General features: G+C 46.6%; 53 protein-coding genes and 4 pseudogenes (1 of these 57 only partly in view). 18 read left to right on the forward strand and 39 right to left on the reverse strand.

Going from position 1 to position 57,205, the window contains the following annotated elements; all coding sequences use genetic code 11:
* On the reverse strand, positions 1–948 hold the 5' portion of the coding sequence (gene citZ / locus JO375_RS20155) for a citrate synthase (RefSeq protein ID WP_229526141.1). 165 nt of this gene lie to the left of the window's left edge; 948 of the gene's 1,113 nt are visible here — the first part of the coding sequence; it begins with the start codon at positions 946–948; the stop codon falls past the left edge of the window.
* Positions 949–1,292: 344 nt separating this feature from the next.
* Here citZ and ytvI point away from each other — a divergent pair, with 344 nt between their 5' ends.
* Positions 1,293–2,411, forward strand: a complete 1,119-nt coding sequence (gene ytvI, locus JO375_RS20160; protein ID WP_229526142.1) for a sporulation integral membrane protein YtvI — start codon at positions 1,293–1,295, stop codon at positions 2,409–2,411.
* A gap of 26 nt (positions 2,412–2,437) precedes the next feature.
* Here the strand turns inward: ytvI and JO375_RS20165 are convergent, their stop codons facing one another.
* The 6 genes from JO375_RS20165 to JO375_RS20190 all read right to left on the reverse strand — a co-directional run bounded on the left by JO375_RS20165 (position 2,438) and on the right by JO375_RS20190 (position 7,171).
* Complete coding sequence (locus tag JO375_RS20165; RefSeq protein ID WP_229526143.1) at positions 2,438–2,833, reverse strand: FxsA family protein; 396 nt, start codon at positions 2,831–2,833, stop codon at positions 2,438–2,440.
* On the reverse strand, positions 2,830–3,348 hold the full coding sequence (locus JO375_RS20170) for an acyl-CoA thioesterase (RefSeq protein ID WP_229526144.1): 519 nt from the start codon (positions 3,346–3,348) through the stop codon (positions 2,830–2,832). The genes JO375_RS20165 and JO375_RS20170 overlap by 4 nt, the downstream gene beginning before the upstream one ends.
* 105 nt (positions 3,349–3,453) lie before the next feature.
* Complete coding sequence (pstB, locus tag JO375_RS20175) at positions 3,454–4,296, reverse strand: phosphate ABC transporter ATP-binding protein PstB (protein ID WP_229526145.1); 843 nt, start codon at positions 4,294–4,296, stop codon at positions 3,454–3,456.
* 16 nt (positions 4,297–4,312) lie between these two features.
* On the reverse strand, positions 4,313–5,209 hold the full coding sequence (pstA, locus tag JO375_RS20180) for a phosphate ABC transporter permease PstA (protein ID WP_229526884.1): 897 nt from the start codon (positions 5,207–5,209) through the stop codon (positions 4,313–4,315).
* On the reverse strand, positions 5,209–6,141 hold the full coding sequence (gene pstC, locus JO375_RS20185; RefSeq protein ID WP_229526146.1) for a phosphate ABC transporter permease subunit PstC: 933 nt from the start codon (positions 6,139–6,141) through the stop codon (positions 5,209–5,211). The genes pstA and pstC overlap by 1 nt, the downstream gene beginning before the upstream one ends.
* Before the next feature lie 106 nt (positions 6,142–6,247).
* On the reverse strand, positions 6,248–7,171 hold the full coding sequence (locus JO375_RS20190; protein ID WP_229526147.1) for a phosphate ABC transporter substrate-binding protein: 924 nt from the start codon (positions 7,169–7,171) through the stop codon (positions 6,248–6,250).
* A gap of 197 nt (positions 7,172–7,368) precedes the next feature.
* On the opposite strand from JO375_RS20190, the gene JO375_RS20195 reads away from it, so the two are divergent.
* Positions 7,369–8,259 (forward strand): LysR family transcriptional regulator, encoded by an 891-nt coding sequence (locus JO375_RS20195; protein WP_229526148.1) that lies wholly within the window; start codon positions 7,369–7,371, stop codon positions 8,257–8,259.
* 101 nt (positions 8,260–8,360) lie between these two features.
* Here JO375_RS20195 and pyk read toward each other — a convergent pair whose 3' ends face one another.
* The 6 genes from pyk to JO375_RS20225 form a co-directional block, all read right to left on the reverse strand.
* Positions 8,361–9,791, reverse strand: coding sequence for a pyruvate kinase (gene pyk / locus JO375_RS20200; protein ID WP_229526149.1), 1,431 nt, complete (start codon positions 9,789–9,791; stop codon positions 8,361–8,363).
* 124 nt (positions 9,792–9,915) lie between these two features.
* Positions 9,916–10,899 (reverse strand): acetyl-CoA carboxylase carboxyltransferase subunit alpha, encoded by a 984-nt coding sequence (locus tag JO375_RS20205; protein WP_229526150.1) that lies wholly within the window; start codon positions 10,897–10,899, stop codon positions 9,916–9,918.
* Entirely contained in the window at positions 10,900–11,793 is an 894-nt protein-coding gene (accD, locus tag JO375_RS20210; RefSeq protein WP_229526151.1) for an acetyl-CoA carboxylase, carboxyltransferase subunit beta, read from the reverse strand.
* Between the two features lie 181 nt (positions 11,794–11,974).
* Entirely contained in the window at positions 11,975–12,163 is a 189-nt protein-coding gene (locus tag JO375_RS20215) for a glutamate decarboxylase (protein WP_229526152.1), read from the reverse strand.
* A 155-nt stretch (positions 12,164–12,318) separates the two neighbouring features.
* Positions 12,319–12,816 (reverse strand): phosphatidylglycerophosphatase A family protein, encoded by a 498-nt coding sequence (locus JO375_RS20220; RefSeq protein WP_229526153.1) that lies wholly within the window; start codon positions 12,814–12,816, stop codon positions 12,319–12,321.
* A gap of 143 nt (positions 12,817–12,959) precedes the next feature.
* Positions 12,960–16,616 carry a DNA polymerase III subunit alpha gene (locus tag JO375_RS20225; RefSeq protein WP_229526154.1) on the reverse strand — a complete coding sequence of 1,219 codons (3,657 nt, stop codon included), beginning with the start codon at positions 16,614–16,616 and terminating at the stop codon, positions 12,960–12,962.
* Between the two features lie 138 nt (positions 16,617–16,754).
* On the opposite strand from JO375_RS20225, the gene JO375_RS20230 reads away from it, so the two are divergent.
* Positions 16,755–17,084: a YtrH family sporulation protein gene (locus JO375_RS20230; RefSeq protein ID WP_229526155.1), complete on the forward strand. Its 330-nt coding sequence runs from the start codon at positions 16,755–16,757 to the stop codon at positions 17,082–17,084.
* 12 nt (positions 17,085–17,096) lie between these two features.
* Positions 17,097–17,594, forward strand: a complete 498-nt coding sequence (locus JO375_RS20235) for a hypothetical protein (protein ID WP_229526156.1) — start codon at positions 17,097–17,099, stop codon at positions 17,592–17,594.
* A 45-nt stretch (positions 17,595–17,639) separates the two neighbouring features.
* Here the strand turns inward: JO375_RS20235 and JO375_RS20240 are convergent, their stop codons facing one another.
* Complete coding sequence (locus JO375_RS20240; RefSeq protein ID WP_229526885.1) at positions 17,640–18,974, reverse strand: DRTGG domain-containing protein; 1,335 nt, start codon at positions 18,972–18,974, stop codon at positions 17,640–17,642.
* 189 nt (positions 18,975–19,163) lie between these two features.
* Between JO375_RS20240 and JO375_RS24640 the strand changes: the two genes are divergently transcribed.
* The 5 genes and pseudogenes from JO375_RS24640 to JO375_RS20260 all read left to right on the forward strand — a co-directional run bounded on the left by JO375_RS24640 (position 19,164) and on the right by JO375_RS20260 (position 22,671).
* Positions 19,164–19,289, forward strand: a complete 126-nt coding sequence (locus tag JO375_RS24640) for a hypothetical protein (RefSeq protein WP_267497782.1) — start codon at positions 19,164–19,166, stop codon at positions 19,287–19,289.
* 479 nt (positions 19,290–19,768) lie between these two features.
* Positions 19,769–20,086: an ATP-binding cassette domain-containing protein gene (locus JO375_RS20245; protein ID WP_229526157.1), complete on the forward strand. Its 318-nt coding sequence runs from the start codon at positions 19,769–19,771 to the stop codon at positions 20,084–20,086.
* A 72-nt stretch (positions 20,087–20,158) separates the two neighbouring features.
* Positions 20,159–21,031, forward strand: a pseudogene (locus JO375_RS20250) (ATP-binding cassette domain-containing protein).
* A 145-nt stretch (positions 21,032–21,176) separates the two neighbouring features.
* On the forward strand, positions 21,177–21,452 hold the full coding sequence (locus tag JO375_RS20255) for a hypothetical protein (RefSeq protein ID WP_229526158.1): 276 nt from the start codon (positions 21,177–21,179) through the stop codon (positions 21,450–21,452).
* Positions 21,453–21,555: 103 nt separating this feature from the next.
* A complete protein-coding gene (locus JO375_RS20260) occupies positions 21,556–22,671 on the forward strand; it encodes a hypothetical protein (protein WP_229526159.1) in 1,116 nt (371 codons plus the stop codon).
* Between the two features lie 195 nt (positions 22,672–22,866).
* Here JO375_RS20260 and JO375_RS20265 read toward each other — a convergent pair whose 3' ends face one another.
* Both JO375_RS20265 and JO375_RS20270 read right to left on the reverse strand, forming a co-directional pair.
* Complete coding sequence (locus JO375_RS20265; protein ID WP_229526160.1) at positions 22,867–23,151, reverse strand: hypothetical protein; 285 nt, start codon at positions 23,149–23,151, stop codon at positions 22,867–22,869.
* A 72-nt stretch (positions 23,152–23,223) separates the two neighbouring features.
* A complete protein-coding gene (locus JO375_RS20270) occupies positions 23,224–23,568 on the reverse strand; it encodes a YlbF family regulator (RefSeq protein ID WP_229526161.1) in 345 nt (114 codons plus the stop codon).
* Between the two features lie 160 nt (positions 23,569–23,728).
* Between JO375_RS20270 and JO375_RS20275 the strand changes: the two genes are divergently transcribed.
* From JO375_RS20275 to JO375_RS20300, 6 genes are read left to right on the forward strand one after another with little or no spacing between them, the layout of a single operon-like run.
* A complete protein-coding gene (locus JO375_RS20275; RefSeq protein WP_229526162.1) occupies positions 23,729–25,099 on the forward strand; it encodes a YheC/YheD family endospore coat-associated protein in 1,371 nt (456 codons plus the stop codon).
* Positions 25,100–25,142: 43 nt separating this feature from the next.
* Positions 25,143–26,297 (forward strand): YheC/YheD family endospore coat-associated protein, encoded by a 1,155-nt coding sequence (locus JO375_RS20280; protein ID WP_229526163.1) that lies wholly within the window; start codon positions 25,143–25,145, stop codon positions 26,295–26,297.
* 12 nt (positions 26,298–26,309) lie between these two features.
* Positions 26,310–27,680: a YheC/YheD family endospore coat-associated protein gene (locus JO375_RS20285; protein ID WP_229526164.1), complete on the forward strand. Its 1,371-nt coding sequence runs from the start codon at positions 26,310–26,312 to the stop codon at positions 27,678–27,680.
* The gene (locus tag JO375_RS20290) at positions 27,677–28,786 is read left to right on the forward strand and encodes a YheC/YheD family endospore coat-associated protein (RefSeq protein WP_229526165.1); all 1,110 of its coding nucleotides are present in this window, start codon (positions 27,677–27,679) and stop codon (positions 28,784–28,786) included. Before JO375_RS20285 ends, JO375_RS20290 begins: the two co-directional genes overlap by 4 nt.
* 16 nt (positions 28,787–28,802) lie before the next feature.
* Entirely contained in the window at positions 28,803–29,318 is a 516-nt protein-coding gene (locus JO375_RS20295) for a GNAT family N-acetyltransferase (protein ID WP_229526166.1), read from the forward strand.
* Positions 29,300–30,466 (forward strand): YheC/YheD family endospore coat-associated protein, encoded by a 1,167-nt coding sequence (locus tag JO375_RS20300; protein WP_229526167.1) that lies wholly within the window; start codon positions 29,300–29,302, stop codon positions 30,464–30,466. The genes JO375_RS20295 and JO375_RS20300 overlap by 19 nt, the downstream gene beginning before the upstream one ends.
* An 81-nt stretch (positions 30,467–30,547) precedes the next feature.
* On the opposite strand, the gene JO375_RS20305 is transcribed toward JO375_RS20300, so the two are convergent.
* The 9 genes from JO375_RS20305 to JO375_RS20345 all read right to left on the reverse strand — a co-directional run bounded on the left by JO375_RS20305 (position 30,548) and on the right by JO375_RS20345 (position 41,420).
* Positions 30,548–31,249, reverse strand: coding sequence for an HAD family hydrolase (locus JO375_RS20305; protein ID WP_229526168.1), 702 nt, complete (start codon positions 31,247–31,249; stop codon positions 30,548–30,550).
* A gap of 133 nt (positions 31,250–31,382) precedes the next feature.
* On the reverse strand, positions 31,383–34,220 hold the full coding sequence (locus tag JO375_RS20310; protein ID WP_229526169.1) for a methyltransferase domain-containing protein: 2,838 nt from the start codon (positions 34,218–34,220) through the stop codon (positions 31,383–31,385).
* A gap of 400 nt (positions 34,221–34,620) precedes the next feature.
* Positions 34,621–35,190 carry a manganese catalase family protein gene (locus JO375_RS20315; RefSeq protein ID WP_229526170.1) on the reverse strand — a complete coding sequence of 190 codons (570 nt, stop codon included), beginning with the start codon at positions 35,188–35,190 and terminating at the stop codon, positions 34,621–34,623.
* Between the two features lie 33 nt (positions 35,191–35,223).
* Entirely contained in the window at positions 35,224–35,715 is a 492-nt protein-coding gene (locus JO375_RS24850; RefSeq protein WP_322098762.1) for a spore coat protein CotJB, read from the reverse strand.
* A gap of 1 nt (position 35,716) precedes the next feature.
* Complete coding sequence (locus tag JO375_RS20325) at positions 35,717–35,941, reverse strand: spore coat associated protein CotJA (protein ID WP_229526171.1); 225 nt, start codon at positions 35,939–35,941, stop codon at positions 35,717–35,719.
* Between the two features lie 191 nt (positions 35,942–36,132).
* Positions 36,133–37,485 (reverse strand): hemolysin family protein, encoded by a 1,353-nt coding sequence (locus JO375_RS20330; protein ID WP_229526887.1) that lies wholly within the window; start codon positions 37,483–37,485, stop codon positions 36,133–36,135.
* 138 nt (positions 37,486–37,623) lie between these two features.
* On the reverse strand, positions 37,624–38,754 hold the full coding sequence (gene yfkAB / locus JO375_RS20335) for a radical SAM/CxCxxxxC motif protein YfkAB (protein WP_229526172.1): 1,131 nt from the start codon (positions 38,752–38,754) through the stop codon (positions 37,624–37,626).
* 97 nt (positions 38,755–38,851) lie between these two features.
* Complete coding sequence (locus JO375_RS20340; RefSeq protein WP_229526173.1) at positions 38,852–40,012, reverse strand: HD-GYP domain-containing protein; 1,161 nt, start codon at positions 40,010–40,012, stop codon at positions 38,852–38,854.
* A complete protein-coding gene (locus JO375_RS20345; RefSeq protein WP_229526174.1) occupies positions 39,981–41,420 on the reverse strand; it encodes a bifunctional metallophosphatase/5'-nucleotidase in 1,440 nt (479 codons plus the stop codon). The genes JO375_RS20340 and JO375_RS20345 overlap by 32 nt, the downstream gene beginning before the upstream one ends.
* A 312-nt stretch (positions 41,421–41,732) precedes the next feature.
* On the opposite strand from JO375_RS20345, the gene JO375_RS20350 reads away from it, so the two are divergent.
* Positions 41,733–42,797 carry an HD-GYP domain-containing protein gene (locus tag JO375_RS20350; RefSeq protein ID WP_229526175.1) on the forward strand — a complete coding sequence of 355 codons (1,065 nt, stop codon included), beginning with the start codon at positions 41,733–41,735 and terminating at the stop codon, positions 42,795–42,797.
* A 175-nt stretch (positions 42,798–42,972) separates the two neighbouring features.
* Here JO375_RS20350 and JO375_RS20355 read toward each other — a convergent pair whose 3' ends face one another.
* The 6 genes from JO375_RS20355 to sufC form a co-directional block, all read right to left on the reverse strand.
* Complete coding sequence (locus JO375_RS20355; protein ID WP_229526176.1) at positions 42,973–43,335, reverse strand: YmaF family protein; 363 nt, start codon at positions 43,333–43,335, stop codon at positions 42,973–42,975.
* A 754-nt stretch (positions 43,336–44,089) separates the two neighbouring features.
* Complete coding sequence (sufB, locus tag JO375_RS20360) at positions 44,090–45,487, reverse strand: Fe-S cluster assembly protein SufB (RefSeq protein WP_229526177.1); 1,398 nt, start codon at positions 45,485–45,487, stop codon at positions 44,090–44,092.
* A gap of 31 nt (positions 45,488–45,518) precedes the next feature.
* Positions 45,519–45,941, reverse strand: a complete 423-nt coding sequence (gene sufU, locus JO375_RS20365; RefSeq protein ID WP_229526178.1) for a Fe-S cluster assembly sulfur transfer protein SufU — start codon at positions 45,939–45,941, stop codon at positions 45,519–45,521.
* The gene (locus JO375_RS20370; protein WP_229526179.1) at positions 45,928–47,154 is read right to left on the reverse strand and encodes a cysteine desulfurase; all 1,227 of its coding nucleotides are present in this window, start codon (positions 47,152–47,154) and stop codon (positions 45,928–45,930) included. The genes sufU and JO375_RS20370 overlap by 14 nt, the downstream gene beginning before the upstream one ends.
* Entirely contained in the window at positions 47,151–48,455 is a 1,305-nt protein-coding gene (gene sufD / locus JO375_RS20375) for a Fe-S cluster assembly protein SufD (protein WP_229526180.1), read from the reverse strand. The genes JO375_RS20370 and sufD overlap by 4 nt, the downstream gene beginning before the upstream one ends.
* A 23-nt stretch (positions 48,456–48,478) precedes the next feature.
* Entirely contained in the window at positions 48,479–49,261 is a 783-nt protein-coding gene (sufC, locus tag JO375_RS20380) for a Fe-S cluster assembly ATPase SufC (RefSeq protein ID WP_229526181.1), read from the reverse strand.
* A 283-nt stretch (positions 49,262–49,544) separates the two neighbouring features.
* Here sufC and JO375_RS20385 point away from each other — a divergent pair.
* Positions 49,545–49,944: pseudogene (locus JO375_RS20385) on the forward strand (hypothetical protein); the annotation flags it as partial.
* 155 nt (positions 49,945–50,099) lie between these two features.
* On the opposite strand, the pseudogene JO375_RS20390 reads toward JO375_RS20385, so the two are convergent.
* The 7 genes and pseudogenes from JO375_RS20390 to JO375_RS20420 all read right to left on the reverse strand — a co-directional run.
* Positions 50,100–50,306: pseudogene (locus JO375_RS20390) on the reverse strand (YunC family protein); the annotation flags it as partial.
* 69 nt (positions 50,307–50,375) lie between these two features.
* The gene (locus tag JO375_RS20395) at positions 50,376–51,503 is read right to left on the reverse strand and encodes a site-specific integrase (protein ID WP_229526182.1); all 1,128 of its coding nucleotides are present in this window, start codon (positions 51,501–51,503) and stop codon (positions 50,376–50,378) included.
* Between the two features lie 98 nt (positions 51,504–51,601).
* Complete coding sequence (locus JO375_RS20400) at positions 51,602–51,787, reverse strand: helix-turn-helix domain-containing protein (RefSeq protein WP_229526888.1); 186 nt, start codon at positions 51,785–51,787, stop codon at positions 51,602–51,604.
* 538 nt (positions 51,788–52,325) lie between these two features.
* Positions 52,326–52,859, reverse strand: a complete 534-nt coding sequence (locus tag JO375_RS20405; protein WP_229526183.1) for a hypothetical protein — start codon at positions 52,857–52,859, stop codon at positions 52,326–52,328.
* Between the two features lie 791 nt (positions 52,860–53,650).
* Positions 53,651–53,848 carry a hypothetical protein gene (locus tag JO375_RS20410; RefSeq protein WP_229526184.1) on the reverse strand — a complete coding sequence of 66 codons (198 nt, stop codon included), beginning with the start codon at positions 53,846–53,848 and terminating at the stop codon, positions 53,651–53,653.
* A gap of 44 nt (positions 53,849–53,892) precedes the next feature.
* Positions 53,893–54,414 carry a hypothetical protein gene (locus JO375_RS20415; RefSeq protein WP_229526185.1) on the reverse strand — a complete coding sequence of 174 codons (522 nt, stop codon included), beginning with the start codon at positions 54,412–54,414 and terminating at the stop codon, positions 53,893–53,895.
* A 157-nt stretch (positions 54,415–54,571) separates the two neighbouring features.
* Positions 54,572–55,147 carry a hypothetical protein gene (locus JO375_RS20420; RefSeq protein ID WP_229526186.1) on the reverse strand — a complete coding sequence of 192 codons (576 nt, stop codon included), beginning with the start codon at positions 55,145–55,147 and terminating at the stop codon, positions 54,572–54,574.
* 510 nt (positions 55,148–55,657) lie between these two features.
* Between JO375_RS20420 and JO375_RS20425 the strand changes: the two genes are divergently transcribed.
* A complete protein-coding gene (locus JO375_RS20425) occupies positions 55,658–56,005 on the forward strand; it encodes a hypothetical protein (RefSeq protein ID WP_229526187.1) in 348 nt (115 codons plus the stop codon).
* A 364-nt stretch (positions 56,006–56,369) separates the two neighbouring features.
* Here JO375_RS20425 and JO375_RS20430 read toward each other — a convergent pair.
* Positions 56,370–57,205: pseudogene (locus tag JO375_RS20430) on the reverse strand (transcriptional regulator); the annotation flags it as partial.

Genomic DNA, 57,205 nt, shown 5'->3' on the forward strand with positions numbered 1-57,205 from the left:
CTGGGTATAAACGGAAGCAGAATAAAAATCCACATTCGGTTTCAAGCCTTTTTGCCCTGTCACAATTTCCTCAATGCGAACCGACATATCAAACAACATGGTGTCACCGTTCATTTCGCCCAGTTCACGAGACATTTTCTGCAAATGCTTGGCACGCGGATCACCGTTTTTATAAACACGGTGCCCAAAGCCCATAATTTTTTCGTGGTTATCCAGCTTGCCCTGGATATACGAGTCCACCTGATCCAAACCGCCAATTTCCTCCAGCGTTCTGGCAACAGCTTCGTTGGCTCCACCATGCAGCGGCCCTTTTAAAGCGCCAATGGCAGACGTAATCCCTGAATAAATATCCGACAATGTAGCTACCGTTACACGGGCGGCAAAGGTCGAAGCATTTAATTCATGATCAGCATGCAGCACAAGGGCCTGATCGAACGCTTTGATAGCCGTCTCTTCCGGGTCTTTGCCAGTGAGCTGATACAAAAAGTTTTCAGCGATGGAAACACTCTTTTTAGGCGCAATCGGCTCCAAGCCTTCGCGTATACGCGCTATGGCTGCCACAATGGTGGGCAATTGCGCCTGAAGCTTGACGGCTTTGGTCACATTGGACTCTCTCGACATATCCTCCGCCTCAGGATCATACAAAGCGAGAGATGATACGGCTGACCTCAAGGCAGCCATCGTGTTCAAATCCTTCGGGTACAGCTTTAATTGAGTAATGATTTCCTCTGGAACAGCAGCATATTCACTTAATTGGTTGCGCAGCTCCTGCAATTGCGCTTGATCGGGCAATTTTCCAAACCACAGCAAATAAGCTACCTCTTCGAAATCGGCGTTAACTGCCAAATCATCAATGTTATAACCCCGGTACGTGAGAACGCCATCTACGATAGAGCTAATAGAGGAGGTGGTTGCTACAATCCCCTCCAAACCTTTAGTCGCTGTCATCGTTACATCTCTCCTTTGTAAAAACATTGTGAACGGACTTGCAATGTAAACATTTTCAAAAGTAGATTATATCTTTTATAGAGCTAAGTAACGTTAACGCCATATGTCAATATTTAAACCCTCTTTTACTATACTGGATTTTGTCGTTTATGTGAACATTAAGGGCTGTTTCGACACATTTAAATGTTTTATCGCTGTTATAAAGAATTTTTTGAAACCACTTACATTTCTGAAATCCGATTTGCACTTTTTTACATAAGGTCTTGTCTTCCCCCCTCTCCGCATATGTATAGCAGAGTACTTGTTTTGTGGAATAAGATTATAAAGAAAGGAGCCGTGAAAGCTTGAACCGATTAATCCTAAACCGCATATGCCGTGCTCTGTGGGTCGCTATCATCATTACATCGCTGATGCTGGGCATATACGTCCTGTTCCCGCTCGTCTATCCTTTCCTGCTCGCCTGGCTTGTAGCCTATGCCATGAATCCGCTGGTTCGTTTTCTGCGTATAAAGGCCCGCATGCCGCGCTGGATGGCTGTCACGGTCTCATTATTTGTATATTTAGGCGGAATCGCCATTGTTCTATCTGCGGCAATAACAAGAATGGTTCGCGAGGTCATAAAGCTCACTATGACGTTTGACGGGCATATTGAGCATTTTAAAAGCCTGTTCATCGACTGGACCCAAAGCGATCTGATTCAAAACATAATTAACGAAATCAACCATTTCATTCGTAATAATCCGGATTACCAGCATACCATTAACAGCAATATTGACAAAACAACACAAACGGTCAGTTCGGCTGTTACTACGCTGGTCGCCCAATTTTTTAATGGCATTCTGAATTTGCTGACCTCTTTGCCTAATATGGGTGCCGTGCTCATGGTGATCGTCTTAGCCGCTTTTTTTATCAGCAAGGATTGGGACCGGCATAGCCGGCTGCTGGCCAATACGGTTCCTGATACGATTCGCAAGCCGTTATCGGGGATATGGCACGATCTGCTCAAGGCGCTGTTCGGCTATTTGCGCGCCCAATTTATTATCATTTCTATTACCGCATTAACGGTCATTGTCGGACTGTTCATATTGCGTGTGGATTCCGCCTTTACCATCGGTTTAATGATCGGGCTGGTGGACTTGCTGCCTTATTTGGGGATTGGCCTGGTGATGATCCCGTGGATACTGTATGCCTACATGTCGGGGAATTTGGCATTGGGGGTAGGATTATCGGTCCTCTATACCATCCTGTTGGTTGGACGGCAGATTGTGGAGCCCAAGGTGCTAGCCAGCAGCGTGGGATTGAACCCGCTTCCCACCCTTATCGGCATGTTCATCGGGCTCAAGCTGTTTGGTGTTTTGGGGCTGATAATCGGTCCTGTCTCACTCATCGTCGTCGATGCCCTGAATCGCGCGAATGTCATTCAGGACTTGCGCAACTATATACTTGCCGGACGGGTGCGCTAATGAAACAAGCAAAGCCACCGCCCACGTCAAAACTGCCGGAACGTAATACTGCCGTTTTTCATTTTTTTCTCCAGCCACCTCAGTAAAAAGCGGCGGTACAATACACGTGTTAAAGGAAATACCAGCGTAAAACCAATAATATCGGTTATAAACCCGGGAATAAGCAGCAAGCTTCCACCAAAAAAAACACATAATCCATCCAGCATCTTGCGGCCGGGCACTTGTCCCCGGTTCATTTCATGCTTCGCATCGGCAATCACCTTGCGGCCTTCAAATTGCATCATGGCTGCGCCAATCAGGGTCGTCAAAATGATAAGCAGAATCGTTTTACCCGCTCCAATCCAGTGACTTACCCATATGAACCCGTACAACTCTGCCACAGGAATGAGCAGCAACAGCCACAGGCGTTTGCGCATCATCATGGCTTCTCCTCCTCCCTGCCTGTAAATGCAAACCTTAACACGCTGTGCAGCTCGGGCAGTGCCTGATCCAGCCGAACGGGCTTCCATTCGCTATTCACCCAAACGTGGCGTGACGACCCTGTGACGAGCAGTTCTCCCGGCAACGTGTCGGTCTGTGTCCATACCTTTCCGGTATCGTTTTGATGCTGATCAGCTGTTACACGTCGAATCTCATAGGTATAGTTGAGACGAAGTCTGGAGAAATCCGTAATCGCTGTATAGATTGTAATCATATCATCGTATCGGGCCGGGCTCGCATATTTCGCATTGATTTCAACAACTGGCAGCAAAACTCCCCGTTCCTCTATGGTGCGATAGTTAAAGCCTGCCTGACGGATCATCTCGGTGCGCCCGATCTCAAACCAGTTCAAATAGTTGGCATGATACACGACCCCCATCTGGTCTGTTTCCTGATAACGGACACGTAGTTGTGCACCATACCAGCGTAATTCCGTTCGTCTCTCCTCTTTCGTCATACATGTTCTCCTATCTTTGTGCATCTTTATCTCTATTTGCCCCTCTCCATTAAACCATATTTAGAGCCCGGGAACAAAAAAGAGGACCGACCGAACGGTCCGCCCCTACCCAAAGCGCCCCATAATGTACTCCTGGGTCAGCTCATTTTCAGGATTAGTGAAAATATCGTTTGTTTTGCCGTGCTCCACGAGACTGCCGATATAAAAATATGCAGTATAATCGGAAATCCGTGCAGCCTGCTGCATATTATGCGTCACGATTACGATGCGCAGCTCGTTCTTCAATTCGGTAATAAGTTCTTCAATCTTGCCTGTAGACACAGGGTCCAGCGCAGAGGCTGGTTCATCCAGCAGCAAAATTTTCGGTTCAACGGATAGCGCACGCGCAATACAAAGCCGCTGCTGCTGCCCGCCAGACAAGGCCAATGCCGAATCATGCAGACGATCCTTGACCTCCTCCCATAACGCAGCCTTGCGCAGACTGCTTTCCACGATTTCATCAAGCTGCTTCTTTTTGCGCACACCCCGATATTTGGGGCCAAAGGCAATATTATTGTAAATGGATTTATAAAAAGGGTTGGGACGCTGCCACACCATGCCAATTTGCTGGCGCAGCTTGATCACGTCCGTACCCGGCGCAGTCAGGTCCTGTCCATCCATCCAGATATGGCCCTTTGTAGAGGATGACGCAATCTCGTCGTTCATACGGTTAAGTGAACGCAAAAAGGTCGACTTACCGCAGCCGGAAGGCCCGATCAAGGCGGTGACTGTCTGCTCGGGAAAGGCCAGATTCACCTTTTTTACAGCCTCAAAGCTACCATAATAAATACTCAAATCCTCTGTGCTAAACGGATGCGGTGGTTGTCCCGCAAGTTGTTCTGAACGTGTAGACTGAACGGGTGCTGCTGGCGCTGTAGGTTTTGCCGTTCGTGTAATAGCTTGTTCCATCTTCCCAATCCCCTTTCTAATCCATACGTTTGGCAGCTGTTAGTCGGCGGTAAACGGCTCTTCCGAGCCATCTTGCACACAGGTTGAAGACAAGTACGAGCAGTACCAGTACCGCGGAAGCGCCTGCGGCGATATCCTTGGAGTCAGGGGCAATGCCTTCACTGTTGACCTTCCAAATATGCACAGCGAGTGTTTCGGCAGGACGCAACGGATTAATAGGCGATCTGGCATGCAATGGATTCCAGTCGGTAAAGTCAAGCGGCGGTGTACTCATGCCTGCTGTAAACAGCAATGCGGCAGCTTCGCCGAAAATCCGGCCTGCGGCCAAAATGGTGCCCGTAATCAAGCTTGGCAGTGCAGCCGGCAGCAAAATGGAGGTGATGATTTTCCATTTGGACAATCCGAGCGCCAGTCCGGCTTCCTTTTGCTCCTTCGGTACGGCCCGGAAAGCTTGTTCGGTCGTACGAACCATCAGCGGCAGGTTAAATACGGCGAGAGCCAACGCTCCCGACAATAGGGAAAAGCCGAAATTAAACGTATTTACGATAAGTAAAAGTCCAAACAAACCGATGACGATGGACGGGAACGACGACAACACTTCAACGACAAGTCGTATGAAGTCTGTAATTTTTCCCGACTTTGCATAATGAGCCATGTAAATGCCGGCACCCCAGCCAATCGGAATGGTAATGATCAAGGTTAAGATCAGCAAAAATACAGAGTTAAACAGCTGTGGGCCAATGCCCCCACCTGCGCGTAACGTTTGAGGCGCACTGGTCAAAAAGTCAAACGAAATGTGACTTACTCCGCGAGCCAAAATAAATCCCAATAAGCCCACCAGCAGTGCGACAATGAACAAAGCGAAGAAACAGATTACAAATGTAGCAATCTTGTCAGTCGTTTTAGCTTTTATCAAACCCGGTTTCTCCTTTCGAGCAGCCTTACCAGCAGCACAAAGATAAATGTCATGAGCAAAAGAACAAGCGCCATGCTCCACAGAGCATTGTTATACACCGAACCCATGGCTGTATTGCCCATGCTAAGTGTAATAACGCTGGTCAAAGTCGAAGCGGATTCCAGCAAGGAGTGTGGTACGTGCGGTGCATTCCCGATCACCATCTGCACAGCCAATGCTTCCCCAAAAGCACGAGCCATGCCAAGAATAACACCCGTCAACAGAGCCGGCAGCAGTGTCGGAATAATGACGCGTGCAATCGTCTGCCAGCGGGTAGCCCCAAGCGCATAAGAGGATTCCCGCAGCCCTCCCGGCAAGGATGATAATGCATCCGCCATAATACTTGTAATGGTCGGCAAAATCATTACAGACAACACAAGGCAGCCTGCCAGGATACCGATCCCTTGTCCCCCGAATACGTTCCGCAGCAGCGGGACAATTACGGTCAAGCCAACAAAGCCATATACAACCGACGGAATACCGGATAATAGTTCAATGGCAGGCTGAAGGATGCGTTTACCGGATTTCGGCACGATTTCCGTCATAAACAAAGCCGCGCATAGACTAAGCGGACTGGCGATCAAGGCCGCCAAAATGGTTACGGCAAAAGAGCCAGTAATGAATGGAAGCGCGCCGAAGGAAGCGGGCTCACCATCCGGGCTCCATTTGGATTCAAAGAAAAACTCACGCAGACTGACTCCGTTCGCTGCAAATGTCGCTACACCTTTGGAGGCAACAAAATATACGATAGAGATGATGACTGCAACTAAAAAAACGACACAAACCGACGTATACATGCGGCCGGTCCATTCTTCCCAGTAATGTCTTTCTTTCATCACTCGGGAACGTTTATTCTGTTCCATGAATGCCTTCCCTTCAGTTGGTTCCATACTGTAACTCCTTTTAACCGAAGAATAGAGGCCGGACGTCAGTCCGCCTCTTCTTCGTAAATATACTCGCATTTGCTGCATTCATTCGAACAGGATAATTATCCCCTTATTTCGTAATGTTACCATCAGCATCGCGTTTTACTTTCATACCTGATACCGGAATGTATCCCAGGTCTACGACATCGGATTTCTGGATTTCATCAGACAGGATGTAATCCAGGAATGCTTTTACATGTTCCTTTGGCTCGCCTTTGGTGTACATGTGCTCGTAAGCCCATACTGGATACTTGCCTTGTTCTACATTTTCCACGTTGGCTTCAACACTATCGTATTTCAAAGCTGTTACTGTATTGTCGATGTAGGACAGTGCCAGATAGCCGATAGCGCCCGGTGTTTCAGCAACCAGCTTTTTCACAGTACCAGAGGAGTCTTCTTGAATGGACCCCGGAAGGTCTTCTGTTTTTTGTCCCAATGCGTATTTCTCAAATGTGGCACGAGTACCGGAGCTACTTGGGCGGTTTACAATTACGATTTTTTGATCCGCACCACCAACTTCTTTCCAGTTCGTGATTTTACCAGTGAAAATTTGTACCAATTGATCTTTCTTCAGATCTGTTACGCCAACCTTAGGATTTACGACTGTTGACATTGCTACAACTGCTACTTTGTGATCGACAAGCTCATCCGCGCCGCTCTCCAGTTTTTCTTTTGCAAATACGTCAGAGTTGCCGATATCCGCTTGGCCGCCAGAAACCTGGGTCAAGCCAGTACCACTGCCGCCGCCCTGTACTTGAACTGAAATGCCTTTATATTTATCCACAGCCATAAATTTTTGTCCCGCTTGCTCTACCAATGGTTGAAGTGCCGTGGAGCCAACAGCCAGGATGTTACCTGTCAGTTCAGCAGCTGCATTCTTGTCTGTTCCTTTCGCAGCATCTCCTTGTGGTGCAGCATTGTTGCTTGTTCCGCAAGCTGCAAGTGCAAATACCATGGTGAGAGTCATCAGAATGAACGGCCATTTTTTTAACATTTTTTATTGTCCTCCCCTTCGTTAAGTGACGGTTTTTTTATTTATAACCATCAGCACTTTTTCATTGTAGGCTTGGAATGTTAGACGAACGGCGTGGTTTTGTAAAACAAATATAAAATATTGATAGATAAACTATTTTCATGTATATAATTAATCTATAATTGATCTTTCACATATAAGGAGGTCTGTCCCAATCCATGAATATTTTGAAATTGCGTATTTTGATGCTCATCGACAAATTCCATAAGGCAACGGATGTGGCCGAAGCTTTGCAAATCAAACAGCCCACGGTCAGTTTCCATATGAAAAGCTTGGAAAAAGAAATGGGAGTCCCCCTGTTCTCTCTTCAACGAGGCCGAATTATGTTAACGGAAGCCGGAAAAAAAATGCTACCTTACGCCAAGCAGATCATCACCCTGGAGCAGGAAGCAAGACAGGCTGTAGATGAACTCGCAGCAAAATCACAGTGTCAATTGCAACTGGGTGCAGAGTCAATATCAGGCACATATCTTCTGCCCTCTATCATTGCTAAATTTACTCAAAAATACCCGGAATGCCGAATTCAACTGGAGATTCAGCCCGCGGATATAATCAAACAGCTATTCCAGCAGGGCGAATTTGATTTTTTATTTCTCGACGATCAAGCCCCTCTGCCGGAGCATACAGTGGCAGAAATGGTAGTTTCAGATCGGGTTGGGTTGATCAGCAATGCAGGCGTACATGCATCCAAACCAGTGGATACTGACAGGCTTGATATGTTGGCGAAGCATACATGGGTGAGCTACAGCGGGGCGTCTGCGGTTGATTCGTGCTCCGCACAGTTTAAGCCCCATCTGGAAATCAACTCATGGGAGGCTGTGAAGCAAGTAGTAGGCAGCGGGGATGCGCTTGCCTTCTTCCCTGCCTGTGGAATACAGAACGATAATATCAGCGTTCCAACAGTGGAATGGCTTCCTTGTGCTGAGGCTGATGGAAACCGTGACCGTTATCAAATCAACATTGTATATCGACGTAATGCACACCAGAGTATGATCCAACAGGCATTTCTGGCTTTTATACGGCAAGAAGGAGCTCAAATAAAAAACTAGAAGACAAGCAAAAAAGAGCAGTCCTATCATAACAATGTGGATGCTCTGCTTGCTTGTCCCCCTTAAGGTAGGGGCTGTTTGTTATTGTGAAGTGGATAAAATTAGGCTTGTGCAGGAACACAGCTAATTTTGATCAGGTTGGTAGAGCCGGAAGCGCCGAGCGGTATGCCAGCGGTAATCACAACCAAATCGCCCTCTTTTACAAGGCCCGATGCGCGACCGCCTTCCAGCGCATTGTCAAACAGACTGTCTGTTGTGTCAACAATCGGTCTTCCTTGTACTGCATGTACACCCCAGATCAGAGCCAGGCGGCGAACCGTTCTTTCCTGTGTTGTCACAGCGACGATCGGAGCTTCAGGGCGATATTTGGAAATCATACGCGCTGTTGTTCCGCTTTGCGTGGACGTCAGGATCGCTTTGGCATGCAGATCAAGCGCAGAAATGGAAACAGATTGGCTGATTGCCTCTGTAATACTGATTTCTTGCACCGTTCTTTGTTTATTGAACAAATCACGATAGTTCAGAGAAGATTCTGCTTTTTCTGCAATACGGGACATCGTCAGTACAGATTCCACCGGATATTTACCCGCTGCTGTCTCACCAGACAGCATAATTGCGTCTGTTCCGTCAAAAATAGCATTGGCTACGTCACTTGCTTCCGCACGAGTCGGACGTGGGTTGCGCTGCATAGAATCCAGCATTTGTGTTGCCGTAATAACAGGCTTGCCAGCTACGTTACATTTGTTAATCATCAGCTTTTGTGCCAAAGGAACTTCTTCAGCAGGGATTTCCACACCGAGGTCACCACGGGCAACCATCAGGCCATCCGAGACTTCCAAAATTTCGTCCAGGTTGTCAACACCTTGCTGATTTTCGATTTTGGAAATAATTTGAATATGGCCTGCATTGTGCTCGGCGAGCAATTCACGGATTTCCAGTACATCACTTGCTTTACGAACAAAAGAAGCTGCGATGAAATCAACGTCCTGCTCAATACCAAAAATGATGTCGTTAGCATCCTTCTCAGTAATACCAGGCAAAGAGATAGCTACGCCGGGAACGTTAACCCCCTTCTTGCTTTTGATCGTTCCGCCATTAACGATGCGGCATTTGATTTCAGTGCCTGATACTTCAATAACGGTGAGTCCGATCAGACCATCGTCGATCAGAATAGTGGAGCCGGGCTCCACGTCCGATGGAAGATCCATATAGGTAATGGAAATACGGTCTTTCGTACCAAGGATCTCCTCTGTTGTCAGCGTAATGAACTCATCCTGAACAAGCTCGATCGGTTCAACCTCGAGCTTTCCTGTCCGGATTTCCGGCCCCTTTGTATCGAGCAAAATAGCAACGTTTTTGTTAAGCTCCTTACAAGCTTGACGGATATTTTTAATCCGGTTGCCATGCTCCTCGAAATCACCGTGAGAGAAATTCAAGCGGGCTACGTTCATACCAGCCAAAATCAATTTCTTCACATTTTCCAACGACTCACTGGAAGGACCGATAGTACATACAATCTTAGTTTTGCGCATTTGGATTTTTCCTCCATTTTCAAAGGTGCTACTTTATATCTTTTTTCCAACAACTAAATCTACTACACTTTTTCCTATTTGTATAGGAAATTCGTTATATTTATGGTTAACCTTTTCTAGTCTATTACAACATAGGCTCAGATACAGTAGGCTTCAAAAAGGTGTATTGACCTATTTTCCGGAATTTTTGATACCGGTCTTCCCTCAACTCATCGCAACTCATATTCATCAGTTCAGCTAAGTGACGTTCCAGCGTCTCCTTGATTGCAGCAGCAGTCACTTCATAGTTGCGATGCGCGCCCCCTTTCGGCTCTGGCACAATATCCTCAATGACCTCCAGACGCAGAAGGTCACTGGCCGTAATCTTCATCGCTTCAGCCGCCTGATCTGCCTTGGAAGCATCCTTCCATAAGATCGAGGCTGCCCCGTTTGGAGAAATAGCCGAATAGATGGCATGCTCCAGCATCAGTACCCGGTTACCGACCGCAAAAGCAAGCGCACCACCGCTTCCACCCTCGCCGATGACCACACAAATAACAGGCACCGAAAGCTTTGCCATCTCCCGCAAATTGCGGGCAATCGCTTCCGATTGACCTCTCTCCTCTGCTGTATTACCAGGATAAGCACCCTTCGTATCAATAAATGTAATAATAGGGCGCTTAAATTTGTCAGCTTGCTGCATCAGGCGCAGACCTTTCCGGAACCCTTCCGGATGTGCACTGCCGAAAAACCGCGCAATGTTATCCTTTGTGTCCTTGCCGCGCTGCTGACCGATAACGGTCACCGGAATACCATTCAGCTTGGCAATTCCGCCTACAACCGCCAGATCGTCTCCAAACAAGCGGTCGCCGTGCAATTCAATAAAGTCCGTAAACACATGCTCGATCAAATCAAGAGATGTGGGGCGTTGATGATGACGGGCCAGATGCATCTTTTGCGGTGCTGTAATGTTCGCGTATATTTCTTCTTCCATCTGGAGATAACGTTCCTCCAGACGATTAATTTCGTCTGTAAAATCAATCTGCTTATCCTGCCCGAATTGCTTGAGTTCTTCAATCTTCTGTCGCATCTCGACCAGGGGCTTTTCATAAGGCAATTCGCCAGCCATCTATTCCACCCCTTTCACACTGTGTAAATCCAGCAGCTGCCCAAGGGTATCACGCAGTTCCTTGCGGTGTACAACCAAATCCAATTGTCCGTGCTGCAAATTAAATTCGGAAGTTTGAAAATCATCCGGTAGTTTCTGTCTGATGGTCTGTTCAATGACGATACGGCCTGCAAAACCAAATACAGCTCCCGGCTCAGCGATATTAATATCTCCAAGCGTAGCAAAGCTAGCGGATACTCCACCTGTAGTTGGATCCGTGATAACGGAAATATAAAGCAATCCCTGCTCATCCAGACGTGCGAGAGCCGCACTTGTCTTGGCCATCTGCATCAAGCTCAGAATGCTCTCCTGCATACGCGCCCCGCCAGATGTGGAGAAAATAATAAGCGGCAAACGCTTGACAATCGCCTGTTCAATAACACGGGTAATTTTCTCCCCCACGACCGAGCCCATGCTGCCTGTAAAAAAGTCAAAACTCATCACCGCTACGACAACAGGAAGTCCATGAATAAAGCCGTCGCCTGTAACGACAGCCTCTCGCAAGCCGGATTTCAGCGTCTGCTGCTCCAGCTTGCTCGCGTATCCCGGAAAATCCAGCGGATCAACTGAAACCATATCACCATCATATTCCGTAAATGTGTCTTCGTCGAGCACCATGCGTATGCGTTCCATCGCATTAAGACGCATATGGTATCCACATACCGGACACACCTTTAAATTTTTTTCCAGCTCTTTGCTGTATTGAATGCTTCCGCACTTGCCACATTTGGTCATAAGACCTTCGGGAATTTCCCGTTTGGGACGATCCGGCATGTCCGATTGATCGCCGCTCAACGCCCGATTCGAAGGGATCGTCGCGTATTTACGCTTCTTTTGGAATAAATCTTTAAACACAACTACACCTCTCCAGCCGTTTATTTGTCAGCCGTAACCGATACAAGGTCCTCTGCCGTCTGTGCAGCATCTCTATGCATTATGCTCATACACACGTCAACGCCTGTTGCACAACATTACCGCCGATCGTGCGATCCTTTGTTCCATTCATGCTGCTGTATCATTTCCGCCGCTCGTGGACTCAAGGGCGCAAAATCGAATTAAGCACTTCCTGTATTTCTTCGACTTCACCCGAAGGCACAAGTATCTCAAACTGTTGCTTGGACGCGCTAACGGCCCGGGTCTGCACCATGAAACCTTCTTCAGACAGTTTGAGCTTAATCATGTCAGCCAGCTTGGCCGTCGGTGCAATGTAAATCACCGTCCACATGCCTTGTTTCTACCCCCTAAGCCTCAAGTTCTGAGTCCATATAATAGACTCATGATAACATACCTTACTTTTTTCCCGCAACAAAAGCCCTCCTGCTCATTCAAGATCATCTGGAGGGCCTAGAAGCTTTGGCAGCTTTTGTTCATACAGTCCAGTCAAGCATCCAGCGGTGTAGGATAATGCTTGGCGTGAAGGCTCCGATGGGCAATACGCGAGGACGCAGCGGCGGCCAGGCCAGCGACGAGATCATCCAGAAATACGTGAATACCATTGCCTTTTTGGTTCAGTTGCTCGATCATTCCCGTCTTTTCCTTATCCAGATACCCAAAGCTGGTAAGGCCGATCATACCATACACGCTGGTAATCCCAAGAGCAAGTGTCTCGTCCACTCCATACAGCGGCTCGTCTGCCTCCATAATGGCTTGCAGCGGCTCAGGAAGAAGTTTTTTTTCGGCCAGCTCATCAAGCGCAATGCCTGTGAACAACGTATATTGCACCTCGCGCTTTTGCAAAACCGCTTTGACACTGTCCATACATTCTTCCTTGGTCAAATGAGGATAATATTTTTGCTGCAGCTGATAAACAATGTCCGCAATGGACTCAAGGCAAATACCTCTACGATTTAACAGGTTTTCTGCATATTCATAGGACATATTTTCCCTCCTGCCTTCACCGTACAGTTCTATTCTTCCACCGCACGGGACCTCATGTGTGCAGGATACGTGCTGAAGCTCTGTCCCGCCAGTTTTCCAAGTGTATGCGAGAGGGAAGGAAAATGTTCATTAAAGCATGTCCGTCATTTGACTTTTACCGTGCCTTTCCCCAGCATGGACTCCATTTGATCAAAGAGCCGCGGCGAAGGCTTGATGCTGTACGCATCGCTCAAGGCCAGCAAACGCTGGCTGCTCTCATAAAAGAGCACGGTAGGCACCGCACCGGGATGCTCCTGCAGCAGCGCCTTGAGGCTGACCAGCAAGCTGGCGTCCTCCTCGGCCTCGCGGGTGATTTTGACAAACACCCGCTGACGTGCCGCCCGCTCCGGACTGCGCGGAGCCGGAGCTTGCCCGCCCGGAGCCGCTTCGGCGGCGGAGCCTGATGAAGCGCCCGTGGCGGGGCGAGTCGGCTTCGGCTGCGACGGGGATGTTGCGGCTGCCGACGGCACGCGCTGCGCTCCCCCGGCTGGGGAGCCAGCCGCTGGTACGGATGCCCCGGCTGCGGCAAGTGGACGCATCCCGGTGCTACGACGCTTAAGGAGCCGTGCCAGCGAATCTTCGGCTAACGGCGCGGTTTCATCCGCAAGAAGCTTGAAATGCTCGTCCTGCTGCTGCATTTTGGCACGCAGCGCCAGCAGCGCTCCCTTTTCGATCCACTGCTGGCTTCGCTTCCACACCTCAGGGAACAGCACTACCTCACAGCGCTCTACCTGGTCCTCCAGCTCTATAAAGGCCATGGCCTTACCCTGCTTGGTCGTAATTGTCTTGAGTGACACCACCATGCCAACGGTCACAACGACCGTTTCATCCGGCACATCGCCCAGCTCCATCAGACGGTCCGCCTGGCTGTTTTCCAGCAGCGTCTCAAAATCATCCAGCGGATGCCCGGACAGATATAGCCCCAGCAGCTCACGTTCCAGTTCGAGCTGCTGGCCCGCACTGAACTTCGGCACATCGGGATATTCGATATCCCAATTGGGCATTTCCACAAAACCAAACATGTCAATTTGCAGATCATCACGTTCCTTGCGCCATTTAACGGCTGCATCCACCGTTTCGTCCAGCATGGCAAGCAGCTGTGCCCTGTGCCCTGTCAACGAATCAAAGGCCCCTGCCTGAATGAGCGATTCAATGACTCTCTTATTACACACCCGCAAGTCCACACGCCGGCAAAAATCGAGCAGGCTGTCAAACGGCCGTTCCTTGCGAACAGCAAGAATGCTTTCCATCGCCTGTGTGCCGACATTTTTAATCGCGGCCAATCCGAAGCGGATGTTCCCCTGCTGCAACGGGGTAAACAGCACCCCGCTTTCGTTCACATCAGGCGGCAGCACCTCTATATTCATACGACGGCATTCAATTACATATTCTGCCACTTTACGGTGACTTCCCATGACGGCTGTCAGCATCGACGCCATAAATTGTACGCGGTAATGGGCCTTAAGATATGCCGTCTGGAATGCCAGCACGCCATAAGCAGCCGCATGGGCACGCGGGAAACCATAGTCTGCAAAACGGACAATCATGTCGTAAACCCTTTCAGATTCCTCCTCCGTGTACCCCTGCTTGACACTGCCCTTCACAAAATGGCCGCGCTCCAGATCCAGGACTTCGCGCTTTTTCTTGGACACAGCACGGCGCAACAGATCGGCTTCTCCCAGTGAAAAGCCCGCCATGCGCGAAGCAATCTGCATGATTTGCTCCTGATACACGATAATGCCGTACGTATCCTTCAGGATCGGTTCAAGATCGGGATGCGGATAAGTAACCTCAACCTGTCCATGCTTGGCTTGTATAAAGTTAGGAATAAAGCCCATCGGACCGGGACGATACAAAGCCAGTACAGAGATGACATCCTCGAATACACTCGGCTTTAAATCCTTGAGCACCCGGCGTACACCAGCCGACTCAAGCTGGAATACCCCGCCTGTATCTCCTTTGCCCAGCAGATCGTAGGTGTGCGGGTCATTATCAGGGATACGGCTAAAATCAGGCGCTTGCCCGTGTTCTTCTGCAATCCAACGCATACAGCGTTCAATAATAGAGAGCGTACGCAATCCGAGAAAATCCATTTTGAGCAAACCGATCCGCTCCAGATTTTCCATTGAATATTGCGTAAGGGGAACCCCTTCGCTTCCCTCCTGAAGCGGAACCGCATCGGTCAATGGGGTCCGCGAAATAACGACACCCGCAGCATGGGTCGAGGCATGACGGGGCATCCCCTCTACTTTGATCGCCATATCCAGCAGTTCACGTGTCTTGGGCTTCGTTTCGTACAGCGTTCTCAGCTCCGGAGTAATCTCCAGCGCATGGCGGATGTTCATTCCGAGCTGGGCCGGAATCAGCTTCGCTGCCTTGTCCACCTCGCCATACGGTACATTTAACACACGCCCGACGTCACGAACTGCGGCCCTTGCCGCCAGCGTTCCAAAAGTAATAATTTGCGCGACATGCTCGTTTCCGTATTTCTGAACTACATAGTCAATAACCTCGTCGCGCCGTTCGTCACTAAAATCAATATCGATATCCGGCATGCTGATCCGCTCAGGATTCAGAAACCGTTCAAAGAGCAGATTGTATTTCATCGGATCGACATTCGTGATGTTAAGCACATAGGCAACCAAACTGCCTGCCGAGGAACCTCGTCCCGGCCCGGTTGCAATCTTATGCTGATGAGCAAAAGCAATAAAATCCCATACGATCAGAAAATAATCGCTAAAGCCCATACTATCGATCGTATTCAATTCATAGTTCAGCCGTTGATCCAGCTTTTCACGTTCCTCCGGCTGCTCCCATCCGGGATCACTTCCGTAGCGATGCTCCAGCCCCTGCATGCACAGACTGCGCAAATAGGATGACGAAGTCATGCCTTCAGGCAGCGGGCGATATTCAGGCAAAATGGACTGGCCGAATTCCAGTTCCAGTTCACACTGTTCAGCAATACGCACCGTATTGGCAATGGCTTCTTCCACATGCGGAAACAAGCGGATCATATCTTCCTGGCTTTTCATATACAACTGCCGTGTCGGTATGCGCAATCGCTCCTCATCGTCAACCGTCTTGCCTGTCCCGATACAGATCAGAACGTCCTGGACGTCTGCATCCGGCTCGGTCAGATAATGCACGTCATTTGTCGCCACCAGTGGAATATCCAATTCCTTTGCCAGCGCAATCAAAAGAGGGTTTACACGCTTTTGCTCCGACAAACCGTGATCCTGCAGCTCGAGATAAAAATCACCACCAAAGATGCTGCGGTAACGCTCGGCTGCCCGCCTTGCTTCAGCTTCCCGGCCATGAAGCAAATGCTGCGGTACTTCTCCACCCAGGCATGCACTCAGGCATATGATGCCTTCATGATGGGCAGCCAACACTTCCATATCGATGCGCGGCTTGTAGTGATAGCCCTCCAAATGGCCGATGGAGCATAGCTTCATCAGATTTTGATAGCCTGTTTTATTTTTGGCAAGCAAGATCAAATGATATATAGGCTGGTCCTTTCGGCTTCCACGCTCCTTGCGCGAACCTGCTGTAATATAGGCCTCACACCCGATAATCGGCTTAATGCTGTTTTCCACACACGCTCTATAAAAAGGAATAGCGCCATACATGACCCCGTGGTCCGTAAGGGCAAGCGCCTTCATTCCGTAAGCCGAAGCCTGTTTGACCAACTCCGCGGTACGAGCCGCGCCGTCCAGCAGGCTATACTCGCTGTGAACATGCAAATGCACAAATGAACTCATGCGCTTCTCTTCCTTTCACCGCTGGTTTTTCTTCAAACTATTTTATCATATCCGCGTTAGTAGCGCCCATACAATAAAAGTACAGAACCCGGGCAGACAAGCGCGGGCCTGATGTATACACACAAGGAGGAACAGAGCATGAGCACTTTTATATCCAAAGCGATACTCGATTTCTTCATCGCCTTCGGCATCGTGCTCGGGGGAGCCATGCTCGGCGGAATGGGAGCGGTGATAGCTCTTCAGCCGCCTACCCAGACGATGCTGGAGGTTGCCGGAAGAATAAAAATATGGGCGCTTGCCGCTGCTGTAGGAGGGACGATGGACCCAATCCGGGTCATCGAGAGCAATATGATAGATGGCAATCTATCACCTGCCATTAAGCAAGTACTGTATTTGATTTTCGCCTTTTTGGGCGCTCATATGGGCACAGAGCTGGTCAAATGGGTGTGCGGAAACGGACGTCCGTGAGGTGGAAAGATCATGAGAGTGCCTCCCTTCGAGCGTCTTCGCCCTTTTATGCAAATATCCTCGGTTTTTGTACTCGGTATGATTGCCGGGGGGATGGTCTACAATGTCATTTGGCATGTCAGCTTCAATGAGCTGTGGAAAAACAATCAGGATCTTCAATTCCGGCTCCAGCAGGCTCAAGAGGACAACAAAACACTGCGCAAATACAGCAATCGCCAGACCGTTGTCAAGGAAATCAAGCTGATCGCGGAGGAAACGTCGGCTGAAAAAATAGACTCTATTAACCTGAAAGAGCTTCTTCGCCGCGTCATTCGAGATTTGGAGGTGCTGCGCGGCAGAGATATGTTCGAGATTGACTCCGACAGCAAGCTGGTACGCATGCTGCTGAATCAAAAAAAATACACCGTTCGTGACAAGGAATATACGATCCAGGTCAAAACGATGCTTGTGATGGAAGGTGTGCTGCAAATTTGGCTGGAGGCGAAGGAAAAGCTTCCCGAAAGTCACTAAGCCTATTTTTTTCATGCCCCGCTCTTCACTCCAATCCATTGGCGTTTATCCGTGTTCAATGGATTGAAGCGTCATTACCGCCTTGCATACCAATTGGTTTTCCCGTAAAATGGAAATTTCCAACTTGCAGGTGCGGCGACTCATATCAAGCAGCAGCGGACGCAGAACGACTGCATCTTCAATCTGTACCGGCCGGATAAAATAAGTCATCAAATTGTCGAGTACATAATCCTTGCCGCTCATGTCTCTTGCCGCCCGATAACCCGCCTGTGTCATGACGTTAACCAGTACGCCTTCCGAAATCGTACCCAAATGGGTCGCCATCTGCGGAATGATAAAGCCGCGAAAAAATAACGAGCCGTCCTCATTCCGCTCCTCGGCAAACCCGTTCCAAATCAGCTGGTCGAACGTCTCCCCCAGCTGCGGCTGTTTCTGGGCATTACGCAGCGCCTCCAGCACCTCACGCCGTGTGACAGACCCTAACAGTTTGCGGTTGCGGTCTACAACCGGCAAGTAATCCACACCTTCCCACGCCATTATCTGCGCGGCTGAGGCCAACGAAGTCTGATAGGTGACGGTTACCGGATTGCGGATCAGACATTTGTCCATCGTGTGCTCCGGCTGCAGTCCTTCCACATCCTTGCGACTGACGATGCCTATTAAGCGGTTCCATTCATCAACTACAGCAAAATGATGCTGCCCGGTCGTCTTCGAAAGCTCTTCAAATTCGCTAAGCGTGCTGTTGATTTTTAACGTCAGCACCTTTGGTTTACCTGCCGCTATATCCTCAACCAGCATAATTTTCTTTTTGATCAAACGGTCAAATATCGCTCTATTAATCATGGAAGCCACAGTAAAGGTATCATGGCGCGAGGAAATAATCGGCAGACTGATCTGGTCGGCCAGCTGTTTGACTTCCCGGCTCGTACCAAAGCCCCCGGTAATCAGCACGCCCGCTCCCTGCTCCAATGCAAGAGAATGCGCATCCTCCCGGTTACCTACGATCAGTAGGCTGCCTGCGTCAATATAACGGGCCATCGCCTCCTCGCGCATCGCCCCAATGACATATTTATGCAAAGGCTTCTCCAGCCCCTCGCTTCCGCCCAGCACATGTCCTTCTACGATATTCACGACATCTGCAAAGGTCAGCTGCTCGGACAAACCGCGCGGCCGCTTCTCCACCCGAACCGTTCCAATTCGTTCCTTGGTAATAACAATTCCCAGATTCTCCGCTTCCTTCACGGCGCGATAGGCCGTTCCTTCGCTGACGCTCATCTCTTTGGCCAGCCTGCGTACAGAAATTTTGGAGCCTATTTTCAACTGCTCGATATGACGCAATAACTGCTCATGCTTCGTAACTGCTTCATCCAGCCCGTCCAACTCTGTAACACCCCCAACGTTCAATCTGTATCATTCTGTATCATTCCATATCTATTATAGCATATTTACCCATATTTCAAAGGAGCTTCATACTTTATAGCCTATGACGACCGCTTCAAGATTGAATACACCTTCCGGGAAATGAAGCAACTCATTGACGCTTTCGGATATCGGTTCTGGAGCATGTCAATGCCAAGGCTCAAGCGATATCTGCACAGGGGAGAAGCGCCCCTCTTAAAGCAGGTGAACGACGAACAGATTGTTCCATCCAAGCAGGAAAAAGCCCATAACGACGCGGATCTGCTAGCTTATTAAGGTTGAAAACTTTTCACTGTCCAAATCCTTATAACTAGTATTAATTATTTAATACAAATATTGTGACTTCCCTCACATAGTTAATCAATCTTCAGTGATAGAATAAATTTTGAATTTTCCAGTACACTCAAAAAGTGGTAAAATAATCAAAAAAGTGAACAAGGGATTCAGCAAAGAAATCTCACTTGCAAAAACATGCTGGACTTGCGAAGCAAGAGATTATTGCAACGAATGTGATGCCCTTGACTGGAGATGTACTGGTGGCTCTGAATTATGTATAAGAAGTGATTCTGATGGTTAGAAAAAAAGTTTAAAGTATGCTATTGCATCGTAATTATTTATTCCGAGAAATTTCTGATTTCAAAGAGTTTCTCGGAATAACACAATTTTAACACTGATAAAATGAATTGAATTAACATCAAAGTTTAGGGGGAGCGGTTAAGTGGAAAATCTGGGATGAAGAAGTTGTAACAGAAACAATGAAGTTTTTGAAACATGATTTTGAACAATATGTCTATGCATCTGATACTAATACTTTATTTCAAATAGATGAAAATATTTTTACATACTCAAGTGGACAAAAACAAAAGCTTTCTCTTGCCAGAGCTTTATTAGTAGATGCTGAAATTTATTTGTTTGATGAAATAACCTCTGCACTTGATACAGAAAATAAACAAATCGCTTTTGAATTAATACATTACTTAAAAAGTATAAAACAAAAAACCATAATTCTAGCCTGTCATGATGCTATACCTATGGGATTAGTTGATGAGGTTATAAAACTTTCCGATTCTTGAACTCCTTTAAGCCATCATAATATGAATTTTAACGATTTATGATTAACTATATCACAAAGCAGGTGCCTTCATATGAAAATAACAGTTTCAGAATTATCGAAAACATACGATTCCCCCGTCCTCAATGATATCTCTTTTGAGATCAGCACGCACGGAGTGCTTGGTTTATTAGGGGAGAACGGCGCAGGTAAAACGACTCTTATGGAGATCATCGCTACGCTGATCCGTCCCGACAAGGGACGTGTGCAGTATGGCCATCTCCGTGTTGAATAAGACATATATACCATCCGCAAGCAAATCGGATACTTGCCGCAAAAATTTGATTTTTTCCCAAACGTCACGGTAGAAGAGGCTTTGGACTATGTATGCCAGTTAAAGGGGGTACGGCAGCATTCCCAACGAAAGCGTGAGATAGAGCAAAAGCTTGAACAAGTCGGGCTCATAGAACAGCGCAAGAAGCGGTTCCGTGCATTATCCGGCGGCATGAAGCAGCGACTAGGCATTGCCCAAGTCATGATCAGCGATCCCAAGCTGCTTCTTGTGGACGAGCCTACCGTTGGACTTGATCCCCAAGAGCGTGTATCGTTCCGTCAACTGCTCACTACGTTAGCTAGTGATCGTATTATTATCTTGTCTACACATATTGTTGAGGATATCGCGCTCACCGCACAGCATGTACTGGTCTTGCACGCAGGAAAGGTACAGTATATGGGCGATATTCCTGCCTTCATCGCAACCGTAGAAGGAAAGGTCTGGCTGTATCGGGGAGCCATTGTACCGGATGAAATCCAGCGCAGTACGATGATTATCTCCTCGCAAGCCACTGCTGATGGTGTAGAAATTCGTTATCTTGCAGACATACCCGTACCGAATAGCTTTCCTCTGGAAGCTACGCTTGAGCATGCCTATATCTACGCGAATAGAAAGAAGGGGCACTATGAATGAATTTTGGATTCAACTTAGATTCAGTTTGAGATTCCTGCTGAAGCAACAAATCATGGTTATTTGCATGTTATTTTTTTTAACTCTTTTGCCCCTCTCAACCCTTTATTTAGAAAAGACAATCTCATTTGAACTGGATTGGCTTTCCATGCTGCAGCTGCAGATGCTTTTTATGGTGATTCTCGCGCCTGTGCTGGTACAATCCATTTGGAATGGGCGCTTGCGTTCCTTTGAGCGGAGTACGATTGTCTTCTATCTACGCCAACCTACTTTGTATTTTCTGGCGAAAATCGCTGCCGTCTGGCTGCTCATAACTGGATGTATGCTTTTGTTCGATTCAGGGTATTGGCTGCTGGCAGCCCATAAAGCGAGCGGAAGCCTATGCTTGCGCTATGGTTTAACCCGGATTTTATTGGAGAAATGATTCTGCAGCCTTCCTTTATTCTCCTACGCTGCCTGCTGCTCTTGTGGAGTATATTGGCATTGTGGTGGAGTGCCTCCCTGTTCAGGAAACAGGTGATTCCACGATGATCCGTATGTGGCGTATCTGGCTGGCTGTGCTTTGGAACAGCGAACATATCTGGGCCTATTACGTGGGATTGCTACTGCTGTTCCTGTGCAAGATAATTTTTACTGTCGAGGAGGTTCCCATTACCTTTCCTTTGTATGGTCTGTTCATCACGAATCTGACGCTAAGTGTATTAAAGTTGCACAGCAAATATCGTATGAATCACTTTGTCAGCTTATCAGGGCGTCATCCCATGCTTATTGCCCTGCATTACACGCTGTTCAGCCTCGTATGTACACTACCTGCATGCGGGCTACTACTCGTATTAACCAAAACGGTGTATGAGACGACACCAACAGTTCTGCTAGTCATGACCATCCTAGAGTTCACCTGCTTTGCCATTGCTTTCGCTTTTGTTTGTAGCATCTTTCCATTTCGATATGCATTAGCCTGCAGTGTGATTGTCTACTTTCTGTTCATGGTTATGCACGGTTACAGGCTGGAACGCATTCATTATGTCGCTCCTACCCTGAACTTTATGTATCCCGATTTTCCAGATATGAGCAATATAGCCGCCATTACACTATTCAGCATGCTTATGCTTGGCTTTTATTTGTGGCAACACTTTGATTGGCCTACCAAGGCTGGACGCTGGCTGCTGCTCATAAATGCCCTGATCCTGGCTGCCTATCTGCTCATCCCCGTAGGTCAGGCGCTAGAGGATAAGCAATTAGCTCAAGCTCCTTACAGGCAAGCACAGATCGGGGAGCTGTCTTTGCAATATAAAGGCGTATCTGCGATACAAGCACAGCGTTTCGGACAGGCGATTGTAGACATTCTTGCTGTCATACATGCACAAGGGCTGCAACCAGACCTCACTGAAATTCAGATCATTCGGCGCACCAACATTCCAGAAGGCGCTGATCTTGAGCATATTATGAGCTTGGAAGGAACCACACTTATCATTCAGCCCTATTCGAACAAATTCTATGAATTCAACTATGGCTATAACATCATCAGGGATTTGCTTGATCTCACACACGTCGATAATACAATACGTCAGCGCATTATGAATACCGTTGTGCTTGAGGACAGACATCAGTTGTTCACTGGGCGTCCCCACAAAGCCTTGTAGCCATAATCTTGTCACTTCCATACGTAATTCGCCACGCTGTGCGAAAGCCTATACGATCATCCCTGCCCCCTCAGCTCCTACAAAATAAAACATCCGCTAGAGATACTCTCTCTACCGGACATTCCTGCCTCGGACATGGCAAAAAGCGATCCCCCTTTTAATCAAGGGACCGCTTCTTTACCGTGCTTGGAAAATTCACAGCATGCTGCCTTTGTCTGTTTTATTATCCCACTTCATCTGCCACTGCTGCATTTTGGCCCGCCGCACACGATCCAGCATCTTGAGCTTCTCCTCATCAACACCCAGCAAAAAATGGAGGTTAGCCCCGATGATCAGCAGCGCAAAAAGTACCCAAAAGATCCCAAAGCCATTGACCCAGTTCAAACCGCCTGCAAGCGAGATGCGCGGTAATGCAACAAACACCATAGCCAGCGCAATCAGTGTGTACAAACCGTGTTTCCATTTTTTAAGTGAACCCAATCGTACCCCTTCCTCTCCCTGTGACTCTATGTATCTAGTCTATGAGCGGACAGGAAGGAATATGAGACAAACTTACATAGACGAACCGTACAAATGTTGAAGGCTGTCCGAAATAATTTTGTTAACGTCCTCAATGATCACACTCAGGCGGCGCTCAGCGTCGAACAAACGACGGATATTGAGGTTCAGACTGAGGACTTCGAACAGCTTTTCCATCTTTTCCATTTCTTCCTGCGCCGGCATATCGCCGCTCATCATTCGTTGCTGAACTTCCATTTGGCGCTGACGGAAATCATCGAGCATTTGCTTGGCTTCCGGGTCCGCTTCAATCAGCTTCATGGCTGCCGTAATTTCCTCCACCTCTTTGCTTTCCTTTAATGCTTTAGCTAAATCATGGGCTTTGTCATAGATATTCATAATGTTTCATTCCTCCAAACAAGTTCGTGTTTAAGATTTCACATTGTCCGTCAATCACCAAGGGATATATGTCCTCATATGATAAATCAGTGCTATTACAGCCCATTACGTTTCCCGTTACTTTCAAGACATCAAGTTGCTGCCCGGAAGGAGATCCACGATGTCCATCAAAAAAACAACGATTCAAATCATCGGATCGGGCATCTTGCAGGATGATGTACTCATGGTCGGCGAGTCCTTACTCCGCAGATGGAAAATATCCGCAGGCCACCCCGTTCAGCTCGCCTTCGGTTCGTTCCGCCAGGAGGTTACCGTCATTTCGGTGCCCCGCTACAGCGGTCTACGTGTGGGAAGCGTGCTGGCCCGTAAAATGGGTATTCAATCCAATTGTGAGCTGCGAGTAACCTACAGCCGAGGCCGCCGGACACTTCGAGTGGGCCCGCTTATTAGCGTGCTGGTCAGCCGGGACTATCCCGAACAGCCCGATAAGCCCTTCGGGCCAATCACCCTGTTCTGCCATGAACTGGTCGGGGAATGTCGCAGACAAGGAGCATATGTGTATTTCTTCACCCCGGAGCATATCGGACGCCAGCCCGGTCGGGTTCAGGGATGGGTGTACGACGGAAGCTGGAAAAAGGCGGCCATGCCTGTTGGCGATGTCGTCAATAACCGACTTACCTCTCGCAAACTCGAGAACAGAACTAGCGTACAGCATTTCATGAAAGAAGTAAAATCGCAATACGGGACAACTATTTTTAATGAAAAGTTTCTGGATAAGAATGAAGTGTTTGATGCGCTTAAATCTAACGCTTCCCTGCGCAAGTATTTACCCGAGTCTCACTTGCTGCAAACCCTGGCCGTATTCAAAAAAATGTGCACCCAGTATCCCGCCATTTTTCTTAAGCCAGTTCGCGGGAGTCTGGGCAAAGGCATCATGCGGATTAACAAGCAAGCGGACGGTACCTTTACCACGCTGGCTACGACAGCGGGGACACCCCGCAAGAAAACGTATGCCAGTGTCGAGAAGCTGTACAAAAGCCTGGCCGAAAAAATGAAAACAACACGCTTTCAGGTGCAGCAGGGACTCACCCTGATTGATCACGGTAAGCGTCCGGTCGATTTTCGTGCGCTCGTGCAAAAAAATGCAACCGGGGCTTGGACGGTGACCTCCATTGTGGCCCGGATTGCCGGGGGGAGCCACTTTGTATCCAATCTGGCGCGAGGCGGCACGCTGAGTACGGTCAAAGAAGCGCTGGCTAAAACTACATTGCCCGCGGCGATCAAATCGACTGGCCCTCACTTGCTCAAGACAGCAGCCCTGAATATCGCAAGCGGAGTTGAGAAGGCGATCCCCGCCCATTTTGCGGAATTTGGTATTGATCTGGCCATCGACAACACAGGCCGCATCTGGCTGCTGGAGGTCAATTCCAAACCGTCGAAAAATGACAATACTCCATTAAATGATCAGAAAACCCGTCCGTCCGTGAAAAAAATGATTGATTATTGCTGTTATTCAGCCGGTTTCAAATGAATTTCACTCTTCCAGAGTCCGGCTGCCAAAGGAGCTGTTGTCGGTGTCTCTTGTCGTGCCAGGCACGCTGGGCGTGCTCGTTAGCCGGAATCAGACCGCCGTCCCCCCCATAACCGAAGCTGATTTTTGCCGCAGGCTAAGCTTATTGGGCAGGCGTTCCGGTCTCCGTGTATTGGCGTTTACCGCCGAAGGAGTTTCACCTGAAAATCATTCTATACGAGGTTATGCTTATCGTAACGGAGTGTGGGCATCCGGTCGCTTTCCCCTGCCGGATATCGTGTATAACCGCTGTTTCCATGTTCATGAGAGCCAGCATGTGGGACACAAGCTGAAAGACATGGCAAAGCAGAAGTCACGCAAACTCCTCTACTGGTCGCGCAACTTGCCCGGCAAGTGGCAGGTATACCGCGCTCTGCACGCGGTAGATGAGGTGCGTCCCTTTGTCCCGCCTACGGTACCTTACCGAGACACGGGTCAGCTTGCAGAATGGCTGCGCCGCCATTCGAGGCTGTTTATGAAGCCGCAGGCCGGAACACACGGAAAGGGAACGCTGTATCTCCACCTGGCGGAAGGAGAACGAAGACTGCTTGTACGGGGCAGAGACTCCCGAAACCGCCCGTTCCGGCGTTTGTTTTCCGAGCTGGATGCAGGCTTGACTTGGATCAACGGGATAGCACACAAACGCGCCTACATCGTGCAGCCTTATTTGAAATTAACGAGCCAAAGCGGCCATCCCTTCGATGTCCGCGCACTCCTGCAAAAGGACGGCCACGGCCTCTGGTGCCTGACGGGCTTTGCCGTGAGAGAAGGCAGGAAAGGAACTCTGACTTCCAATCTGCACGGTGGAGGCAAAGCGCATCCGGCAGAGCTTTACCTTCGTGAACAATTTGGCGTAGACAGCACACGTCTCATCATGGAGCAGATGCTAAAGCTGTCCCTGACCATTACCGGGGCGCTGGAGGAACGATATGGCCGCCTTGGCGAGCTGGGAATTGATTATGGTATTGATCGGGATGGGAACATCTGGCTATTGGAGGTTAATTCCCGGCCTGGTCGGGCTTCCTTTTTTCAGATCCGCGAGCCGGAGTGTGCTTTTCGGTCGATCAACCGCCCACTCGAGTATGCCCGATATTTAATGACCCAATCCAAAGCGACGGGGCCGCAGGGCGCGGGTGCCTCCCTTGAACATACGGTATAGGAGGATAAACAGATGAGTCTAACGCATTGTAATGTGCATTTCTCGCAGCAGCCCGACAAGGTGGCTTATATATCCACCACCTTGTTGAAAAGCCTTAAATTATCCGGAGCCAAGTCCATTCGCCTGCGACTCGGTAAGGATCAGATTCCCGCCACCATAAAACCGATTCAAAAAACGGGTCGTCATTTATACCTGACCTCCGGCTTGCGTAATGCAATCCGTGTACCCAAAAGCGGGCCCATCAATTTGCGGAATCAGGACGGCGAAGTACAGCTAGGGCCGTTGATTGGAGTGCTGTCTGACGGCACCTCCTCCACCACTCGCCCTTTTGGATCACGCACGACCTTTATTAAGCAACTGCTGAAGGAGGGCAGCAAAAAATCTTATATTTTTGCCTTCACCCCTCGGGATATCAACTGGCAAAATGATACGATTAACGGCTATTTTCTGTCATCCAACGGGGGTTTCACCCGTAAACACGTATCTCTGCCGGATGTAATTTATAATCGTTTACCGAGCCGCCGTGCTGATTTTTCACCCACAATTAATCAGTTGCGCGAACGGTTTTCCCGCAAACGGATTCCTTTTTTTAACTGGAGCTTTTTTAATAAATCAGATATCTATCATCTGCTGGAAAGCAATCCGGAAGTCAACCGCTATGTCCCTGAGTCCTATATGAATCCCAGTTCTGAACGAATCCGAAGCATGCTGGAGCGTCATCAATTTGCTTATTACAAGCCAAGCGGAGGCAGTCTTGGCAAAGGGATCTACCGGCTTTCCCATGTGCCCAAGCAAGGTTATTTTGTAAGGTACCGTAAAAAAAATGGCAATGTATTGCTGCGCTTTAACTCTTTTAACTCTATGCTCCGCATGCTTCACTCCAATCAGGGCCAGACGTTAAAAGGCTACGTCATTCAGCAGGGAATTCAGCTGATCGAGATTGACAATTGCCCGATTGATTTCCGGTTTCACATGCACAAGAACGGCAATAACCAATGGGTCGTCGTCGGAATTGGAGCCAAAAAAGCCGGACGTGGCAGTGTCACGACTCATATTAAAAACGGCGGCTCCCTGATGACACCGGAGCAAGCGCTGGAACGGGTATTTGGAGACCGGGCGGACGAGGTGCTTTCGCGTGCCAAAAATGCAGCGGTTACGCTTGCGGAAGCCATTGAGAACCATCACCAGCATCTGCTGGGTGAAATCGGCTTCGATCTGGGGATTGATCAGCAGGAGAAGGTATGGATGTTTGAAGCCAACTCCAAGCCCGGTCGATCCATTTTCCAGCATCCATCTTTGCGTGCGGAGGGTAAAGCATCCGTGGAGCATATTTTAGACCACTGCCTTTACCTCAGTAAATTCCGCAGAAAAGAGGAACTATGAAAACTCAGGCGGAGCAAAAACCAGTCGTTGCTGTATTGACCGTGCACGACGAGGGGCAATTCTTCAAAGGGAATCAGCGTAACTTTAGGGATATCCTTGAAACAGGAACACGGATGGGCTACCAGGTGTACATCGTTACCGTCAGGGACCTGAAGCTGACAGCTGAAACGGTCAAGGGCTATATCTTCAACAAAAGCCTACAAACGTGGGAGGAGCAAAATTTCCCGCTTCCACAGGTCATTTATAATCGTATCCCTTACCGCAAATATGAGCTAAAACCTTCTGTTCGCACAAAGCTGGAGGAGATTTCACACACTTCTGGCGTCGAGCTGTACAATCCGGGCTTTTTTAACAAGTGGGAATTGTTCAAATGGCTGCGTGCCTCGGAATCCACTCGTCAGCTCGTTCCGGCAACCAAACGGTTAAACAGCCTGTCTTCCTTGGGCAAGATGCTGTCTGCGTATCCCTACCTGTATCTCAAGCCGGAAAATGGCAAGGCCGGAAAGGGGATTATGATTCTCAAATTTCGGCCAGAGCATCTAATGGCCTACAGGCTGACCATTCAGCATGATAAAAAAAGCGTAACCTACAAATCCGTGTCCTTATCCCAGCTGTGGGGACGTATCCGCCGGGAAGCAGCGAATTCACCTTATATCATTCAGCAAGGTATCGAGCTGGCAAACTATCAGAAAAAACCGTTTGACCTGCGTATTCTGATACAAAAAAATGCCCGCGGCTCGTGGAGCGTTACCGGAATTGGTGCCAGACTGGCAGGTAAAGGAAGCATTACAACCCATGTCCCGCGCGGTGGCAGTGTGGAGGACCCGTTTAAACTCCTCTCCTCTATGTTTGGACTGGAGGAAAGCGCGGATTTGATGAACAGAATTAAAGGAACAGCCACTCAGATTGCACGTCAAATCGAGCGTGCCTCCGGCCTCTCTCACGGCGAAATGTCCATGGACTTGGGCGTGGATACGAATGGAACTCTCTGGTTTTTTGAAGCCAATGCCAAACCAATGAAGTTCGACGAGCCGGAAATCCGTCAAAAATCGCTTAGACGCATATTCCAGTACAGCTCCTTTTTGGTCGGACGAATGAAATCATGATCAAGGAAGTGGAATCATGCCGGAAATTAGTGATGTTCAACATTTGCCCACCCGGAGCTGGCTGCTAAGACGACGGCAATTACTGTTTCTCGCCCGCAGTTCAGGCGGCATGCGTATTACTCGCAATGCTCTGCGGCAGTTGGCCGTCTTAACGCCGGAACAATTGGGCAATCCCGGCTCCTCTCTCCTGTGCGCATATGTGCGCACAGAGAAGGGGCTGAGGATTGCAGGGTTTTCCCTCGCTTTGAATTACGGGAAGGATGCATGCATCGTAATCGTTCGTCCGCTTTACCGGGGCCGCAGACTGGGTGCTAGACTGCTGTCCGCCCAGCTCAAACAGCTGCACCACCTGACGTGCAGCGTAGCCGCCGACAATATAGCCAGTCTCAAAACCTGTTTTCGCGCAGGGCTTGTTGCCACTGAAATGACGACTGGACCGACCGGAAAACCCACGCTGATATTTCGCGGAGAGTTAACCGAAGATGAGCAGACGGCAAAGGAAGGTGGAATGCTGTGCCAAAACCTGTCCTAGGCATTATGACTTTGTATTTGAACAATAAGAAGCAACTGGAGGAGCGCGATATATATGAGCTCATGATTACAGAAGGCAGAAAACTGGGGCTGGAAATATTTGTGTTCACTCCTGCAGATGTGCATAAGAGCCACAGACTTCTCCTTGCCCAACTCTATGACCCACACAATGGGAAATGGACTCGAAAATGGCAAAGATTCCCGGATATGATTTTTGATCGCTGCCGGGTACAGCGTAGTGAGCGGTTTCGTCAATTGAAGCAATTTCGGTTGAAGTATACTGACCTGGTCTATTTAAACCGACCGCTCAGCAATAAATGGGCCATCCATCAGCAGCTTTCGAAAAGGGCTGCCTTTCGCCCCCATCTGCCTGCGACCGAGCTGTTCAAAGGATTCCATAGCGTAAAGCGAATGCTCAAGCAAAATTCACTGGTGTACCTCAAACCGATTAACGGCACAGGAGGACGCGGGATTTTGCGTATTGAGCCCGTAAAAAAGCAAGGGGGCCTATATTTAGTTGAAGGTCGCAATCACAAACGCCATATCATTCCCCAGCAGCGGGTCCGGCTGGACCGTCTTGAGCCGCGTCTGCACAATTGGAACATGGATGACTACATTGTTCAGCAAGGCATTCCTGTACAGCTGCCGAATGGCCGGGTCCACGATTACCGCATGCTGGTACAGAAAAATGGCCAAGGAATATGGGAATTAACCGGGTGTGCCGGACGGATTGGGGCGCATCGAAGCGTCACCTCCAACCTCCATGGCGGAGGCAGGGCAGTGCCGATGAATCAACTGCTGGCCCAGTGGATTCAGGCTGAAGATCATAGAGAGAAAATCATCAAGCAGGGGGAAAAGCTCGGTCTGGATATTGCTGCTTATCTGGAGGAAAGCTACGGAGCCTTGTGTGAACTTGCACTTGATTTGGCAATCAGCAAGGACGGTCATATTTACGTGCTGGAGGTCAATCCGAAGCCGGCCCGCGAGGTGTTTTCACGTATTGGCGAAAAGGAGACCTACCGCCGCGCTATAGCCAGACCCATGGAATACGCCTTGTGGGTCTACAACACACAGATTAATCCCAAGCCGCAGATGGATACCAAATCAGAAGATGGAGCAGAGAATAAGGCAAAGGAAGGCTCCGCGTAAAGTGGCTGCCTTCCTTTGTTTTGTTTCTTAAGGTATATGACGCATCAAACGTATTTATAACCAGCAATCAGTGGTGCGTCCTTACTCGGCGTTTTTATACAGCGTAAGCAGTTGCGTGAAGTCCGTAATAATCGCATCGGAACCCTTCAACTCGTCGTTCACGCCAAATCCGGCATAAGCGCAGCCGATAACCGTCTGCCCGTTCTTTTTTCCCGCTTCCACATCAGAGGAGCGGTCTCCGACCATCCATATGTTTGAAATATGATGCTTGCTGAGCAAAATTTTCAGCAAATCCACCTTGGAAAGCGTGCTGTACTCCCCGGCGCTGTACAATCCTTCAAAGATGGGCACCATTTCATAAGCAGCAGCGATCCCCTTTACATAATCCTCCAGTCCGTTACTTGCGACAAACAACCGAACCCCCTGCTCATGTAGGACCTGAAGCGTTTCTTTAACATGCGGATACAGCGCATGATTTCCGTTTTCCAAGCCTTCCAGCTCCAGCTGAAGCAACAGCTCGTCTGCTCTTCTATGGGCTGCTTCGCTGGCCTCCGGCATCACTCTTCTCCAGATTTCATCCAGCAGCATGCCCAAGCTATTCAAAATAAGCTCTTCGGGAGGAGTCTCCCCTTTATAAAGCCCTTCGGTCCGCAGCTTATCAAACAGCTTGTGATACGCAGGAAGCAGCAGCGTCTCTGTCTGAAAAAGGGTTCCGTCCATATCAAATACCATAGCCTCAGGTTTCTTCAACACAGGTGCATTGTTCATGTAGTTATCAGTCATTCCTTTCCTATGTAGGTTTACAACTTCAACCCCTCTCATGATAAGCAATAAGAGAGGTCTGTGTAAACCTCATAGCCCATACCGATAATCAAACATCAGCAGAAGCATCCCGTCATCCCGCAGGCGTCAATGATCAAATGGCTCTTGCGACACAGCAGAGTTCATGTCCCCGTTTTTCGCCTTGAAGTTTGGCCAGCAGCCCCATTTGTTCCGTAAAGTCAAGTTCACCGTACAACGGATGGGCTTGCAGTAAAGCATCCAAATCAGCGGGAAGCTGGCGGGTAAACAAAGACACCGGACGGAAGCCTGCCTTCTCCAGCAGAAGCGCCAGCGTATGCTCCGAATAATGATACAAATGATCTTTCTCCGTAAATATAGGTGAATAAGCTCCGTAAGCCTCATTGGTAAATGAGTTTTTGTTCGGCACTGTAATATACAACGTCCCGTCAGGCTGAAGGTGTTCGCGTAAATCTGCCAAAAAGGCGATCGGATCCGCAATTTGCTCTAGTACATGCCAGCATGCAACGGCCTCGAATGGGTTATCCAAGGATAAGTCCATCTCCTCCTCTGTTGTTGGAGCTTCATTCATTTCCCGTATTTCACTGATTTTTTGCGTTTCCAACGCTTCTTGTGTTAGAGTGATTTTTTTAATTTTATCGCTCCAGTAACCTGCCAATAAATCTACGTCATATTTGTGTTTGGCATAAGCACGCGAGTCAAGAGAAGGCTCAATCCCCACGGCATCCCATCCGCTTTGAAGCGTGGCATGGATAAATTCTCCCGTTCCTGATCCAATTTCGAGCAATCTCCCTTTACCCGGACTGAACATATCCAGCAGCATAACTCCAAAAAGAGCATAGTCCCCGTAGGTTGAAGCCTCAGCACTATCCCGCATGTCAACCCATTTGGCATTATAAATCTCTGCAATCATCTCCTCAGACTGTATACGATCTACATCATGGCGGAAAACCAATCCACAGGACCCGCACCCCAGCAATATAAAATGCTTATATCGATGAAATACGCCTGTTTCAGACGAGCCGCATAATTTGCACTTCACGCCCTGCACTGCTTCTTTTCCCTGCCCTTTTTCCTTCTCATAAAAGGTGTCCTTTGTTTCCTCCAGGATATCCGGCTCCGGATCACTTTCAACCTGAACACTAGCGACCTTGACGACCTCCTCAGTAATAGCGTGATGGATATCTTCGTGCTCAGAGGCCGGTCCGTCCTCTATATTCTTGCTATCCTGATCCACCCAAAGCGTAAGCCGGGGATTGGGGTCCAAAATCGATTCGTATTGTTCTTTCCAGCCATAACGAGCATTCGGGTCCAGGAGTTGATACCGCTCAAGTTTAGCTGCGCGAATAGCAGGTGTATACCATCCCCAATGCTGGATGCGATAGTTGCTGATCTCACTGGGAAGGTCCAGCACATTATCGGGAAATCTCCCGCAATGCAAGGATTGCTCCTTCCATTTATAAGCAAACCCTTCCTTGTATCGAATTAAAAATGGACGATAATACCGATGGGCCTGCCAATATTCATCATCGCGATAATGTGTGGCAGACCACATGTCATACAGCCTGAAGCAAATCGCATCGGCTTTCGTTCCTTCTAACAAAGAGTGCACCCCTTGAGCAAACCGGGATTCGAACATTTCATCAGCATCCATATTCAAAATCCATTCCGGGGAGGAGAATAACGTCTCTCTCCACTGCTGCTTCCGCAATCCTGCTTCATTTGTCAAAGAGGCTGTTTCATTCCGAATCAAACGCAGCGGAATCCCTTTCAAAAGCTCCCGGCACAATTCACCGCTGCCGTCCTGGCTGCCGTCATCAATAATGACCGCTTCATCAATGTATTCCCGGTGACTTCGGAGCACATCTGAGAGCTTCTGCTCCGCCTCATTGTACACCGTCATGCTCAGCGTCAGTTTGGGCCTGGAGACAGGAGGTGTATGAAGCTCACTTTGTCGTGGTCCGGAAAATGCTTGCGGCACGCCAAATGAATCTGCAGTGTACTTGGCAAAGACAGCAGACTCACGGAGATCATCCGGTATAACTGAAGCTTCAGTGAACTCAGGCGTTTCTGATGATGTGGATTGATTGAAGGACGGGGAATGGTCTGGAGAATCCGGGAAATCTGCATGAGCAGCTTTCGAAGTAAAATAGCTTAAAGCAGAAAGTAACTGCTCAGCCTTCACCCGATCCGTTTCCTGATACAGGTGCATGGCCGGATAATGCGTATCTACAAAAAGTGGAAATCCATATGCAGCCGCCCGAATACAAAAATGTCGATCTTCTCCCCAATAGGAAACATTTTTGATTTTACCGAAGTGAACTCCCGCTTCCAGCGCCCGTCTGCGGATCAAGGTGCAGGCGCCCAGACCGCCTACCTCATACAAGCCCGGAACATGTAGCTGATGTAAAAAATGCAGCTCGCGGTGTGCTCGCTCCTCTGCTGATAATACTTCACCTTCTTCGCGGTGAAACAGATTATATTCGTCACTGACCCACACCTGAGGTAGCGGAACCCCCTCCGGATGCCATCGTGTCCAGAAAATCTCGGATACAATATCCTTCTCCGTCTCTACCAGCCTGCACAAGGTCTGGGAATGGAGAACCAGGTCTGAATCGACCAAAAATAGTGCGTCATAATCATGCTGCAGCGCATAATCAATGAGACGATTTTTGAAGCCGGCCACTTTCCAGACGAGAGCAGGCGGCCAATAGTGCGTGTGCTCATTGCTGCGGTTCTCCATTTGCGGCAAGCCTGTCAGCATGGGCAGAACCTGGCCCGGCAGTCGATCGGCAAAATCGATAAGCCACTGGCTGGAGGCCGGGTTATCATTGTCATCGACAAACAAATAATCTGGCGGTACGTCAGGTGCTTTCAAACGTTCCAATGCTTGAAGAAATAAAATCAAAATTTCAGGTTTCTGGTGCACCGGGCTGCCGATAAGTATACGCATGTGTCAACGCCTCCATCCAGTGTAAAATACGTTCCTGACCGCACGCACTAATTCCAAATCTTCATGCCTCCCCCCGTGTGTCAGACCTTGACTTTCTAAATTTATTAAAGTCCGGTTGAATTTATGATCAACATCCAGCCACTGCTCGCTCCATCGGATTGCCACATAATGAGCAAGCCATCCCAATAAAATAGGGATTATACCAACTTTCCACGGAGGGGCAAAAAGCATGGTCACCGTCAGCTTATGCATGACCATCCTACTCATCCGAGCGTTGTATATAACGAGCAGTATTTTGCACGACTAGAACAGGGATGAGGAAAACAGAATCGTTTTCCTCCAAAGAAAAAAGCCTCCTGCAAGCCTTGAGCTTGCCAAGAGACATCAGATATCTATTTCCTCAAAATACTTTCTTCCGGTCCCGTTCCCCCTTTAAAATTTCCACAGACTCGCGGAAACGCAGCGAATGGATGATTTCGCGCTCACGCAAAAACTTCAAGCTATCCTGCAAATCCACATCATCTGTCAGATCAATCAGCCACTGGTATGTAGCTCTCGCCTTTTCCTCTGCCGCAATGTCCTCATACAAATCGGCGATCGGATCGCCTTTGGCCTGAATATAGGTCGCTGTAAAGGGAACTCCACCTGCGTTTTGGTAAAATAACGCACGGTCATGTGCCGCATAATGTTCGCCCAGACCGACCGCTTTCAATTGCTCCACACTCGCATCCTTTGTCAGCTTGTAAATCATCGTCGCAATCATCTCGAGATGGGCAAATTCCTCCGTTCCGATGTCATTCAGTACTCCAATGACCTTATCGGGAATTGTATATCGCTGATTCAGGTAACGCAAAGCTGCGGCGAGCTCCCCATCCGCTCCTCCATACTGCTCCATGAGCAACTTGGCCATGTGAGGATCACATTTACTTACACGTACGGGATATTGCAGCTTTTTTTCATATATCCACATTCATGTTCCTCCTTTATCAAAGGTTGTACCTGCCTATACCTGCCACGGCCAAGGGGACTGATTCCACTCCCAAGGGTATTTGGAATAGGCACGGCCAAAGTTCTGCAAAGGTCCATAGAGGAGCTGATACTCGTTAGCAATCGCAGTTCTTTCTCGTGTGAGCTTATTGAACTGTTCAATGGCCTGCAAATCATCCGGGTGCGTATTGAGATACAAATTCAGCTCCACCAGCACAAAATCCACCGCTTGGAGCTTCTCCAATAACGCATAAAACTGGGCATCCCCCGCTTTGGTATGGGGCGTAAAGCCCGGGGCCGGGTCTCTGGCTTGATTGTAGTCCTGGGCTTGGCTCTGATACTGGTTTTGGCTTTGATACTGGTTTTGGCTTTGATACTGGTTTTGATATTGGTACTGATATGGATTGGAATAGGGACTATGGTATTGATTCTGCTGTTGATGCTGGTTTTCTTGCTCGTGTGGCTGTTGAGACTGGCTGTGGGTCTGACCCTGATTTGGATGTTCCATGTTACTCGCCTCCCCCCTGATTTCTCTTAGGCTGATAAGGGCTGAAAAGCAAAGGCCATAACGTTCCTCTCGTCAGCGCCTCTTCCGGACTGAATTGCGGCAGGCCAGGGGGCTGAAAGGATAAAAACAGATTGGGTGGTAACACATAAGTCTTGCACAGTACGGGCGGGCACGGATCGAACGGACCGACAAACGGTGCAAACTCACCTTGCTGGGGAAATTTCACGGGCCAGGACCTCCTTTGATTGATCCATCTGCTTTACTATTCAACATATGCCGTATCGCCCAAGTCTCGAACAAGAATTTACAGATAAAAAAAAGAACCTTCAAGCCACAGCACGTGGATTCAAAGGCTCCTTCTTTATCCTTCTATAATAACTTACATACCTGTATCGACCCGCATCTATTTTATCGGGATCAGGAGTCGGTAGTAAGCTCATCTTCAATCACAGGTTCAGGCTTGCGGTGAATCTTAACTCTCATAATACGAAGCCTGGTTGCTTCTTCCACCTCAAAGGTCAGGTTATAAAACTCTATTTTCTTTCCCTTCACCGGGCTGCCCTCCAATTCCTTGAACAGCCAGCCGCCGATAGAATCGACCTCGTCATCTTCAATGTTCACACCTGTCAAGTCATTGACATCCTCAATGAGCATACGGCCGTCTACAGAAATGAAGTTTTCTTTCATTTCTACGCTCGGGCGCTCATCCTCAAACTCGTCATAAAGGTCACCGACGATTTCCTCTAATATTTCCTCTGCTGTCAGTAATCCGGCCGTTCCGCCGTACTCATCCACCACAAGTGTCATTTGGGAATGCTTTTTCTGCATAAGACGGAGCACGTGACTCACTTCCATCGACTCCGGTACATTTAAAATAGGACGTACTACCGAGGTTATATCCAGTTCTTCCCCTTGCTCCGCTAAAAGGAGATCCGTAATATGAACAAAGCCAATAATCTGGTCTTTATCCTCAACCGCTACCGGGTAGCGAGAATGCTTGGTATCACTGATGATTTTCACATTTTCCTTGAACGATAAGTTTGTGTACAAACAATCCATATCCGTACGGGGCAGCATAATTTCACGGGCAAGCAAGTCGGAAAAATCGAATATATTATCCATTAGCTTGATTTCATCCTTGTCAATCACACCGCTTTTGGCGCTCTGGTTCATCAATATCCGAATCTCTTCCTCCGAATGCGCCGCTTCAGCTTCACTTGCTGGCTCAATGCCGAAGGTCCGCAGCAGTAAATTCGCAGCCGCATTCAACAACCAGATTACAGGCAAAAAAATCTTGTAAAAGAGCAGCAAAGGAGCTGATAAAAATAGCGCCACTCCTTCGGTTTTCTGAATCGCCAGAGACTTTGGAGCCAGTTCGCCCAATACAATATGCAAAAAGGTAATGACGCAAAATCCGACGACAACAGACACTGTTGTAATCAGTCTACCGTCTGTTACACCGAGGGTATACATGAGCGGCTTAACCAGATATTCGGATACCGCCGGTTCACCGATCCAGCCCAAGCCCAATGAAGCCAACGTAATGCCTAGTTGGGTGGCGGACAAATACGCATCCAGCTTTTGGTTCACCTTCAGCGCATAGCCTGCCAGGCGATGACCCTCGCTTTGGAGCTGCGTCAATCGGGATTGGCGCATTTTGACCAGCGAAAACTCTGCGGCCACAAATACACCATTGAGAAAGACAAGCAGCAGTACCAAGAGGAGATTCACAACTAGCAATCCCCAATGAAACTCGGTATGACCTTCCAATACGAACTCCCCATTTCTTATAGATAGCATTTGGCATCATAGGACTTGCATAGCTTCATCGTGAAATAATCATGCAAATTAAAGCATTTCAATCTTGAAATGCCGATTGGAAGCCGCGAATGAAATGATGCAGAATGCCTAAAGATCTAATGCTTTTCTTGATTTAAAATCCATGCCCTTGTAATACATATCCGCAACGAGCAGATTCGGTCCGCAGCAAGCAGCAGCATCACAATGACAGTTGACGGTCTGATTAAGCGGGTGCTCATTCAGCCATTCATCGAAGATTTCGTCCAGATCTCGCTCTTGAATGTTTCCAAAAGCAGGGATATCTGCAAAATCCGTCACATATACGCTGCCCGTGAACATATTCACATTAACGCGGTTCCTCCCGTCTGGATCATTACGAACCGTAACATTCCGTTCCTGGCGCAGACGACGAAGCAGCTTGCGGTCTTCCTCCTGGTCAGAGCAAGCAAAGAGAGGCAGCGTACCAAATAACATCCACATATCCTGGTTACGAACATCCAGCAGTTTATGGATAGCATTGCGCATATCATCCAGTGAGAGCACGGGCAGGGCAGAGGCAAAATTGGAAGCGTACATCGGATGAACCTCATGCCGTCGGCAGCCCATTTCATTGATTAACTGATGAATGCCGTCCAGCTTCATGTGTGTCCGATAGTTGATCATGGATTCAGCGGAAATGAACATTCCCATCTCGCTTAGCTTACGGGCATTCTCCACCATTTTCTCATAGAGGCCCACAGCACCCGCGCGAGGAGCCGGACGTCCGGTATTTGCAAAACCCACTTCATAAAAATCGTCCGCATTCAAATAATTAAACGATATATGCATGACATCCAGATAAGGAAGCATCTTCTCATATCTGCGGATATCCAATGTCAGATTGGAGTTAATTTGCGACCGGATGCCGCGCTCCCTGGCGTATTTCAGTAGTGGAACGATCACTTCGTCGACCGTTTTATCAAGCAAGGCAGGTTCTCCGCCCGTAATACTAATGGTCTGCAGATGTTCGACCTCATCCAACCGTCTCAGCATCAAATCTAGCGGAAGGAATGGAGCCTCCTTCGTGACTAGCATGTCGCCAACAGCACAATGCTCACAGCGCATATTGCACAGATGCGTCACGGTCATTTCCACACTCGTCAGCAAATGACGGCCATGTGAACGCAGCGAGACAATCGGGTCCCACGGATCATACGCTGGCGATATTTGGGGAAGTGTGTCGTTTTGTAGAACTGTCATTATGTTTTCACCTTATTTCTGTTATTAACCTAAAAAAACGTATAAATATCATATCATGATGTGTAAAGCGTCTGCATGTTCTCATCCATATTTTTCGCTAATCTACATATATTCCTTCGAGAGGGACAACGCTAGCCCCCAGTGTATTTATAATCATAACTGAAAGGGATATAGACAAATCCACATCGTAAGGTGCTTTCAGCTCCTGTCCATCCCGGTCTCTCACAATCCGAATAACAGGCCTTTGTGGAATTTTGGGATGTATACGTACTACGACACCCTCTTCGCCTGTATTGAGTACCACAGAGAGTCCCAGGGGGTAAATCGCCACACAGTCACGAAAAGCTTCCAGCATCCGCTGCTCATACAGCGTACCTGCACCGGCGTACAGCACCTCCATCGCTTCATAAGGCAGCAAGGCCTGCTTGTATATCCGGCTTGCAGTCATTGCATCGTATGAGTCCACCAGACCGATCCATTTTGCATATTCATGGATTTGGTCCTTCTTCCAACCGTTCGGATATCCGCTGCCGTTGATACGCTCATGATGCTGTAATGCACAGTGAGCTGACAGCAAGGGAATCCCCGGTTCATCTTTAAGGAGCTTGTAGCCGATCACCGTATGAGTCTTCATATGCTCATATTCCTCATCCGTCAATTTGCCCGGCTTATACAGCACTTGAGGAGAAATTTTCATTTTTCCAATATCGTGCAGCATTGAACCTATTCCCAGCTCCATCAGTTGGTTGTTATTGTAGCCGTTGGCTATTCCCAGTACAAGCGAATACAGGCATACGTTTAATGAATGATGATACAAATCTTGATCCGCTGCCCCGATATCCATCAGCATAATGATCGCATCCTCGCGGCTTCCGATATCGTCCAGGATGGATTCCATCACCTTATAAAAAGATTTCCCCAAATAGTTAGGTCTATGATCTACGGAATAGGATGACAACCCCTGAAACTGTTTTTTGATCTCCTGTAACGCCTCGGCTCTGGTCTGTTCATGGATCATTTCAGGAATTACGATATCTTCGGTCACCGCATCCTCAATGTATACATATCCAATACCAACTTGACCTAGACGTTCAATCAATCGCGAAGTAAGCTCAACACCTTCCGAGAGCAGCACCATTCCATTTTCATTGTATATTTTTTTGCCCAGCTTCATGCCGGCTCTCAATAATGTAACAGGTACCAGTCGCAGCTTAATCCTCTCCCGATTATTTTGATACCTGAAGCCACCTAGCAGCAAAACACTCTTCCATCGCGCCCGGACGCTTCAACTCCATTTCAATCAAATCCCGTAAAAATTGTGGAAGCATAAATCGGAGCTCCGATCCGTTAGCAAGCACCTCATAACCTGCTCTGAAAGTGAACATATCCAGCGTACCGACCGTATATTCCTCATGCTCTTCCAATATATAACCCGCTACACGAAGGTCCGTGATCCGGTCATAAGGAGCACGGTCCGGATCATACTGTATCTCCAAACCAGCAACACATATCGTGCCAAGCACTTTACCTCGAAAACCAAACCCCATCATTGGTTTGTTCGCAAATTCAGGCAATAAGGACTGCTCCAGCGCCAGCCGAATATCTCTTCCCCGCAGCTTCATAATACAGGCATTAATCGGCGAAGGGCATAAGGAATGCAGCATGCCTTTGCTGATATCCCCCTCTGGCAGCGGACCGAGCAGTTGCCCCGCATTAACCAGCGCAATGGCTGTTCCTGTAAAGTGCGACACGGATTGTGCCAGCAAATTCCCGAAGGGAGACTCCTGATCATATGCAATCCCCAGTTCCCGATCCGTCACGGCTACCGTGCGCTCCAAGGCACGCTCTGCTTGTCTGCGACGAAGCACGATGGCTGAAGCTACTTTTTCATCTAGCAGCGCAGTATCCACGGGAATTACACCGCCTGACGCAACTCGAAACCGTTCCTGACTACTGCTGCGTGTTAGTGTCACTTTACCCAGCAGCGTCCCAAACTTCCCCGCTCCACATAAAGCTGTGTCACCAATCCAAAGCGGTTTCTCCAGCACATGATGGGTATGGCCTCCAAGAATGACGTCAATTTCAGGAAATTGAGCCGCTAATTTCTCATCGAAAGGCAAACCCAGATGCGACATCACAACCAAAATATCAACCTGTTTTCTCAGTGCTGCGATCTGCTCTCCCAGTACCTCGAACGGATCAAGAGCATCCCAGCCCAGCAACTGATAAAACTCCGTAAAAGGAGCCGTCACGCCAAGCAAACCGACCTTGATTCCTGCTTTGTCCAAAATTAAAGTTGGCTTCATCCACGAAGGACTCTCCCCCGTGGCACTTTCTATCATATTGCCGCATACGACCGGACAGTGAATTCCCGCATAGGCTTGTTCAATGATATCCGGGGTAAAAGTTAGCCCTTCGTTGTTGCCGATCGTAATCGCATCGTATCCTGTTAAATTGATAACATCCACATTTGCCCCACCCAGCGTTCCTTCCGTTGCTGGGGCCATCCGGTCCATGTGGTCTCCTATATCCAGTACGAGCAGCGCATCCCCTAATGCGGCTCTTTGTTCCTCAATCATTGCGGCTATCGAAGGCATACTGCCAAAACGACTATGAATATCGTTCGTATGCAAAATGGTCAACGTTTGCCGAGTCGTCATCTCCATAACCGCCCTCCTCTACTTCATATATCGACTTTGGAGCTTCTAATGTTTAAGCATACCATTTTCTTAAGTATTATGGTACAGGAGTGGATGGAGGCCATACTCGGCAAGTTGGCTTCACTACAAGCTTAGGTCATAAACGCAATGAAAAACATTAACATGACTTTCGTCTACAACTGAGCTGAACAAGTTCCAAGGACCTATTTTACAGGTTGGAATAATAGTAAATTAGTCGTTGTCATCCCATATAATTCTTGATATATTAGGGTTGTTTCGTATTTTCGACAAATTTGGACAACAAGGAGTTATCACATCATGAGAGTTCACGTTACCGATGCCAAGCCAGGAGATCGCCTTACATCCGATACATATAACAGGCACGGTGTGCCAGTCTTGATTCAGGGCACCGAGCTTCAACATGAGGATATTTCCAAACTCATCATGCACGGTGTTGATTATATCGACATTGATGATGGTTCAGCAGGCATCTCGGTTGACTTTGCCCCCGATGTTCCGGCTTCCCCCGAATCCCTCAAACGCGCCATCCCCCTCATAGAGCAGACAATCCACGGGTTTGAGAGCATGTTTCTCGAAGCTTCCGCTACTGGAAAATTTGATGAATCTCGAGTGGATGAGCTACTCGGTCCCCTCATTTCGGAGCTGACTCATCAAAAAGATGTCGTATCTATGCTGTTAATTATGGAACGGGGAGATCACTATACGTATAATCACTCTCTTCAGGTGGGTGTACTATCGTATTACATTGCCACATGGCTGGGATATACAGAAGAAGAGGCTTATATCGCAGGCAAAGCCGGTTATTTGCACGATATGGGCAAGTCCATGATACCAGATGAAATTTTGAATAAGCCTGATAAGCTAACGCCTGAAGAATATCAGGAAATGAAGAAACACACCCTCTATGGCTTTGATATTATTCGCAATTCGACCAGTGATGAGATTTCAGCCATCGTTGCCTTGCAGCATCATGAGCGCGAAGATGGAAGCGGGTACCCCCATGGGCTTCTCAAGGAAGAGATTCATCCTTTCGCCAGTATCACGGCTATTGCCGACGTGTACAGCGCTATGATTTCTGATCGTGTGTATCAGACGAGACAGGAATTGCTCACGGTATTGAACGAGCTGCATAGTATGAGCTTTGGACATCTGAATCCCGAGGCTACTCAGGTATTCATTCGACATATGCTTCCGAATTTTATTAATAAGCAGGTTCTTCTCACTACAGGCCAGACCGGAACGATTGTTCTGAACAATCCGGTGGACTACTTCAGACCACTCGTGAAAATTAGCGAAAATGAGTATATAGATTTGTCCAAAGAACGCCATGTGGCCATCATAGATATCTATCTAGAAACCTGACCTGCAACCGATGTCCGGGGTTACCTCGGTAGAACGAATTCTTCTGCCGAAAGTTCAGGCTGCACGAATGTAAAGAGGCTATCCTTGATCCGCAGGATCTTCCTGTGAAGGATGCCTCTTTTTATGTTATAGATAAATGCAATTCCATCCCTTTACAAGCCATTTCTGGAACGTATTAAACAAGCGGTTGCTGAATCAAAGTTGCAAAATTAAATTGGTGTACATGACCATCATTTAATGTAGTCTGGCCCGTAACAAAATGTACATGTTTACCATTTCCGACCGGAATAGCAGGTCCTGTTCTAATCTTTCTCAGATTATGAAAATGGTTCAAAAAATCAGTTTTCGTTAGATCAATTTCATGGATATGGCTTCTTCCTTGTCGAATTGCCTGCCCGGTTACACCTGCAAAGCGATGATTATGCCGATCTGCACCTTGCTCAGCCAGTTTGGTACTGCCTTCAAATTCATGCACATGCCTTTGTGTTTGTCTAGAAGAGATGCTTTTCTTCTTTACTGCAGTTTTATTCTTCTGCATCCGTTGCATGCCTCCTTAGGATTATGTGACATCACAACATCCTATTAAGCAAACATCTATTTGTGCTAGGTAACTATCCGCAATTCCAACCCTAATTTTATCTCCCCATTTCCTCCCTTCTCCGGTGCCCATCTTCACTTAACTATATTATTTTGGAATGCACTCTTATGATCTCAGACCACGTTTTTTAGGTAGAGCACAAGGTAATCTATATTATGTTAAGGAGTGGGAACGTGGACAGATTACTGCCTAGACAGATGCTTCTAAAAGGATAGAGTCTACAATCGGCAAATGGAGCATACACATTGATTCTTCAAGAGGATGGCAGTCTTGTATTATACAGTCGAGGAATAGTCCTATGGAGCAGTCGTACGAACGGCAGAGCAGTTAACTATGCAATCATGCAAACAGATGGGAATTTTGTTCTTTACAGATATCCAAATCCTGTATGGGCTACAGACACGAATGGCTGGGGCAATGCATTCCCTGTTGTACAGGACGTGGTAATGTCGTTATTTATGGTACAAAAGCAGCATGGGCAACGGGTACCAATAGACTTCACAGCAACTATCAATCCTCTTGATAGCCAATCATGCCATGCTGGTACAAATTAAAAATACGTGTCTGAGCATCTTGGATACACAAACGTCAAGGCCACCACAGACACGTATTTGTAGTTGTAATACAAAATTGAAAACGTTCCCTTACTTCTTATAAACGATATATCCAGTAATAAGAAAAGGGATGAAAGGCATTAACCAATAGAACCTTCCATTTCGAATTTGATCAAGCGATTCATTTCTACCGCATATTCCATCGGCAGCTCTTTGGTGAACGGCTCGATAAAGCCCATAACGATCATTTGCGTCGCTTCTGCTTCGGTCAAGCCACGGCTCATCAGATAGAACAGCTGATCTTCTGATACCTTGGAAACCGTCGCCTCGTGCTCAAGCGTAATATCGTCGTTCATGATTTCATTATAAGGAATCGTATCGGAGGTCGACTGGTTATCCAATATCAACGTATCACACTTGATATTCGATTTTGCACCCTGAGCCTGACGGCCGAATGAAGCCAATCCACGATACGTTACTTTACCGCCATGCTTACTGATCGACTTGGATACAATGGTAGAAGTGGTATCCGGGGCCAAGTGAATCATTTTCGCCCCTGCATCCTGATGCTGGCCTTTGCCCGCAACTGCGATGGACAAGACCATCCCTTTAGCTCCGCGGCCTTTTAGTACAACGGCCGGATACTTCATCGTCAGTTTGGAACCGATGTTGCCATCGACCCATTCCATCGTCGCATTTTCTTCCGCAACCGCACGTTTGGTTACCAGATTGTAGATGTTTGGTGCCCAGTTTTGGATCGTTGTGTAACGAACGCGTGCATTCTTCTTGCAAATGATTTCCACCACAGCGCTATGCAGCGAGTTTGTGCTGTAAATCGGAGCCGTACAGCCCTCTACATAATGCACAAAGCTGTCTTCGTCGGCAATAATAAGCGTGCGCTCAAATTGACCCATATTTTCCGAGTTAATACGGAAGTAGGCCTGCAATGGAATTTCACATTTTACGCCTTTAGGTACATAGATAAAGCTGCCGCCTGACCATACCGCACTGTTCAATGCTGCAAACTTGTTGTCCGCAGGAGGCACAACCGTTGCAAAGTACTCTTTCAGAATTTCAGGATGCTCACGCAACGCCGTATCGGTATCCATGAAAATAACGCCCTGTTCTTCCAGATCCTTTTGCATGCTGTGGTAGACAACCTCGGATTCATATTGTGCGGATACACCAGCCAAAAACTTTTGCTCCGCTTCTGGAATTCCCAGTTTATCAAACGTTTCCTTGATTTCTGCAGGAACCTCTTCCCATGTTTTTCCCTGTTTCTCGGATGGTCGCACATAGTACTGGATATCATCGAAATCCAGCTCATCCATGTCTCCGCCCCATTTAGGCATTGGCATCTTTTCAAACTGCTTCAATGCTTTCAGGCGGAATTCCAGCATCCAGTCCGGTTCACCCTTAATTTTGGAGATTTCCTTTACAATTTCCGGAGTGAGACCCTTACCTGTTTGGAAAATGGACTTGTGTTCGTCACGAAAGCCATATTTGTACTCTTCCATTTCCGGTGCTTTCTTGGCCATGTTTCTCAAACCTCCTCTATTTCTAGTTAAATTATTTATCTTCGCCGATCCCTTTACGCAGCGCATTCCAGGCCAGTGTCGCACATTTAATGCGGGCCGGGAACTTATTAACGCCGGACAAAGCTTCCAGCTCTTCATAATCGTCAAAATCAACAGCTTCCCCCTGCATCAGAGAAGAAAAGCGGCTTGCCATATCAAGCGCCTGCTCAATTGTTTTTCCTTTGACGGCCTCCGTCATCATGGAAGCAGACGACATACTGATCGAGCAGCCTTCGCCTGTAAAACGGGCATCTTCAACCACGCCGTCTTTCGTTTTAAGCTGAAGGGAAATCCGGTCACCACACGTCGGATTGTTTAGATCCACCGTAACCGTATCATCCTCAAAACGTCCGCGATTCCGCGGATTTTTATAATGATCCATAATCACACGCCGGTACAAGTCATCCAGTTGCATCGCCAAAATACTCCTTTGTTTGGATTAAGGCGCTGATCAAAGCGTCGACTTCTTCTTCAGTGTTATAAAGGTAAAAACTCGCTCGTGCCGTGGCACTGGCCTTTAGCCAGCGCATTAACGGCTGACAGCAATGATGCCCTGCACGTACCGCTACCCCTTTGCTGTCCAATACGGTAGCCACATCATGCGGATGCACATCACCCAGATTGAACGTTACAAGTCCCACATGACGGTCAGCAGGCCCGTAAATCGTTAAGCCTTCCACTTCGCGAAGACGTTTGAGAGCATAACTGACCAGACGGCTTTCATGCTGTGCTATGGCGTCCAGACCGATGCCTTCGAGAAAATCAATGGCCGCACCCAAGCCGACAGCTCCGGCAATAATCGGAGTCCCACCTTCGAACTTCCAAGGCAGCTCCTTCCATGTGGATTCATACAATCCCACATCGTCGATCATTTCCCCGCCGAACTCAATGGGCTCCATCTTTTCCAGCAGTGCCTTCTTGCCGTACAATACTCCGATACCTGTAGGAGCACACATTTTATGACCAGAAAAAGCATAGAAATCAGCATCGATATCTTGCACGTCTACTTTCATATGTGGCGCGCTTTGTGCGCCGTCGATGACGATAATTGCGCCTTTGCGATGTGCGATCGCAGCAATTTCTTTAACCGGATTCACAACGCCAAGCACATTGGAGACATGTGCAATAGCCACTATTTTCGTCTTTTCCGTGATGGTATTCTCCACGTCCGCAAGATCAACGCTACCGTCCTCTTGGAGCGGAATGTATTTTAAAGTTGCGCCTGTGGCTTTGGCTACCTGCTGCCACGGAATCAGATTGCTGTGATGCTCCATCGGTGTGATCACAATTTCATCATCCGCTTGGCAGTTGGCTCTTCCATAGGAAGAAGCCACCAGATTCAGCGCCGTTGTTGTTCCTCGCGTGAAAATAATTTCCTGACTGCGCTTTGCATTCAGAAAACGGGCTACCTTTTCACGTGCACCTTCATAAGCATCCGTAGCCCGGCTGCCCAGCGTATGCACACCGCGGTGAACATTCGAATTGTCGTATTCGTAGTAGTGCTTGACGGCCTCGATGACTGCCAGCGGTTTCTGCGAAGTGGCCGCATTATCCAAATAAACCAGCGGATGACCGTTAATCTCCTGATGTAAAATCGGGAATTGCTCACGAATCAATGCAGTATTCATTGGCCTAACTTCCTTTCAACAAGGCTTTGCAGCTGTTGTTGAAGTCCTTCAAGCGGAATTTCAGATACGACTGGTGCCAGGAAGCCATAGATGATCAGACGTTCGGCTTCCGCACGGCTAATCCCGCGGGACATCAAGTAGTACACTTGTTCACGATTAACCTGACCGACCGAAGCTGCATGACCTGCCGTTACATCATCTTCATCAATAAGCAGGATCGGGTTAGCGTCGCCACGTGCTTTTGGACTAAGCATCAGAACACGTTCAGTTTGCTGACCGTCTGCTTTCGTAGCACCTTTTTCAATTTTTGTAATACCGTTAATAATAGAAGATGCTTCCTCGCGCATGACTGCACGTGTAATCATCTGACTGGCGGAATTTTTACCAAAATGCTGGGCCTGTGTCGTATAGTTCAGCTTTTGTGAGCCGGAGCCTACGGCAATGACCTTGGCGTCCGAGTTGGAGCCGTTGCCTTTCAGCACGGACATGGTGTTGCTCGCTGTGTTGCCGTTGTTCATTTCGCCTACAATCCACTCGATGACTGCGTCATTTCCCAGCGAGGCACGGCGGATTGAAATATCCGTTACTTGCTCTCCTAACTGGTGCACCGTCGCATAGCGAACTTTGGCTCCTGCATTGGCAATGACTTCTACTGCACCGTTATGAATAACAGGTGCCGACAAATCTGCAGAGACATAGTTGTCGACGTAAGTTACAGAGCTGTGGTTTTCGGCAATGAGCAACACGTGCGGCGCAAACGTCGCTGTCGCATCATCTGTCAGGAAAACAGCCTGAAGCGGCACATTCAGTTCCACGTTTTTCGGCACGTACGCAAATACTCCACCGTTCCAGAGTGCTGCATGTAGTGCAGACAATGAATTTTCATCAGCCTTCACAACCGTATTCAGATGGGCTTTAACCAGGTCGCCATGTTCCTTAACTGCTGTTTGCAAATCTGTGAAAATGACACCTTGCGCTGCCAATTCCTCGTTCAGCTTTACGTATACCGCGCCAGAGTTGCGCTGGATAATCAGACCGCCCTCCTGCTGTTCTTTAACCAGCTCAGCGATTGCTGCGGGAACCTCTCCCAGGGAAACAACGGGCTCACTGTTTTTATATTGACCGTAATCATGCAAATTCCAACGGTCGATTTTGGTTTTCTCAAATACCGGAAGCTCCAGTTTGCCTGCAAGCTCAAGTGCTTTTTGTCTGTCATCGGCCAGCCAGGTTGGTTCACCGTTGCGTTCAGACAGAACACGCAGTTGCTCGGAATCTACCGGAAGGATTGTTTGTGTACTCATCAGTTTTCCTCCTCGCTTCCGGCTTACGCCTCTTGTCCTACAGTTTCATCAACAATACCCAGCTCTTCCTTGATCCAGTCGTAACCGTCCGCTTCCAGACGCTCAGCAAGCTCAGGACCACCGGATTTAACGATACGTCCTTGCATCATGACATGTACAAAATCTGGTTTAATGTAGTTCAACAGACGTTGATAGTGAGTGATCACGAGGAAGCCGCGGTCTTCAGAACGCATAGCGTTCACGCCGTTAGCCACGATTCTCAAAGCATCGATATCAAGACCGGAGTCGATTTCGTCAAGAATGACAATTTTCGGATCAAGCATCATCATTTGCAGAATTTCATTCCGTTTTTTCTCACCGCCGGAAAAACCTTCGTTCAGGTAACGATGGGCAAATTCAGGATTCATTTCGAGGTCCTTCATTTTGCCTTCCATTTGACGGATAAACTTGATCAGGGAAATCTCTTGCCCTTCTTCACGGCGTGCATTGATTGCACTGCGCAAAAAGTCGGAGTTTGTCACCCCGGCAATTTCACTCGGATATTGCATCGCCAAGAACAATCCTGCGCGTGCGCGCTCATCCACTTCCATGTCCAGCACGTCTTCTCCATCCAAAGTTACTTTGCCATCTGTGACTTCATATTTAGGATGACCCATCAAAGCGGAGGCCAATGTACTTTTACCTGTTCCGTTAGGACCCATGATGGCATGGATTTCTCCACCCTTCATGTCGAGGTTGATCCCCTTCAAAATTTCCTTGCCTTCAATGGTCGCTTTGAGACCTTCAATCTTAAAGTTTGTAGCCATATTCGGAATGCCCTCCAAAATTTGTAGTGTGGTGTCGAAATCAGAAAGTATATTTAGACAGGGGAGCCCCCTGATTTCAAGCCAAGCGATACTTAAAATTTTATTTATAATCATTCTAAACTGATTCTCAATGATTCTCAAGTTATTTTATAATAAATATCTTTATGGGTGCAACCAATAGACACACATTAGATGCTTTTCTTCATAAAATGTTCATTCTGCCAGGCACACAAATGGCCAATCCATCCTTCAGAGAACTTATCGCTGAAGCTAGCGGAGATCGGTCGAAGCCTGGAATGCCGGGCTGGAGTGTTGAAGCCATAGCCATTCAGGCAGAGGATGAGGAGGTATGCCGCCAGATCGGCATTCATGCTTTACCTCTATTCAAGGACAGAATGGGCGTGCTCACTCATTGCAATGCAGGCGGTATTCCTTTTTATGTAGCTTCGCCACTATCTACAATTGATTTACAGACCACATCAGGCGCAGATATTTCAATTGAGAAGCGTTCTGCCGAGGAGGTTACTGAAAGCTTTGGCAAAAGAACAGCCCCGCAGGGTATCAAAGTCTACAACCCGGCTTTTGATATTACCCCTCATGAGTATATTACAGCCATTATTACCGAAAAAGGAATGGTTCAAGCTCCGTTTAACGATAGCTTGACCGCTTTGTTCGCGGATTAATCCGATCAATTTCTCACAGATCATGCAGCTCGTGTAAGGTTTGAACCGATTATCAATAAAGTGTATTTTCTCATAGAAAAACCGGAGCCAAGAGCCCCGGTTTTTTCGCTGGTTGTTCCTTTTCTTGTGTGCAGCATACGTACCTCCAACATCGTTTACACCAGTTTCAAAAGTGCTTCGTATCCCGGCATCCCTGGCTTAATCCCCAGCAACTTGGCCTCTGTCGTCACCGATTCCATCGGCGCTTCCAGCAATTCCTCCAGTGTTTTTACCCCCACAGCTCGTGCGGCAAGAATTTTCCGATCTGCCAGCCGTTCATTGAGCAATCCGACGTCCAGTGCACCACACATGATGTGAACCCTCAAAAAAGCCTTTTATATCAACAGTTTCTAAGCAACAACTCATTTGAGGTCACAAAAAGGTCACAAGAATCACAACATGATCATCTGCTCAAGCTCATCAGCTACCTCTTGTTGCATACTAGGAAGTACATGACTGTACGTATCCAGCGTGACAGATATCTTACTGTGACCTAATCTCTCTGAAATCACTTTGACATTCATTTTCTTTTCCAACAGCATCGTCGCATGGGTATGTCTCATATCATGGAAACGGATATGCGGAAGCTTGGCACTTATAACATCCTTTTTATAAGCCTTGGACAAATTAGCAGGGAACACTGTTTTACCATTTTTTAAATTGAAAATAACAATATCCATATCGACAAAACCGTCTCCAAACTCTCTTTTCCACTTCACTTTGTAAGCTTCATATAGCCTACACTGTTCTTCAAGAATCCCAATCAGTTGATTAGGTATAGATATTTTACGTTCCCCGGTGGTGGTTTTAGCTCCAGATTTGATCCGAGTTCCATAATGAGCAAGCGTTTGTCTGATGGTAATTGTCTTTGATTCAAAATCAATATCCTGCCATCTTAACCCTAAAATCTCCCCTTGCCGCATTCCTGCTAATAAAGCGAGTCCATAAACACAATGATAACGATCTTCTTTGGTACTTTGGAGAAAATGATTCACTTGCTCCAGCGTCCAAATAGACATTTCTTTTTTTATTCGCTTGGGGAGTGTCACTTTTCGCATGGGATTTTCTTTAATGAAGCCATATTCAATCGCCTTATCAAATACTTTTTTGACCATCGTTGTAATGCGATCTATTGTATTCCTCGCAAAATTCTTCTTGTGCAACTCATTCACGAAATTTTGACATTTCAATAAATCAAAATTTTGCAACTTTATTTTCCCGAATTTAGGCTTAATATGATTTTTGAAATACAACTTGTTATTGTAAAGCGTTGTTTCGCCACATTCATGTATCCGGATGTTATCCAGCCAGTAATCCATAAACTCATTGAGTGTAGTGTTATCTTTCCTGATATATTCTTTATTCTTCACATCATTCTGAAGCTCAATCATCTTATTATTTGCTTCACGTTTTGTCTTAAAGCCTTTTCTGCGGATTTGTCGTCTCTTCCCCGTTTCATCATAATAACCAAAAACAAAATCCCATTTTTTCGTCTTCTCATTAACAAAAGGTTCTGCCATTCAAAACTCCCTTCTTGTGACAATAAGAAAGGAGGTCAAGCATGTGACTAAAAGTAATCATACCACATGAAGCCTCCTCGTAACCTACTTGTAATTCGCTATAGACGACCTTTCATCCAGTCTTCGAACACATCTTCATGCACCAGATATCTGGTTCCTAATTTTATGGTGTAAAACTGCTTGGATTTAATTAACTCATATGCCTTATCTCGTCCAATTCCCATCTTACGCATAATCTCCGTCACACCAATCATAACTCTTCCGCTTTCCATCGTTTTAGTCATCACGCTCACCTCAAAATACTCCTATGTATGTTTTAATTTGTCCTATTCCATTCCTTATTTAACTGCTTCATTAATCTTGCCACATTGTTTCTCAACTTCTTATGTATAGACTCTAGCTTGTCTTCTTAGCTTCCAAATTTATAGTCCTTCCCTCTTGTGCTAATCGAAACCATATACGCCCTAGAACAACATTTACGCCTGTGTGAAGCCACTCTATGTTCATGCTCACTCTGCTGGTCACTCTTTAAATACAACAACTGATTGTAAAATGCCAATTTTATAAACTATCCGTTGAAAACTAACCAGAGGAATCCATACATTAAAGCGATTATTCCTATAATACCGAACAAGCAAAAAAGTAAAAGCATAAGAACAAATTTTTTACCTTCCATAATAACCACCTCATTAAAGAATATAAAACAGGTATAAGAAGTCAGCTACAATCCAATCAACTTTACATAATAAAGATACTATAGATTGTTGTATCCAAACATGCTAACCAATCAAGCGCACGCATCCCCCCTATTATCTCTTAGAATTAATGAACTAATTGACTTTGTTCGCATTCAACTGGGAATTTGATATCAGTTAACTTTACCACTATTTCTATCAATTTATTCACAATATTGGCGTCATGATCATCTCGATTTTTATATGAATTATTTATGATTGAAAGGTACGGATAGAGCGCTCTCCCCCTAACATTCATACCATCAATTTTGTACAGTTCAAAATCCACTTTTTCTTGTTGATATGCCTGTTCATAATGACCTAATACGTTACTACCATATTCCCGCATCAGATTCTGCTCCAACATGCTCATAAACTTCTCTGTACAATCAGGTAAAGGAACTTGAACATCTTCTGGCTCAGTTTCATCTGAGTTTTCACGGATATATTTCCAAACTTCATATGTACGATCTTCATAGATAAGCATCGACCAAAGCATATCATAAAATCCTCTGACTTCTTCGTTCGTTAATGAATAGGACTCTGTAATGTCTCTATACTCCTGTTGTTTAAAGTAGTTTACTGAACTAAAATTCATTTTGCTATCATTCAAATTTTTCATTGCTATTTTCTCCTCGTATATGTATTGGTGTAACTCTGAGCTATTTTTGCGGCTCCTACTTTAAGTTTATGACAAAGGTTGCAAATCGTTAAGGTGAGTTATACTTTTTATTTTCTGTGCCTTCACACTGTAATTAGACAAATATCTAATAACTTAATTCAAACAATCTTTTTGCTACTTCTGCAACGGTAACGATTAGAAAACTCCCCTCATCGGGTCGTGTTCTAACATTTACCCCACAGCATACGCTGCGTTGTTAACTCATACACTTTAAACCTTATCCAACGTATCAGATAATCCATGTTCAAACTATATATACGTGTATGGTTATGCAACTCGGTTAAACCGATCTGCACATCTCCCCAATCTCGTCAAGTTTGATCGAAATATAGGCGAAAAAGGCATGTTCTTGACTATAACTCACAAAAATAAATGTGCAAAAAACATAGATAAACATTGAGTTTTTTATCAATCTCGTCAAATTTCTATATATTATATATAAGGAGATTGGATATCTTTAATTAGTATATCCTCGTATGAGGAGAGACAAGGTATTGGAAATGTTTTCTCCAATATCCTTCTCTCGCATAAGTAGTTGAAAGATCATAATCTAATGATGCAGCGGTAATCAATCCGAATCTGTTTTGTGTTTATGTACGTTTGGACGAGAATTAAATCTTTGTTAAAGTGTCTTGCAAAATTAGTGGTGGAAATATTGAATTGCTTGGCTATATCTTTCTTTAGGTATGTTCCCGGTGGCTGACTAAGTAACCAATCCATGATCCTTTCTGTCATTGTTGCTTCTGTGTAGATAGTTCTACATCACCGATTAATTTATGCTTGCTCACGAAATCATCTACAACTAATTGAATTGGTTTAGCTATCTTGATATGTTTCAATTGCTTGGTTACTCCGCTAAAAACCTCTTCTTCATTTGTCACTATATATATTTCTGCTTGAGGTCTAGGATTACGTTGTATCCGTTTCACTGTCTGATACATATCGGATACGATTGTGGATTGCCTAATTTGCTCTAGGTCAGGATTCTTGAAAGATTTAGTTTTCCCATTCTTACGCCTAATCCAATTCTCCAATCATGCTTATCTGTATACTGGCATAAATGTATGACATGGGACTCAAAACGCGAATTAGGCGTACCAACCAAGTAACAACAATCAAATTCGCGCCATGTGTTCTTACCTATCAAATTTCCATACCAGTTAACACTGATAGATTCATCATTATATTCGTCTCCCACAGCAATATCAGTGAATCCAACTTTTCTGAGTTGACGAATAAAGCCCCCTTCATCACCGTTATCAGATAACACGAACTCCTTATGCAACACAATGAGATACCGCTTCCCTAGTTTAAAATTACGCTTAATGAAATTTGTCATTTTCTCAAAATAGCCATTCTCATTAGTTTCAGTGTTCAGCTTCTTATTGATGCTGGTTTTGCTGGTGTTAAATGTAATGTGCGTTATCGTTGAGCCTGAATGGTCTATAATCCTTGACTGCTTATCCAAAACAAATTGGATATTTCCATTTTTCACATTATATAAATGGTCAATCTGTCCGTTAGCGTCTAGTATTATGTTGTTGGCTAGACAAAAAAGTCTGTGCATTTTGTTATATGTACTGAGTGAATAATAGTTGTAATAGCATGTATTTTGATAAAATAATTCTAGTTTTTGTACAACGCCTTTGAGATTATTTATAAGCTGCTAAACCTTTGTCACGGATAATCTCTTCCTTATTTTTGTTTATGACATTACACAACTCATAGACAGGCTCCAAGCTGTTTATTTTGGGATGATACCTTATAATTCCTCTGCTTGAGAGCTTTTTCCCTTCAGTCGTCTTCATTCGTTCACATTCATTAATCTGATTAAGCAAACCACTGACTGCATCATACAACAAGGGATGAAGAGTATGCGGTAAAATAGAAAACAAAGTATCATACTCAGACCTACTGAAACTGACAATATCGAAGTCGATACGTTCATCTATAATCTGTGTGTGTCTGCCCTCTGTGAACCATCGTCTTAATTCATTGTCTTCACACAGCATTTTATAGCGTGAATGCGTAATAATGAGAACATCCGAGTCACGTACAACCTCAAGATTCTGTCTATAATAACTCCAATTCTCAGAGGTTATCCCTATAACATGTTGACCTTTACCTATAATTTTTGCGTTACTGTCTCCAAATCCTTGGTACAACCTGTCTACATTTTTACCTATGTACTGAGTAGAATCTTCAACGTCCTTAGCAAACCGCTTCACTAATAGAAATTTCCTGTATGGCTTCCCACACTAATAATAAGTGTTTGTTTCTGAATTGGCCCAACAGAATATCCAGTAATTTTGTTACTTCCAAGTGCATATTCTGACTTAACATAAACACGATGATCCCCAGCTTGAGGTGTTATCACAGAATTTTTCTCAACGAGCTTTGGATCAACAAATTCAACGCGCGCATTTGGATTACCTTGTGTTTCAAATCTGGTAATTGCAGATGTTGGAACGTCTTGAATAGTGGACTCTGCAATTTCTAAGGTTGTGTTTTGAATGGAATTACCTGAATTTTCCTCTGCAAAAGACTATGGAGCAAAGACGGCTAGAGCAGTTGATAAGATAAAATTACTGCGGTAAGTTTCTTCAAAATCATCATCCTTTTTTCCTTTTTTTAGTACACTATATATATACTGCATAATAATTCTATTTCCTTCTTATTATAGCAACAAAAATATAAAAATGTTATAGTATGGATAGAATTACTAAGAAGTGAGACAAATGAATAAAGATTCCAAAATAATCGTACCCTCAATAATACTTGGTGTTTCTTTTATATTGGGAAGCTATATTAACGCACATTTTAGTTCGAACGGAAAAATTCTTAGCCCTCAGATATCACAAACTTCTTCAAGCGATAGTGTTTTAAACAAAGAAGAAGCAGCAGCATATCTAAAAATTACTGTGACACAACTAGACAATATTATAAAAAGAGATACTGAACAAAAAAAGAAACTATCGGTTTATGACACTTATCAATTTATCCCTTACGCTGACCTAAATGGTCAAATAGTGTTTTCAAAAGATAACTTAAATAAATGGTTAGATTTCATCACACAAAAAGAATAATGTACTCTCCATATTTAAAATGATTTATTAGGGACTAACATTCATCTCATAGATGTCAATTTGTATACTTTACTTACTTCACCTTTATTCACCACTCAAAACGCTTGTTCCTAGCTTGAGTAAAATTATTTGACTCTTGCACTTTCAAAAGTGTGTTGATTACTTCCATATATATAATAATGCACTCCTAAATTTTATTGGTTGAACTTGTTGGTTCTCTCCAATAACCCATTTTAGGAGTGCATTATTTCAAATCCTTTTTCATTTAAATTTTGTTACATTGGTTCATGCCCCACCAATTGTTTCCTGAAGCTGGATTCTCTGGTTATGCGAATGAACGGGTACAGTCAAGATAAACAAAAAGCTACTCGCAACGATTAACAGTGCCATTTTTTTCAACATTCTCCAACCACACCTTTTCAATAAAATTGTAAAATTCCGCTTGGGTTTCAGGGATAGCGTAAGCTCGGAAATGTACGAATAATCCCAAACAGTTTTTAAAGCAAGTCACATTATTTAGTGTATTCGAGCTTTTCGTTGCATAGATTAAATATTTAAAGCCATCACTATGCATCCCTCGATTCAAATAATAATAAGCTAACTCATAACCAAAACGTGCATACTGGTCTGGCACAACTTGTTGGGTATACATATCATTAGATTCTGGTAATTGAGCACATTCTTCAAATTGTAAGAGTACATCATCCACATATATCTGATATTGGTTTGCCGCCATTACTATATTCATCAACTTAGCTACCATTTCCTTTTCCGACGACTTATCAGGTGAAGTTCGAATATAATCCACGTAATCAGGAAGTACACTTATATCTCCTGACAACAGCTTATATACATAAGTATTGCCTTCAGCCCAATTTTGAAATAAGTCGATCCAATGTTTAGCATCTGCGTCAGTCTCTTTGACCCAATCTAAATTAGCATAGGCGTATGTATATTGTAGCGCTTGTTGATAATCGCCTTGGGCTTCACATACACTTGCACACAGTAAATCGGCATAAGTGATGTACACAAACATAGGACGACTTAGCTTTTTTGAGGACTCATCACCCTCTCGACTCTTCTGTTGATGTTTCATCGAATATTGAACTTTCGCTTTAGCTCTCATTTTCTTCGCCATTTCATCAACCTTGTCCCAATTACGCAAAGACCTGTACACGTTTGCCAAATCCTTCAAAGCGT

It is taken from the genome of Paenibacillus farraposensis (assembly GCF_020736845.1).
Lineage (GTDB): Bacteria > Bacillota > Bacilli > Paenibacillales > Paenibacillaceae > Paenibacillus > Paenibacillus farraposensis.

What these genes read in the sequence shown, in the direction of transcription:
- JO375_RS20270 (WP_229526161.1), bottom strand. Translation starts at nt 23,568, where the DNA reads ATGAATATCTATGACAAAGCCCATGATTTAGCTAAAGCATTAAAGGAA.
- JO375_RS20190 (WP_229526147.1), bottom strand. Translation starts at nt 7,171, where the DNA reads ATGTTAAAAAAATGGCCGTTCATTCTGATGACTCTCACCATGGTATTT.
- JO375_RS20170 (WP_229526144.1), bottom strand. Translation starts at nt 3,348, where the DNA reads ATGACGAAAGAGGAGAGACGAACGGAATTACGCTGGTATGGTGCACAA.
- JO375_RS20230 (WP_229526155.1), top strand. Translation starts at nt 16,755, where the DNA reads ATGAGCACTTTTATATCCAAAGCGATACTCGATTTCTTCATCGCCTTC.
- JO375_RS20245 (WP_229526157.1), top strand. Translation starts at nt 19,769, where the DNA reads ATGAAGTTTTTGAAACATGATTTTGAACAATATGTCTATGCATCTGAT.
- pstC (WP_229526146.1), bottom strand. Translation starts at nt 6,141, where the DNA reads ATGGAACCAACTGAAGGGAAGGCATTCATGGAACAGAATAAACGTTCC.
- JO375_RS20275 (WP_229526162.1), top strand. Translation starts at nt 23,729, where the DNA reads ATGTCCATCAAAAAAACAACGATTCAAATCATCGGATCGGGCATCTTG.
- JO375_RS20255 (WP_229526158.1), top strand. Translation starts at nt 21,177, where the DNA reads ATGCTGCAGCTGCAGATGCTTTTTATGGTGATTCTCGCGCCTGTGCTG.
- pyk (WP_229526149.1), bottom strand. Translation starts at nt 9,791, where the DNA reads ATGCGCAAAACTAAGATTGTATGTACTATCGGTCCTTCCAGTGAGTCG.
- JO375_RS24850 (WP_322098762.1), bottom strand. Translation starts at nt 35,715, where the DNA reads ATGGAACATCCAAATCAGGGTCAGACCCACAGCCAGTCTCAACAGCCA.
- JO375_RS20400 (WP_229526888.1), bottom strand. Translation starts at nt 51,787, where the DNA reads ATGACTAAAACGATGGAAAGCGGAAGAGTTATGATTGGTGTGACGGAG.
- JO375_RS20395 (WP_229526182.1), bottom strand. Translation starts at nt 51,503, where the DNA reads ATGGCAGAACCTTTTGTTAATGAGAAGACGAAAAAATGGGATTTTGTT.
- JO375_RS20165 (WP_229526143.1), bottom strand. Translation starts at nt 2,833, where the DNA reads ATGATGATGCGCAAACGCCTGTGGCTGTTGCTGCTCATTCCTGTGGCA.
- JO375_RS20225 (WP_229526154.1), bottom strand. Translation starts at nt 16,616, where the DNA reads ATGAGTTCATTTGTGCATTTGCATGTTCACAGCGAGTATAGCCTGCTG.
- sufB (WP_229526177.1), bottom strand. Translation starts at nt 45,487, where the DNA reads ATGGCCAAGAAAGCACCGGAAATGGAAGAGTACAAATATGGCTTTCGT.
- JO375_RS20285 (WP_229526164.1), top strand. Translation starts at nt 26,310, where the DNA reads ATGAGTCTAACGCATTGTAATGTGCATTTCTCGCAGCAGCCCGACAAG.
- JO375_RS20370 (WP_229526179.1), bottom strand. Translation starts at nt 47,154, where the DNA reads ATGAATACTGCATTGATTCGTGAGCAATTCCCGATTTTACATCAGGAG.
- JO375_RS20315 (WP_229526170.1), bottom strand. Translation starts at nt 35,190, where the DNA reads ATGTGGATATATGAAAAAAAGCTGCAATATCCCGTACGTGTAAGTAAA.
- sufU (WP_229526178.1), bottom strand. Translation starts at nt 45,941, where the DNA reads ATGCAACTGGATGACTTGTACCGGCGTGTGATTATGGATCATTATAAA.
- JO375_RS20310 (WP_229526169.1), bottom strand. Translation starts at nt 34,220, where the DNA reads ATGCGTATACTTATCGGCAGCCCGGTGCACCAGAAACCTGAAATTTTG.
- sufC (WP_229526181.1), bottom strand. Translation starts at nt 49,261, where the DNA reads ATGGCTACAAACTTTAAGATTGAAGGTCTCAAAGCGACCATTGAAGGC.
- JO375_RS24640 (WP_267497782.1), top strand. Translation starts at nt 19,164, where the DNA reads ATGCCAAGGCTCAAGCGATATCTGCACAGGGGAGAAGCGCCCCTCTTA.
- JO375_RS20350 (WP_229526175.1), top strand. Translation starts at nt 41,733, where the DNA reads ATGAGAGTTCACGTTACCGATGCCAAGCCAGGAGATCGCCTTACATCC.
- pstB (WP_229526145.1), bottom strand. Translation starts at nt 4,296, where the DNA reads ATGGAACAAGCTATTACACGAACGGCAAAACCTACAGCGCCAGCAGCA.
- sufD (WP_229526180.1), bottom strand. Translation starts at nt 48,455, where the DNA reads ATGAGTACACAAACAATCCTTCCGGTAGATTCCGAGCAACTGCGTGTT.
- JO375_RS20405 (WP_229526183.1), bottom strand. Translation starts at nt 52,859, where the DNA reads ATGAAAAATTTGAATGATAGCAAAATGAATTTTAGTTCAGTAAACTAC.
- JO375_RS20295 (WP_229526166.1), top strand. Translation starts at nt 28,803, where the DNA reads ATGCCGGAAATTAGTGATGTTCAACATTTGCCCACCCGGAGCTGGCTG.
- JO375_RS20260 (WP_229526159.1), top strand. Translation starts at nt 21,556, where the DNA reads ATGATCCGTATGTGGCGTATCTGGCTGGCTGTGCTTTGGAACAGCGAA.
- JO375_RS20345 (WP_229526174.1), bottom strand. Translation starts at nt 41,420, where the DNA reads ATGGAGATGACGACTCGGCAAACGTTGACCATTTTGCATACGAACGAT.
- JO375_RS20215 (WP_229526152.1), bottom strand. Translation starts at nt 12,163, where the DNA reads ATGTGGACGGTGATTTACATTGCACCGACGGCCAAGCTGGCTGACATG.
- JO375_RS20235 (WP_229526156.1), top strand. Translation starts at nt 17,097, where the DNA reads ATGAGAGTGCCTCCCTTCGAGCGTCTTCGCCCTTTTATGCAAATATCC.
- JO375_RS20305 (WP_229526168.1), bottom strand. Translation starts at nt 31,249, where the DNA reads ATGACTGATAACTACATGAACAATGCACCTGTGTTGAAGAAACCTGAG.
- yfkAB (WP_229526172.1), bottom strand. Translation starts at nt 38,754, where the DNA reads ATGACAGTTCTACAAAACGACACACTTCCCCAAATATCGCCAGCGTAT.
- JO375_RS20195 (WP_229526148.1), top strand. Translation starts at nt 7,369, where the DNA reads ATGAATATTTTGAAATTGCGTATTTTGATGCTCATCGACAAATTCCAT.
- JO375_RS20425 (WP_229526187.1), top strand. Translation starts at nt 55,658, where the DNA reads ATGAATAAAGATTCCAAAATAATCGTACCCTCAATAATACTTGGTGTT.
- JO375_RS20290 (WP_229526165.1), top strand. Translation starts at nt 27,677, where the DNA reads ATGAAAACTCAGGCGGAGCAAAAACCAGTCGTTGCTGTATTGACCGTG.
- JO375_RS20220 (WP_229526153.1), bottom strand. Translation starts at nt 12,816, where the DNA reads ATGTCCTATGAATATGCAGAAAACCTGTTAAATCGTAGAGGTATTTGC.
- JO375_RS20355 (WP_229526176.1), bottom strand. Translation starts at nt 43,335, where the DNA reads ATGCAGAAGAATAAAACTGCAGTAAAGAAGAAAAGCATCTCTTCTAGA.
- JO375_RS20205 (WP_229526150.1), bottom strand. Translation starts at nt 10,899, where the DNA reads ATGGCTGGCGAATTGCCTTATGAAAAGCCCCTGGTCGAGATGCGACAG.